Source organism: Streptomyces sp. NPDC003379 (assembly GCF_053589195.1).
In genome coordinates this window covers 1-57,671 of record NZ_JBSFRK010000047.1, presented here as the reverse complement: position 1 = coordinate 57,671, position 57,671 = coordinate 1, and the positions used below count along the sequence as shown (strand labels likewise).

At 69.4% G+C, this 57,671-nt stretch carries 49 protein-coding genes, 2 tRNA genes and 1 pseudogene (1 of these 52 running past the window's edge); 30 read left to right on the top strand and 22 right to left on the bottom strand.

All coding sequences use genetic code 11. The features are described from left to right. From ACWDVB_RS33065 to ACWDVB_RS33005, 13 genes are all read left to right on the top strand, one after another. A protein-coding gene (locus tag ACWDVB_RS33065) for an amino acid adenylation domain-containing protein (RefSeq protein WP_451518307.1) crosses the window boundary here: on the top strand, positions 1–4,073 show its 3' portion. The gene continues 3,454 nt to the left of window position 1, outside the view; the window shows 4,073 of its 7,527 coding nt (coding positions 3,455–7,527); its start codon lies beyond the left edge, outside the window; the stop codon is at positions 4,071–4,073. 41 nt (positions 4,074–4,114) lie between these two features. After that, positions 4,115–4,321 carry an MbtH family protein gene (locus tag ACWDVB_RS33060; protein ID WP_451518308.1) on the top strand — a complete coding sequence of 69 codons (207 nt, stop codon included), beginning with the start codon at positions 4,115–4,117 and terminating at the stop codon, positions 4,319–4,321. Position 4,322: 1 nt separating this feature from the next. Then, complete coding sequence (locus tag ACWDVB_RS33055) at positions 4,323–5,294, top strand: ATP-binding cassette domain-containing protein (RefSeq protein ID WP_451518309.1); 972 nt, start codon at positions 4,323–4,325, stop codon at positions 5,292–5,294. Then, on the top strand, positions 5,291–6,283 hold the full coding sequence (locus ACWDVB_RS33050) for an ABC transporter permease (protein WP_451518310.1): 993 nt from the start codon (positions 5,291–5,293) through the stop codon (positions 6,281–6,283). Before ACWDVB_RS33055 ends, ACWDVB_RS33050 begins: the two co-directional genes overlap by 4 nt. A gap of 101 nt (positions 6,284–6,384) precedes the next feature. Continuing rightward, the gene (locus ACWDVB_RS33045; protein WP_451518311.1) at positions 6,385–6,636 is read left to right on the top strand and encodes an acyl carrier protein; all 252 of its coding nucleotides are present in this window, start codon (positions 6,385–6,387) and stop codon (positions 6,634–6,636) included. Between the two features lie 56 nt (positions 6,637–6,692). Then, positions 6,693–7,967: a beta-ketoacyl-[acyl-carrier-protein] synthase family protein gene (locus tag ACWDVB_RS33040; protein ID WP_451518312.1), complete on the top strand. Its 1,275-nt coding sequence runs from the start codon at positions 6,693–6,695 to the stop codon at positions 7,965–7,967. After that, positions 7,964–9,088, top strand: coding sequence for a beta-ketoacyl synthase N-terminal-like domain-containing protein (locus ACWDVB_RS33035; protein ID WP_451518313.1), 1,125 nt, complete (start codon positions 7,964–7,966; stop codon positions 9,086–9,088). Before ACWDVB_RS33040 ends, ACWDVB_RS33035 begins: the two co-directional genes overlap by 4 nt. Continuing rightward, positions 9,085–9,813, top strand: a complete 729-nt coding sequence (gene fabG / locus ACWDVB_RS33030) for a 3-oxoacyl-[acyl-carrier-protein] reductase (RefSeq protein WP_451518314.1) — start codon at positions 9,085–9,087, stop codon at positions 9,811–9,813. The genes ACWDVB_RS33035 and fabG overlap by 4 nt, the downstream gene beginning before the upstream one ends. A gap of 11 nt (positions 9,814–9,824) precedes the next feature. Continuing rightward, positions 9,825–11,516 carry a phytoene desaturase family protein gene (locus ACWDVB_RS33025; protein ID WP_451518315.1) on the top strand — a complete coding sequence of 564 codons (1,692 nt, stop codon included), beginning with the start codon at positions 9,825–9,827 and terminating at the stop codon, positions 11,514–11,516. 106 nt (positions 11,517–11,622) lie between these two features. After that, positions 11,623–12,654: a 2,3-diaminopropionate biosynthesis protein SbnB gene (gene sbnB, locus ACWDVB_RS33020; protein WP_451518316.1), complete on the top strand. Its 1,032-nt coding sequence runs from the start codon at positions 11,623–11,625 to the stop codon at positions 12,652–12,654. Between the two features lie 87 nt (positions 12,655–12,741). Further along, entirely contained in the window at positions 12,742–13,212 is a 471-nt protein-coding gene (locus tag ACWDVB_RS33015) for a MaoC family dehydratase (protein ID WP_451518317.1), read from the top strand. Positions 13,213–13,315: 103 nt separating this feature from the next. Continuing rightward, positions 13,316–14,638 (top strand): sensor histidine kinase, encoded by a 1,323-nt coding sequence (locus tag ACWDVB_RS33010; RefSeq protein ID WP_451518318.1) that lies wholly within the window; start codon positions 13,316–13,318, stop codon positions 14,636–14,638. Continuing rightward, a complete protein-coding gene (locus tag ACWDVB_RS33005) occupies positions 14,602–15,246 on the top strand; it encodes a response regulator transcription factor (protein WP_451518319.1) in 645 nt (214 codons plus the stop codon). Before ACWDVB_RS33010 ends, ACWDVB_RS33005 begins: the two co-directional genes overlap by 37 nt. 13 nt (positions 15,247–15,259) lie before the next feature. Here the strand turns inward: ACWDVB_RS33005 and ACWDVB_RS33000 are convergent, their stop codons facing one another. Next, positions 15,260–15,664 (bottom strand): hypothetical protein, encoded by a 405-nt coding sequence (locus tag ACWDVB_RS33000; protein WP_451518320.1) that lies wholly within the window; start codon positions 15,662–15,664, stop codon positions 15,260–15,262. 211 nt (positions 15,665–15,875) lie between these two features. Continuing rightward, positions 15,876–16,874 (bottom strand): GlxA family transcriptional regulator, encoded by a 999-nt coding sequence (locus ACWDVB_RS32995; protein ID WP_451518321.1) that lies wholly within the window; start codon positions 16,872–16,874, stop codon positions 15,876–15,878. Positions 16,875–17,049: 175 nt separating this feature from the next. Here ACWDVB_RS32995 and ACWDVB_RS32990 point away from each other — a divergent pair, with 175 nt between their 5' ends. The 4 genes and pseudogenes from ACWDVB_RS32990 (at position 17,050) to ACWDVB_RS32975 (ending at position 20,250) form a co-directional block, all read left to right on the top strand. Continuing rightward, a complete protein-coding gene (locus tag ACWDVB_RS32990) occupies positions 17,050–17,634 on the top strand; it encodes an isochorismatase family protein (protein WP_451518322.1) in 585 nt (194 codons plus the stop codon). Continuing rightward, positions 17,634–18,365 (top strand): cysteine hydrolase family protein, encoded by a 732-nt coding sequence (locus ACWDVB_RS32985; RefSeq protein WP_451518323.1) that lies wholly within the window; start codon positions 17,634–17,636, stop codon positions 18,363–18,365. The genes ACWDVB_RS32990 and ACWDVB_RS32985 overlap by 1 nt, the downstream gene beginning before the upstream one ends. 207 nt (positions 18,366–18,572) lie before the next feature. Then, a complete protein-coding gene (locus ACWDVB_RS32980; RefSeq protein ID WP_451518324.1) occupies positions 18,573–19,703 on the top strand; it encodes a hypothetical protein in 1,131 nt (376 codons plus the stop codon). A 102-nt stretch (positions 19,704–19,805) separates the two neighbouring features. Beyond that, a pseudogene (locus tag ACWDVB_RS32975) lies at positions 19,806–20,250 on the top strand (hypothetical protein). A gap of 172 nt (positions 20,251–20,422) precedes the next feature. Here the strand turns inward: ACWDVB_RS32975 and ACWDVB_RS32970 are convergent. Then, a tRNA-Ala gene (locus ACWDVB_RS32970) sits at positions 20,423–20,495 on the bottom strand. Positions 20,496–20,677: 182 nt separating this feature from the next. Between ACWDVB_RS32970 and ACWDVB_RS32965 the strand changes: the two genes are divergently transcribed. Both ACWDVB_RS32965 and ACWDVB_RS32960 read left to right on the top strand, forming a co-directional pair. Then, entirely contained in the window at positions 20,678–21,226 is a 549-nt protein-coding gene (locus ACWDVB_RS32965) for a helix-turn-helix domain-containing protein (RefSeq protein ID WP_055563954.1), read from the top strand. A gap of 49 nt (positions 21,227–21,275) precedes the next feature. Beyond that, positions 21,276–23,090 (top strand): protein kinase domain-containing protein, encoded by a 1,815-nt coding sequence (locus ACWDVB_RS32960; protein ID WP_451518325.1) that lies wholly within the window; start codon positions 21,276–21,278, stop codon positions 23,088–23,090. 110 nt (positions 23,091–23,200) lie between these two features. On the opposite strand, the gene ACWDVB_RS32955 is transcribed toward ACWDVB_RS32960, so the two are convergent. Together ACWDVB_RS32955 and ACWDVB_RS32950 are read right to left on the bottom strand one after the other, a co-directional pair. Next, the gene (locus ACWDVB_RS32955; RefSeq protein ID WP_451518351.1) at positions 23,201–24,568 is read right to left on the bottom strand and encodes a hypothetical protein; all 1,368 of its coding nucleotides are present in this window, start codon (positions 24,566–24,568) and stop codon (positions 23,201–23,203) included. 332 nt (positions 24,569–24,900) lie between these two features. Next, positions 24,901–25,029, bottom strand: coding sequence for a DLW-39 family protein (locus ACWDVB_RS32950; protein ID WP_003999697.1), 129 nt, complete (start codon positions 25,027–25,029; stop codon positions 24,901–24,903). 314 nt (positions 25,030–25,343) lie between these two features. Here ACWDVB_RS32950 and ACWDVB_RS32945 point away from each other — a divergent pair, with 314 nt between their 5' ends. Then, complete coding sequence (locus tag ACWDVB_RS32945) at positions 25,344–25,676, top strand: DUF6344 domain-containing protein (RefSeq protein WP_451518326.1); 333 nt, start codon at positions 25,344–25,346, stop codon at positions 25,674–25,676. 82 nt (positions 25,677–25,758) lie between these two features. Here ACWDVB_RS32945 and ACWDVB_RS32940 read toward each other — a convergent pair whose 3' ends face one another. From ACWDVB_RS32940 to dnaA, 10 genes are all read right to left on the bottom strand, one after another. Continuing rightward, positions 25,759–25,965, bottom strand: a complete 207-nt coding sequence (locus ACWDVB_RS32940; protein ID WP_451612017.1) for a hypothetical protein — start codon at positions 25,963–25,965, stop codon at positions 25,759–25,761. A gap of 194 nt (positions 25,966–26,159) precedes the next feature. Beyond that, a tRNA-Ile gene (locus ACWDVB_RS32935) sits at positions 26,160–26,233 on the bottom strand. A gap of 179 nt (positions 26,234–26,412) precedes the next feature. Continuing rightward, positions 26,413–27,111: a DUF3566 domain-containing protein gene (locus tag ACWDVB_RS32930; protein ID WP_451518328.1), complete on the bottom strand. Its 699-nt coding sequence runs from the start codon at positions 27,109–27,111 to the stop codon at positions 26,413–26,415. Positions 27,112–27,129: 18 nt separating this feature from the next. Further along, a complete protein-coding gene (gyrA, locus tag ACWDVB_RS32925; protein ID WP_451518329.1) occupies positions 27,130–29,733 on the bottom strand; it encodes a DNA gyrase subunit A in 2,604 nt (867 codons plus the stop codon). A gap of 43 nt (positions 29,734–29,776) precedes the next feature. Continuing rightward, entirely contained in the window at positions 29,777–31,846 is a 2,070-nt protein-coding gene (gyrB, locus tag ACWDVB_RS32920; RefSeq protein WP_451518330.1) for a DNA topoisomerase (ATP-hydrolyzing) subunit B, read from the bottom strand. Positions 31,847–32,111: 265 nt separating this feature from the next. Continuing rightward, positions 32,112–32,669, bottom strand: coding sequence for a DUF721 domain-containing protein (locus ACWDVB_RS32915; protein WP_451518331.1), 558 nt, complete (start codon positions 32,667–32,669; stop codon positions 32,112–32,114). Continuing rightward, positions 32,666–33,787 (bottom strand): DNA replication/repair protein RecF, encoded by a 1,122-nt coding sequence (gene recF, locus ACWDVB_RS32910; RefSeq protein WP_451518332.1) that lies wholly within the window; start codon positions 33,785–33,787, stop codon positions 32,666–32,668. The genes ACWDVB_RS32915 and recF overlap by 4 nt, the downstream gene beginning before the upstream one ends. 52 nt (positions 33,788–33,839) lie before the next feature. Beyond that, the gene (gene gnd / locus ACWDVB_RS32905; RefSeq protein ID WP_451518333.1) at positions 33,840–34,715 is read right to left on the bottom strand and encodes a phosphogluconate dehydrogenase (NAD(+)-dependent, decarboxylating); all 876 of its coding nucleotides are present in this window, start codon (positions 34,713–34,715) and stop codon (positions 33,840–33,842) included. An 89-nt stretch (positions 34,716–34,804) separates the two neighbouring features. Next, positions 34,805–35,935, bottom strand: coding sequence for a DNA polymerase III subunit beta (gene dnaN / locus ACWDVB_RS32900; RefSeq protein ID WP_451518334.1), 1,131 nt, complete (start codon positions 35,933–35,935; stop codon positions 34,805–34,807). 866 nt (positions 35,936–36,801) lie between these two features. Beyond that, a complete protein-coding gene (dnaA, locus tag ACWDVB_RS32895; RefSeq protein WP_451518335.1) occupies positions 36,802–38,700 on the bottom strand; it encodes a chromosomal replication initiator protein DnaA in 1,899 nt (632 codons plus the stop codon). 366 nt (positions 38,701–39,066) lie between these two features. Between dnaA and rpmH the strand changes: the two genes are divergently transcribed. The 9 genes from rpmH to ACWDVB_RS32850 all read left to right on the top strand — a co-directional run bounded on the left by rpmH (position 39,067) and on the right by ACWDVB_RS32850 (position 46,017). Then, positions 39,067–39,204, top strand: coding sequence for a 50S ribosomal protein L34 (gene rpmH, locus ACWDVB_RS32890; RefSeq protein ID WP_006381191.1), 138 nt, complete (start codon positions 39,067–39,069; stop codon positions 39,202–39,204). Positions 39,205–39,225: 21 nt separating this feature from the next. Further along, a complete protein-coding gene (rnpA, locus tag ACWDVB_RS32885; RefSeq protein ID WP_451518336.1) occupies positions 39,226–39,597 on the top strand; it encodes a ribonuclease P protein component in 372 nt (123 codons plus the stop codon). Then, entirely contained in the window at positions 39,594–39,950 is a 357-nt protein-coding gene (yidD, locus tag ACWDVB_RS32880) for a membrane protein insertion efficiency factor YidD (RefSeq protein WP_451518337.1), read from the top strand. The genes rnpA and yidD overlap by 4 nt, the downstream gene beginning before the upstream one ends. A 3-nt stretch (positions 39,951–39,953) precedes the next feature. Beyond that, on the top strand, positions 39,954–41,255 hold the full coding sequence (gene yidC / locus ACWDVB_RS32875; RefSeq protein WP_451518338.1) for a membrane protein insertase YidC: 1,302 nt from the start codon (positions 39,954–39,956) through the stop codon (positions 41,253–41,255). A 14-nt stretch (positions 41,256–41,269) separates the two neighbouring features. Beyond that, positions 41,270–41,785: a Jag family protein gene (locus ACWDVB_RS32870; protein ID WP_451518339.1), complete on the top strand. Its 516-nt coding sequence runs from the start codon at positions 41,270–41,272 to the stop codon at positions 41,783–41,785. A 100-nt stretch (positions 41,786–41,885) separates the two neighbouring features. Further along, entirely contained in the window at positions 41,886–42,605 is a 720-nt protein-coding gene (gene rsmG / locus ACWDVB_RS32865) for a 16S rRNA (guanine(527)-N(7))-methyltransferase RsmG (RefSeq protein ID WP_451518340.1), read from the top strand. A 286-nt stretch (positions 42,606–42,891) separates the two neighbouring features. Continuing rightward, entirely contained in the window at positions 42,892–43,968 is a 1,077-nt protein-coding gene (locus ACWDVB_RS32860) for a ParA family protein (RefSeq protein ID WP_451518352.1), read from the top strand. Further along, positions 43,965–45,092 (top strand): ParB/RepB/Spo0J family partition protein, encoded by a 1,128-nt coding sequence (locus ACWDVB_RS32855; RefSeq protein WP_451518341.1) that lies wholly within the window; start codon positions 43,965–43,967, stop codon positions 45,090–45,092. Before ACWDVB_RS32860 ends, ACWDVB_RS32855 begins: the two co-directional genes overlap by 4 nt. A gap of 307 nt (positions 45,093–45,399) precedes the next feature. Next, on the top strand, positions 45,400–46,017 hold the full coding sequence (locus ACWDVB_RS32850; protein ID WP_451518342.1) for a GNAT family N-acetyltransferase: 618 nt from the start codon (positions 45,400–45,402) through the stop codon (positions 46,015–46,017). A gap of 113 nt (positions 46,018–46,130) precedes the next feature. On the opposite strand, the gene trxA is transcribed toward ACWDVB_RS32850, so the two are convergent. From trxA to ACWDVB_RS32815, 7 genes are all read right to left on the bottom strand, one after another. Then, positions 46,131–46,463, bottom strand: coding sequence for a thioredoxin (gene trxA / locus ACWDVB_RS32845; RefSeq protein WP_451518343.1), 333 nt, complete (start codon positions 46,461–46,463; stop codon positions 46,131–46,133). 38 nt (positions 46,464–46,501) lie between these two features. After that, positions 46,502–47,464 (bottom strand): thioredoxin-disulfide reductase, encoded by a 963-nt coding sequence (gene trxB, locus ACWDVB_RS32840; protein WP_451518344.1) that lies wholly within the window; start codon positions 47,462–47,464, stop codon positions 46,502–46,504. 186 nt (positions 47,465–47,650) lie between these two features. Next, entirely contained in the window at positions 47,651–48,607 is a 957-nt protein-coding gene (locus ACWDVB_RS32835; RefSeq protein ID WP_451518345.1) for a hypothetical protein, read from the bottom strand. Further along, entirely contained in the window at positions 48,604–49,314 is a 711-nt protein-coding gene (gene sigM, locus ACWDVB_RS32830; RefSeq protein WP_451518346.1) for an RNA polymerase sigma factor SigM, read from the bottom strand. The genes ACWDVB_RS32835 and sigM overlap by 4 nt, the downstream gene beginning before the upstream one ends. 65 nt (positions 49,315–49,379) lie before the next feature. Further along, positions 49,380–51,095 carry a serine/threonine protein kinase gene (locus ACWDVB_RS32825; RefSeq protein WP_451518347.1) on the bottom strand — a complete coding sequence of 572 codons (1,716 nt, stop codon included), beginning with the start codon at positions 51,093–51,095 and terminating at the stop codon, positions 49,380–49,382. 118 nt (positions 51,096–51,213) lie between these two features. Next, positions 51,214–53,565 carry a murein biosynthesis integral membrane protein MurJ gene (gene murJ, locus ACWDVB_RS32820; RefSeq protein WP_451518348.1) on the bottom strand — a complete coding sequence of 784 codons (2,352 nt, stop codon included), beginning with the start codon at positions 53,563–53,565 and terminating at the stop codon, positions 51,214–51,216. Between the two features lie 48 nt (positions 53,566–53,613). After that, positions 53,614–55,962, bottom strand: coding sequence for a DUF6049 family protein (locus tag ACWDVB_RS32815; protein WP_451518349.1), 2,349 nt, complete (start codon positions 55,960–55,962; stop codon positions 53,614–53,616). 193 nt (positions 55,963–56,155) lie between these two features. On the opposite strand from ACWDVB_RS32815, the gene ACWDVB_RS32810 reads away from it, so the two are divergent. Then, a complete protein-coding gene (locus tag ACWDVB_RS32810; RefSeq protein ID WP_451518350.1) occupies positions 56,156–57,598 on the top strand; it encodes a CCA tRNA nucleotidyltransferase in 1,443 nt (480 codons plus the stop codon). Positions 57,599–57,671: the final 73 nt, after the last annotated feature.

Sequence of the window (57,671 nt, the reverse complement as noted above, 5' to 3'; positions counted from 1 at the left end):
CACGCCACGAGGCGCTCCGCACGGTCTTCCCTCTGCGCCCTGAGGCGACGGACGCTACTGCCGCGACTGCGGCTGGCCCCACGGGCACCGCAGACCCCACATCACGTACCCCCAAGACCACCGGCGCCAGACGCTCCCCCGGCACTGGCGCCGGTACCGCGGGCGGCGTCGGCCCGGCCGAGCAGCTGGTGCTCCGGCCGGGCGACGCCCCCGTGCCCCTGCCGGTGACCGTCACGACCGAGGCGGAGCTGCCCGCCGCGCTCGCCGCCGAGGCCGCCCTCGGCTTCGACCTGGCGACGGAGATCCCGGTGCGGGCACGCCTCTTCGCGCTCGGCCCCGACGAGCACGTCCTGCTCCTGGTCCTGCACCACATCGCCGGCGACTGGTGGTCCCTCGCCCCGCTCACCCGCGATCTGACCGAGTCCTACGAAGCACGGCGCGCCGGTCGCGCGCCCGCCCTGCCGCCGCTCCCCGTGCAGTACGCCGACTACGCCCTGTGGCAACGGCAGCTGCTCGGTGACGAGAGCGACCCGGACAGCGAACTGTCCCGCCAACTCGCCTACTGGACGAAGACGCTGGACGGGCTGCCGGAAGAACTGCCGCTGCCCTTCGACTTCGCGCGCGCCACGCGGACCAGCCACCGCGGCGGCACCGTGCGGGCCGCTGTCCCCGACGCGCTCGGACGCGACCTGCGGACGCTGGCGGCGCAGTGGGGCGTAAGCGTGTTCATGGTGCTGCAGGCCTCACTCGCTGCGCTGCTCACCCGGCTCGGCGCAGGCACCGACATTCCGCTCGGCAGCCCCGTGGCGGGCCGCACGGACGAGCGCCTCGACGACGTCGTCGGCATGTTCGTGAACACGCTGGTCCTGCGCACCGACACCTCGGGCGACCCGGGCCTGCGCGAACTCGTCGAACGGGTCAAGGAGTACGACCTGGCCGCCTATCGGCACCAGGACGTGCCGTTCGAGAAGCTGGTGGAGGCGGTCAACCCCGAGCGGTCGATGTCCCGGCACCCCCTGTTCCAGGTCATGCTCGGCCACCAGGAGGCGGCGGACACCACGGCTGCGCGGACCCACGCGGACGCGGGCCCGGAGCTCTCGGTGCGGCAGGAGCAGATGCCGGGCGGCACAGCCAAGTGGGACCTGTTCCTCCAGTTCACCGAGGAACCGGAACCGCGCGACGCGCACCGCGGGGCACCCGCCTCCGGCGACGCGCATCCCCGGAGCCTCGCGCTGACCGTCGAGTACAGCGCCGACCTCTTCGAGGCCGCGACGGCCCGCCGGATCACCGACGCCTATCTGCGGCTGCTGGCCGCCGCGCTCGCCGAGCCCGAGCGGCCGCTGTCCCGCCTCGACATCCTCGACCCGCGGGAGCACACGGAGCTCCTGGCCCGCGGCACCCACCACGTCGGCACCCCCCGGACCACGGTCACGGACCTGGTGGCCCGCCGGGTCGCCGCCGCGCCGGACGCGGTCGCGCTGATCCACGCGGAGCCCGGCGCCCCCGACCGGCTCACGCGCACCACTTACGCCGAACTGGACGCCGCCGCCAACCGGTTGGCGCACCTCCTGACCGACCGGGGCACCCGCCACGGCGACCTCGTGGCGCTCTGCCTGGAGCGCGGCCCGGCCACGGTGACCGCGGTCCTGGCGATCGCCAAGACGGGCGCGGCCTATCTGCCCATCGACCCCTCCCACCCGAACGAGCGGGTGCGCGACATCCTGGCGGACAGCGGCGCCCGCCTCCTGCTGACCCAGGAGCCCCTGGCGGACCGCCTCGCGGGAGCCGTCGACACGTCCGACAGCGCCCCCGTGGAGACCCTGGTCCTGGACGCGCCCGGCACCCGGGACCTCCTCACCGGGCAGCCCCATACCGATGCGCCTGCCGTACGGATCGACCCCGACGACCTGCTCTACGTCATCTATACCTCCGGCTCCACCGGCAAGCCCAAGGGCGTCGCCGTCTCCCACCGGGCCGCCGCGCGTCTGGTGTGCGGGCTGCCCGAGCTGCGGATCACCCGGGACGACACCTTCCTGTACTTCGCACCGGTCGCCTTCGACGCGTCCACCTTCGAGATCTGGGGGCCGCTCACCCACGGCGCGCGCCTGGCGATCTGCCCGCCGGGGCCCGCGGACCCCGAAGCCCTTCAGGCGTTCCTCGGCCGGGCGGAGGTCACGGTCGCCTTCCTCACCACCCAGTTCGTCAACACCGTCGCCGACACGCGGCCCCGCGCCCTCGCCCCCCTGCGGGCGCTGCTCACCGGCGGCGAGGCGCACTCCAAGGACCACATCGAACGGCTGCGGGCCGCACTGCCGGACACGGACGTCTTCAACGTGTACGGGCCGACGGAGACCACCACCTTCGCCACCAGCCAGGACACGGCCCAGGCCGCCGACGGGGCCACCCTCCCGATCGGACTGCCCATCGGGGACACCTCCGCGTACGTCCTGGACGACGCGCTGCGCCCGGTCCCGCGCGGGGTGGTCGGCGAGCTGTACCTGGCGGGCGAAGGGCTCGCCCGCGGCTACCTCAACCGGCCGGGCCTGACCGCCGAACGGTTCGTGGCCTGCCCGTTCGGCGCGCCGGGCGCCCGCATGTACCGCACCGGCGACCTGGTCCGCTGGGACGGCCGCGGACGCATCGACTACGTCGCCCGCGCGGACCAGCAGGTGAAGATCCGGGGCTACCGCATCGAGCCCGGGGAGATCGAGCGCGTACTGGTCTCCCATCCCGCCGTGGCGCGCGCCGCCGTCCTGGCCCCCGCCGGACGCGACGGCCGGCGCCACCTCGTCGCCTATGTCGTGCCCGCGGCAGGCGACGACCACCCTGAACCGGCCGACCTGCGACGGCACTTGGCGCTCCGACTGCCCGGCTACATGGTTCCCGGCAGCTGGGTCCCCATGACCGAACTGCCGCTGACCAGCAACGGCAAGCTCGACGTCAAGTCCCTGCCGGCCGCGCCCGCCCGCCCCGCCACGGCGGACCTCGAACGCACCCCGCGTCCGCCCCGTACCGAGCGGGAACGGCTCCTGTGCCGGGCCGTCCAGGACGTCCTCGACGCCGGCCCCGTCGGCCCCGACGACGGCTTCTTCGCCCTCGGCGGGGACAGCCTGAAGGCGATCAGGCTGGTCAACAGCGCCGCCCGCGCCGGACTGCGGATCAGCCTCGCCGCGGTCTTCGAGCACCGCACCGTCGCGGAGCTGGCCGCGAGCGCGGACACCACGGGCGGCGAACTCGACCTGCTCGGACCCGTCCTGACGATCCGCCCCACCGGCAGCAGGCCCCCGCTGTTCTGCGTGCACGGCGGCCTCGGCTTCGGCATCCCGTTCACGGCGCTCGCCGAGCACCTGGACCCGGAGCAGCCCGTCCACGCGCTCCAGGCGCGCGGAATCGCCGAGGCGGGCCCGCTGCCCAAGGACCTCCGGGACGTCGCCGACGACTACCTGGACCGGGTCACGAGCATCCAGCCCACGGGCCCGTACCACCTGCTCGGCTGGTCCTACGGCGGCGTCGTCGCCCATGAGATGGCCGTCCGGCTCCGCGAGCGCGGCGAGGAAGTGGCGTACCTGGCGAACCTGGACGCCTTTCCGGACGACGCGCGCGGAGTCCGCCCGACCGACGAGGAGTTCCTCGCCGACTTCCTGGCGGAGGCCGGTGCCGACACGGCGGTACCCGGCCCGCTCACCCCGCAGAGCGTCGCCGCGCACCTCGCGCGCGGCGGCGGTCCGCTCGCCGAGCTGGGCCAGGACACCCTGGAGCGCCTGTTGAGGGTCATGCGCAACAACCTGGAGCTGTTCCAGGGGTTCACCCCAGGCCGGTTCGACGGCTGCGCCATGACGCTCTTCCTCGCGACCGGCGCCGACAGCGATGACCACGGCGGCCTCGCCCCCGAGGAGCGCACGCTCAAGGTCAAGAGCTGGGAACCGCACCTGGACCGCGGCATCGACGCGTACGACGTGGACTGCGGCCACCAGCAGATGCTGCGGCCCGCTCCGGCGGCGGCCATCGGACGCACCGTCGAGCGCCGCCTCGCCGCCCTGGCGGCAGCGCGGACCGCGGCCCCGCTCACCTGACGTATCAGCACTCAGCACCATCAGAGATCTGGAGAACAGTCATGGCCAACCCCTTTGACAGCGAAGACGGTACGTTCCTCGTCCTCGTCAACGACGAGGGTCAGTACTCACTGTGGCCTTCCTTCGCGGCGGTGCCCGACGGCTGGCGAGTGGAGCTCCAGGCGAGCGACCGCGCCACGGCCGTCGCCCACGTGGAGAGCAACTGGACGGACATGCGTCCGCTCAGCCTGCAGCGACAGGCGGGCTGAAGTGGCCGCGTCCGACATCGCGATCCTCGCCGAGGGGCTGCGCAAGGAGTACCGCACCCACACCGCGCTGCACGGCATCGACCTCTCGGTGCCGGCCGGCACCGTGCTCGGCGTACTCGGCCCCAACGGCGCGGGCAAGACGACCACGGTCCGGGTCCTGGCCACCCTGGTCACGCCGTCCGGCGGCCGGGCCACCGTTGCCGGACACGACGTGGTGACCCAGAGCAAGGAGGTCCGGCGGCGCATCGGCCTCGCCGGGCAGTACGCGGCCGTCGACGAACTCCTCACCGGCCGCGAGAACATGGTCCTGCTGGCCAAGCTGCTGCGGTTCGGGCGGCGCGGCGCGGCCCGCCGCGCCGTCGAACTGCTCGACCGGTTCGAGCTGACCGAGGCCGCCGACCGCCCCGTGAGCACCTACTCGGGCGGTATGCGCCGCCGCCTCGACCTGGCCACCTGCGTCATCGGCGAGCCGGAGGTCCTGTTCCTCGACGAGCCCACCACGGGCCTCGACCCCACCAGCAGGAACGTCCTGTGGGAAGTGGTGCGCGACCTGGTCGCCGGCGGGGTGACCATCCTGCTCACCACCCAGTACCTGGAGGAGGCGGACGAGCTGGCCGACCGGATCGCCGTGATCGACGCCGGACGGGTCATCGCCGAGGGCACCCCCGAGTCCCTCAAGCGCCAGGTCGGCAGCGACCGCCTGGAGGTGACCGTGGCCCGCCCGGAGAGCCTGGACGACGCGGTCGCCGCGCTCGCCGGTCTCGGCGGCGCCCAGCCTCCGGTCGTCGACGCGGCCACGTCGCGGGTGTCGGTGCAGCTCGGCGAGGGCGTCCTCGACGACGTGGCGCGTGCCGCCGCGGCCCTGCGCGACAAGGGCGTGCACACCATCGACTTCGAACTGCGCAGGCCCACGCTCGACGACGTGTTCTTCGACCTCACCGGCGCGGGACAGCGGAAGGAGGCCCGGCGATGACGCAGCCGACCAAGACCACCACAGCCAACACGACCACCAAGGTCACCAAGGTCACCACGGCCACCACGGCCACCACGGCCACCACGGCCACCACGGCACCGGATACCGGCCCCGAGCCCGCCGCCACGGCCCGGTCCGCCACCGCCCGTCGGCCCGGCAGCGCTCCCGTACGGCCCGCGGAGAACAGGGGCGCCCTGCTCGGCTACCTCGGTGACTCGCTCACCCTGGCCGGACGCCACCTGACGCATCTGCGCCGTTCCCCCGGCCGCCTCGTGCTCGTCACGATGAACCCGCTGGTGATGCTGATCGCCGTCGGCTACATCTTCCGCAACGCCATGGACGTCCCCGGCGGCATCGCGTACGAGGACTTCATCATGGCGGGCATCGCCATCCAGGTCGGCCTGACCAGCGTGGGCCCCACGGCCATCGGAGTCGCGCTCGACCTGCAGCACGGCCTGGTGGACCGGTTCCGCTCGCTGCCGATCGCGCCCAGCTCGGTCCTCATCGGCCGCACCCTCTCCGACCTGGTCGTCGGCGCGTTCAGCCTGACGGTGGTGTCGCTGGTCGGCCTGGGCGTCGGCTGGCGGCCGCACGAGGGCTTCCTGCGCACCGCCGCCGGATTCGGCGTACTGCTCGCCTTCATCTACACCATGCTGTGGGTCGGAATTCTGCTCGGCACCACACAGAAGAACGTCGAGGCCATCGACGGGACGGGCGCGCTCGTCCTGGTCGTCTTCAGCTTCCTTTCCAATGCGTACGTCGGTGTGAGCGGCCTGCCGGGATGGCTGCGCCCGGTCGCCGAATGGAACCCGGTCACCTCCGTCATCACCACCTGCCGAAGGCTGTGGGGCAATGACCCGGCGGGCGCCTCCGGTGGCGGATTCCCGGCCCACCACCCCGGCCTCGTCACCGCCATCACCCTGTCGGTTCTCCTGGTCATCGCGGTCACCGGCAGTGTGCGCGGCTTCCGCAAGGCCGTCGGCAACTGACCGGGAACCACCGTCATCGAACGGTCAGTTGGACGTCATCGGCGCTGACTAAATTCTCATTGCGAAGCAATTCAAAAACACTCTAAAACGGAGGAAAGAACGTGACGACGGTTGCGCCGGAGAGACTCTCACGGATCAGGGAAATCATCGCCGAGAACATCGAAGTGGATGTCGAAGGAATCTCGGACACGACCCTTTTCATCGATGAGCTCGGTGCCGACTCGCTGAAACTCATCGACGTTCTCAGCGCCCTGGAGATGGAGTACTCCATCGACATCGACATGAACGAGCTGCCCAAGATGGTGAACGTGGAGGCCACGTACCAGGTGACCGCCGAGGCCGCCGGCTGGTGAGCGGGACGGGGGTCCGGGTCCCCGTCCCTCAGGCATCCCACTGCTTAAGGAGTTCCATGTCCACCGCACAGTCACCGGCAGCGTCCCAGGCCCCCGCGCCGACGGACCGCCGAAGGGTCGTCCTCACCGGCATGGGGGCGATCTCCAGCATCGGCACGGGGGTCGGGGAGTACACGGAGGGTCTGCGGACCGGCCGCTCCGGCGCACGGCCGATCACCCGCTTCGACACCGAGGGGTTCGGCCAGAACGTCGCCTGCGAGGTCCCCGACTTCGAGCCGGAGCGCTGGATCCGCAACGTACCGCTCGACGACATGGGCCGCGCCGGGCAGTTCGCGGTCGCCGCCGCGCGGATGGCCGTGGACGACGCGGGGCTCACCGAGGCCGACCTGGGCGAGCGGCAGGCCGTCATCAGCGTCGGCACGACCGACGGCGAGTCGCACGACATCGCCGTACTCCTGGAGCAGGAGCTGGCCGCGGGCGACCCCGAGGCGATGGACCCGGTCCTGTCCCGCCGTATCAACGCGGGCCGCCTGACCACCGCGATCGCCCGCGAACTGCGGATGCCGAACGTGGAGCCCACGACCATCACCACGGCCTGCGCGGCGGGCAACTACTCCATCGGCTACGGCCTGGACTCCATCCGCTCCGGCGATGTCGACATCGCGCTGTGCGGCGGTGCCGACGCCGTGTGCCGCAAGGCGTTCGCCCTCTTCAAGAGGTTCGGCGCGCTCACCCCGGACGTGGTGCGGCCCTTCGACAAGGACCGGCAGGGCATCCTCACCGGTGAGGGCGCGGGCATCCTCGTACTGGAGAGCCTGGAGTCGGCGCTCGCGCGCGGCGCGCACATCTACGCCGAGGTCCTCGGCTACGGCCTCAGCTGCGACGCCAACCACCCCACCGCGCCGGACCGCGACGGCATCGCGCGCGGCATCCGCCTCGCCCTCGACGACGCCGGGGTCGAGCAGGAGGAGATCGACTTCATCTCCGCGCACGGCACCGGCACCAAGGCCAACGACCGCACGGAGTCGGCCGCCATCGTCGACGTGTACGGCGACAAGGCGCCGCGCACCGTCGCCGTGAAGTCGATGCTCGGCCACTCGATGGGGGCGGCCAGCGCGCTCGGCGCGATCGCCTGCGGGCTCGCCATCGAGCACGGGTTCATCCCGCCCACCATCAACCACCGGGAGACCGACCCGGAGTGCCCGCTCGACGTCGTGCCCAACCAGGCCGTCGACGCGGACGTACGGATCGTGCAGAACAACTCCAGCGCCTTCGCCGGCAACAACGCCATCCTGATTCTCGGCACGTACGGGGAGCGAGTCCGACCATGAGTACCGCAGCAGCCACCCCGGCGGCCCCGTTGCCGCCGCAGACGCTTGTCATCACCGGATGGTCGGCCGTGTCACCGCACGGCCTGGGCCGCGAGGAGTTCGCCGCGGGTGTGCGCGGCGGCGCGAAGACGGCCGTACGGGCGGACCCGGAGCTGGGCCCGCTGCCGTCGCCCGATGTGTGCACGGTGCCGGGCTTCGACATCCAGGGCCTGCTGGGCAAGAAGGGCACGGCCAAGATGGACCGGCTCACCGCCCTGACCCTGGTCGCCTCCGACGGTCTGCTCCTGGACGGCGAGGGCAACAAGGCGGTGCGGACCGACGACACCACCGGCGTCGTCCTCGGCATCACCATGGGCAGCCTGGAGAACGTCACGAACTTCCTGCGCCAGTCGTACACCCAGGCGCGCCCCTTCCACGTCGACGCGGGCCGCATCCCCTTCGGCAGCCTCAACCACGCCGCCGGGGCCACCGCGATCCGCCACGGCCTCAAGGGCCCCAACACCACGGTCGCGGGCGGCCGCGCCAGCGGGCTCCTCGCCCTCAACTACGCGCGCCGCCTGATGAGCCAGGGCCGCGCCACGAAGTACCTGGTGGGCTCCGCCGAGGAGTTCTCCGCCGCCCACGCCTGGTACGAGCACACCGCCGCGCCGGGCGAGCCCGCGCCGCTGCTCGGCGAGGGCTGCGGCCTCTTCCTCGTCGAGCACGCCGGGACCGCCGAACGCCCGGCGCTGGCCGCGGTGCTGAGCGTCGAGACCCGCGTCGACATCGACGACGACCCGTACGCGGCCGTCACCGCCTGCGCCCGCCGCGCCCTGGACCGCGCCGGAGTCGGCGCCGACGAGGTGTGGGCGGCCGTCCCCTGTGCGGCGCCCTCCGCCGCCGGACGGGCCGAGCACGAGGCGCTCACCGCGCTGCTGCCCGCCGCCGCGCTGTCCCGCGTGCCGTCGATGGAACTGCTCGGTGACACCAGCGCCGCGTCGGCGTCCTTCCAGATCGGCGCGGTGCTCGCCGTCGCCGAGACCGACCCGGACTCCCGGGGGCGGATCGCCCTGGTGTCGGCGGTCGACCAGGACGGCGCCGTGGCCTGTGCCGTGCTGCGACTGATGGGGGAGAACGCGTGATCGCGCTGGTCAGCGGCGGTTCCCGGGGCATCGGCAAGGCGATCGTGCTGCGCCTGGCCCAGGACGGGTACGACGTCGCCTTCTGCTACCGGTCCAACGAGGACGCCGCCGAACAACTCACCAAGGAGGCCGCCGAGTTCGGTACGCGCGTTGTGGGGACGCGCTGCGACGTGTCGGACGCCGCCGACGTACGCGACTGGTACACGCGGACCGAGCGCGAACTCGGCCGCGTCGACGCCGTCGTCACCTCGGCGGGCATCACCAGGGACCGGCCCGTGCTCCTGATGCCCGAGGACGACTGGAACCAGGTCCTGCGCACCAACCTGGACGGCGTCTACCACGTGTGCCGCGCCGCCGCCTTCTCGATGAGCAAGCGCAAGGCGGGCACCATCGTCAACCTGTCCTCCGTGTCCGGCATCTACGGCAACATGGGGCAGGCCAACTACGCCGCCTCCAAGGCCGGGATCATCGGCTTCACCAAGTCCCTCGCCAAGGAGTGCGGGCCGCGCGGCGTGCGCGCCAACGTGGTCGCGCCGGGCCTCATCGACACCGACATGGTCCGTGACATGACCGAGGCGGCGGTGGCCCGGCAGCTGAAGAACGTGGCGCTCGGCCGCTTCGGCCGCCCCGAAGAGGTGGCCGACCTGGTGTCCTTCCTGGTGTCCGACCGCGCCGCGTACATCACGGGGTCGGTCTTCGAGATCCACGGCGGCGGCACCTTCTGATGGGAGCGGGAATGCAGGGGGACCAGAGCCGGTACGACGCGATCGTCGTCGGCAGCGGCATCGGGGGCCTGGTCAGCGGCGGCTACCTCGCCGCCGACGGCCGCCGCGTCCTCGTCCTCGAACAGCACGATGTGGCGGGCGGCAACGCACACGTCTTCCGCAGGCGCCGCAAGTACGAGTTCGACGTCGGCACGCACTACCTCGGCGACTGCGGGCCCGACGGGCTCATCCCCGCCATCCTGTCCGGCCTCGGCGTCCGCGACCGCGTGCGCTTCAGGCCCATGGACAACGAGCACGGCTTCGACCGGATCATGACGCCGACGGCCACCGTGGACGTCCCCGCGGGCTGGGAGCCCTACCGCCGGCAGCTCAGGCGGGCCGTGCCCGAAGAGGCCGACCGTATCGACCGGTTCATCGACCTCGCCGTGGCCGTGGCCACCGCGAGCCGGGCCGGCATGCTCGGCGAGCCCATGGTGGAGCTGTTCCGCAAGTCCCCGCAGACGATGCGCTGGAGCCGCCGCACCCTGGGCCAGGCCCTGGACCACTGCGGCCTGTCCGCCAAGGGCCGCACTCTGGTCGCGGCGCAGGCGGGCAACTACGGCGCCATGCCGGACGGGATCGGCTTCGCCGAACACGTCAACATCATGGACCACTACCTGCGCGGCGCGTACTACCCCGAGGGCGGCGGCCAGGCCCTGGTGGCCGCGCTGGTCGAGGCCCTGGAAGCGTACGGCGGCGAACTGCGCACCCGGTGCGCGGTGCGCCGCATCCTCGTCGACGGCGGACGCGCCACGGGAGTGGAACTCGCCGACGGCCGACGCGTGTCGGCGCCCCTGGTCATCTCCAACGCCGACTACCGCCGCACCGTCCTCGACCTGTGCGGCGGTGAGGAGACCTTCCCCGCCGACCTGGTCACGCGGACCCGCGACGCGGTGATGCGCAGCGCCGTCGTCGCGGTGTACGTCGCACTCGACACCGAGCTGCCCGGCCTGCCCAACGCCAACATCTGGTGGCATGACAGCGACGACATGGAGGGCGCGCACGCGGCGGTGCGTGAGCGCTACGAGCGCGACGGCTCCATGGAGTCGGTGCCGCAGCTCGCGTTCTCCTTCGCCTCCGTCAAGGACGCGGGCTCCCACGCCGTCTGCCCGCCCGGCCACAGCAACTTCCAGCTCATGACGGGCTGCCCGCCCGGTTACGAGTTCTGGGGCGTCGAGGGCAGCCCGGTGGACGGCGAGCCGTACCGCCGCAACCCCGCCTACCTGGCGCGCAAGCGGCAGCTGACCGAGACCATCCTGGACACCGCCGAGAAGGTCCTCGGCCCCTTCCGGGACCGCATCACGCATGTGGAGACCGCCACCCCGCTCACCAACGAGCGCTACATCCGCGCCAGCGGCGGCACCCCGTACGGCATGGCCACCTGGGGCGGCGCAGGCCAGCGGCCCGACGTACGCACCGGAGTCGAAGGGCTGTACGTGGTCGGGCAGAACGTCCGCTACGGCAGCGGAGTCGGCGGAGTCGCGACGGGCGGAGTCGCCGCCGCGTCACAGATCCTCGGCCGCCCTCTGCTCGCCGAGGTGTACGCGGGCACGGTGCTCGGCGACGCGTCCCGACTGCCCGACCGGGCGCCGGACTGGGACCCGCTGGCCGTGTCGCGCGGACAGGCGCGGCAGCGCGCGAAGGGCCTGGCCCGCATCGGCTGACGGCAGCAGCCAGGACCGGCGCACGCACACCTGTGCACCCACACCTGTGCACCCACACCTGTGCGCCTTTTCTTCTCTTCCTTTCCCGACCAGGAGCAGTGTTCCCATGAATCAGGTACCTCCCTTCGCCGTGGTCTCCGGCGCCCAGGTGCACCAGGCCATCGGCGGACGTGAGAACGAGGTCGTCGCGGCGGTCGAGGCCGCCTACCGCCTGCACGGCGAGGGACAGACGGTCAACCCCGACTCGTACTTCCTGCGCTTCCCCGACCGGCCCTCGTCCCGGATCATCGCGCTGCCCGCGTCGGTCAAGGGCGACGTCGGGGTGCACGGCATCAAGTGGATCTCCAGCTTCCCCGAGAACGTGGCCGCCGGGGTCCCGCGCGCGTCCGCCGTCCTGATCCTCAACGACGCGGAGACCGGCTACCCGTTCGCCTGCCTGGAGAGCTCCATCATCAGCGCGGCGCGCACCGCGGCCTCCGCGGCCCTCGCTGCGGCCAGGCTCAGCGACGCGCGCGGCGGCCGTCCCACGCGGGTCGGCTTCTTCGGCGTCGGTCTGATCGCCCGCTACCTGCACATGTATCTCGCGGCCACCGGCTTCGACTTCGACTCGATCGGCGTGCACGACCTGTCGGCCGAGCACGCCGAGGGCTTCAAGGGCTATCTGCGGCGGGCCGAGGGCGAGGACTGCGAGATCACCGTCCACGACAAGGCCGAGGACCTGATCCGCTCCAGTGACCTGGTGGTCTTCGCCACCGTCGCGGGCGAGCCGCATGTGACGGACCCGCGGTGGTTCACGCACAACCCGCTGGTGCTGCACGTCTCCCTGCGCGATCTGTCCCCCGAGATCGTCCTGGAGTCGTGGAACGTCGTCGACGACATCGAGCACTGCATGAAGGCCAGCACCTCGCCGCACCTGGCCGAGCAGCGGGTCGGCCACCGCGACTTCGTCGCGGGCACGCTCCACGACGTCCTCACCGGGCGGATCGCACCGCCGTCCGACCGGCCGGTGATCTTCTCGCCGTTCGGCCTGGGCGTCCTCGACATGGCCGTGGCGAAGTACGTCTACGACCGCGTCCAGGAGGCGGGCCAATTGCACACCGTCCCCGACTTCTTCCACGAGCTGAAGCGGTACGGCTGACGACCAGCTGACGTCGCGCTGACCGAACGGCCCCGAAGGCCCGGGACACCTTGTCCCGGGCCTTCGGGGCCGCACACAATCAGCGCCATGAGATCTTTCGCCGGCCTGGCCGAATTCGTCGACGCCACGGGTGAGCACCTCGGATACAGCGAGTGGCTCGAAGTCACCCAGGAAAAGGTGGACCAGTTCGCCGGAGCCACCGGTGACCTCCAGTGGATTCACGTGGACCCGGAACGGGCGGCGACCGGCCCGTTCGGTGGGACCATCGTCCACGGCTATATGACGCTCGCGCTGCTGCCCGCGATGATGCGGGAGATCTTCGAGATCGAGAACGTCGACCTGGGCGTCAATTTCGGCCTGGGAAAGGTGCGCTTCCCCCGCCCCGTACCGGTGGGTTCCCGGGTCCGCGGCGGCGCCGAGCTGACCAGTGTGCGCGAGGGGCCCTCGGGCCATCTGACCGCCGTGCGGATGACGGTGGAGATCGAGGGCGAGAAGCGGGCGGCCTGTGTCGCGGACACCCTGTCGCTCTTCGTCGGCGCCCAACCGGCCGCGGAATAGGGGAGTTAGTACCACCGATTTCTGTGCCTTCCCGCCGCCACAATGAGGACGCGGCCACTTCGGCCGAGCGATGTGAATGGCACCAGAGAGAGGAACGAGTCCGATGGAGCACAGCACGATGCAGCCGGCGGAGATCCGCCCGCCGGAAGTGATCAAGGGATTCTCCCTCACGGCCGGGATAGTGGGCCTACGGCGTGCGATGACCCTGTGCTGGACCGCGTTCGCGGCCCTGGGCCGCTCCCTGGCCGTCTCGTCGGCGATCACCCTCGTGGGGCCGGGCCTCGGCATGGTGCCGCGCGCCATGGAAGGCGTACGCAATCTCGGCACCCGCCGACGCGAACTGGCCGCCCGCTGGTCCGGCGTGCACATTCCGGCCCCGCCGGGACCGCTGCCGCCCGTGCCCGCCGGAGCCTCCGGCGCCGTCGCCCGCTACCGCTGGATCATGAGCGACCCCCAGACCCGGCGCGAGTTCGTCTGGGTCCTCGCCGACCCTCTCGCCGGCGCCTTCCTCGCCTTCTTCCCGATCGCGCTGGTCCTCAGCGGCGTGTGGGGCATCGGCCTCGCGTTCTTCGGCGTCCCCCTCTCCGTGGAGTGGGACGGTCTCTGGTACCAGTTCATCCCGATCGAGGGCCCGGTCACCGCGGTACTCGCCGGCGTCCTCGGCGCGCTGCAACTGCCGCTGGCCCTGTGGGCGGCACCGCGAGCCGTCCGTAAGCACGCCCTCTACACCCGCTCGATGCTCGCCCCGAGCGAGAACGAACTGATGGCCAGCCGCATCGAGCACCTCGCCGCGACCCGCTCGAACGCGGTCGACACCCAGATGACCGAGATCCGCCGCATCGAACGCGACCTGCACGACGGCGCCCAGGCCCGCCTGGTGGCGATGGGCATGACCCTGGACGCCGCGGAACACCTCCTGGACGCCAACCCCGAGGCCGTACGCGCCCTGCTGATCGAGGCCCGCCAGTCCTCCTCCAAGGCACTGGAGGAACTGCGCAACCTGGTACGCGGCATCCACCCGCCGGTGCTCGCCGACCGCGGACTCGCCGACGCCGTACGCGCCCTGGCCATGGTCTGCCCGGTGACCACCGAGGTCACGGTCGATCTGCCGGGCCGACCCGAGATGCCGGTCGAGTCGGCCGCGTACTTCGCGGTCTCGGAGATCCTCACCAACGTCGCCAAGCACGCACACGCCGGCCGGGCCTGGATCGACATCCGTTACGATCACGGAATGCTGCGCCTCACCGTCACCGACGACGGACAGGGCGGTGCGGACGCCAGCCGTGGCACCGGTCTGCGCGGCATCGAGCGACGGCTCGCCACATTCGACGGTGTGCTGGCCGTGAACAGTCCGGTCAACGGCCCGACGATGGTGACGATGGAGCTGCCGTGCGTATTGTCCTCGCCGAAGACCACTTCCTTCTGAGAGACGGACTGGTCCGCCTCCTTGAGGCATACGGCCACGAGATCGTGGCCGCGGTGGACAACGGAACAGACCTCCTGAAGTCCCTCACCAAGGAGCGGCCCGACGTAGCCGTCGTGGACGTCCGGCTGCCGCCGAACTTCACCGACGAGGGTCTGCGAGCGGTCCTGGCCGCCCGGCGCGAGACGCCCGACCTGCCCGTCCTGCTCCTCTCCCAGTACGTCGAGCCGCTGTACGCGCGTGAGTTGCTGCGCGGCGGCGGCCGCGGGGTCGGATACATGCTCAAGGACCGGGTGACCAACGGAACCCAGTTCCTGGACGCCATCCGTCGCGTGGCCGAGGGCGGCACCGCGATGGACCCCGAGGTGATCACCCAGCTCCTGATGCGCAAGGAGCGCGACGAGAACGTGGCCAGCCTCTCCGGCCGCGAGCGCGAGGTCCTGGAGTGGCTGGCCCAAGGGCGGTCCAACGCGGGCATAGCGCAGGGCCTCTTCATCTCGGAGAAGGCCGTCGCCAAGCACATCAGCAGCATCTTCACCAAGCTGGGCCTGCTCCCGGCCGACGGCGACAACCGCCGCGTACTGGCTGTCCTTACCTACCTGGAGCAGTGACCACCCTCCGCCGTCAGTGGAGGCGGGTCCAGCCCTTGTCGCAGATGAGCTTCTTGCCGGGGCTGGTGCACGACGTCTCGTACACGTGGCCGTCGGTGGTGATGGCCTTGATCCAGACGTTCCGGCCCTGCTCGCTGAGGGTGATGTCGCAGGCCCGCGTCGGGTAGCCCTCGTTGTCGGACAGCTTCTGCCACACGACGTTCTTGGCCTTCTTGTCCCACGCGCCGGCGTAGGCGTGGCCATCGGAGATGGCGACGGTGTGCTCCTCGTTCTTGTTGGGGGCGTGCGAGTCGATGGCCTGGCAGTTCGACCCGCCGTGGCGGGGTTCGTCGGCGGCGTACGCCGGTGCGGCCAGGGCGGCCAGCACCAGGACGAACGGGGCCGCGATGCCTACAGCGCGCTGTGCGTTGACAGTCATGGTTCCTCTTTGCCGGTCAGGAGTACGTGCCCGGGCGAACGCACGGGCACCCGTGCTCCTTCATCGGCGACTGGCGCCGCCCCCTGGAGACGGCCAGTGCCATGATCACCCTTTCGCCGCGAGGTCGTGGCGGCTGGTGAGGGAGACCCTCTCGGCCCGGGTGAGGAAATCGCGGGCACCGACGGGATCGTCGGCCCGCCGGTCCTGCCCGTCAGGACACGTGAGGCATCCGGAACCTGCGCCGGTACTCCGTGGGGGTCGTGTTCAGACGGCGGCGGAAGGCCCGTACGAGGGTGTCGATCGTTCCGAAGCCGCAGAGGGATGCGATGCGGTCGAGCGTGGCGTCGGAGGACTCCAGCTCGTGGCGGGCCTTCTCGACGCGCACCGATTCGACGTACGCGTGCGGGGTCGTGCCCAGTTCGTTCTTGAACAGGCGGGTCAGATGTCGGTCACTGACATGGGCGTACGCGGCGAGGTCCTCGATGGTGAGCGGCTCGGAGATGTGCCGCAGGATGTGGTGGCGCAGCTCCTCGATGCGTCGGGTGGTGGAGACTTGCTCCAGCGGGACGCTGAACTGGCTCTGGCCGCTGGAGCGTTTGAGGTACATCACCAGTTGGCGTGCCACGCGTAGCGCGACGGCCTCGCCGAGGTCGTCGGCGATCAGGGCGAGGGAGAGGTCGAGACAGGCGCTGATCCCGGCGCCGGTCCACACATTGCCCTCGCGGATGAAGATGGGATCGGCGTCGACCTCCACCTCCGGATGGTCGGCGGCCAGTTGAGGTGCGGTCGACCAGTGCGTGGTGGCCCGCTTGCCGTCGAGCAGCCCGGCGGCGGCGAGCAGATGCGCCCCGACGCACACCGAGGTGATCCGGCGCGTCCGCGCCGCGAGCACCTTCACCCAGTCGACCAGTGCGGGGTCAACGAGGGGGTGGACGCGCCCGTCGTCGTCGATTTCCACGGCCCCCGGCACGATGAGGGTGTTGATGCTGCGCTCGGCAGCCTCATCGAAGGTGAGGTCGGGCAGGACACGGACACCGGCGCCGGTGGTGACCGGGTCCATGGTCTCTGCGGCGAGGACCACGTGATAGCCGGCCGCGTCCGCGGTTTCCCGGCGGGCCAACGCGAACACCTCCGGCGGCCCGGTGATGTCGAGCAGGTCCACACCCTCGAAGACCACGATCACGACGAGCCGTTTCGCGGTTTCCGTCACGCTTCCCCCTGGTGTTGCTGCCGCTGCGCCACCCGACCGTAGGTCGGTTTCTGCATGTTAGACGTCATTGCTGACACCGCTGCGGACTCATAGCGTTGTGGACACAGCCTCCCGGACCGACAAGGACCGACATCGGGCTGTGATCCCTCCTACGCGATGCAAAGGCGGTACACCCATGTCCAGGACCACGCTGCGCGAGCTGAACGGCTTCGTCCAGGCGCCCGCGAAGCTGGCCGAGTCGACGCTCATCCTGATCGACTTCCAGAACACCTACACCCAGGGCGTGATGGAGCTCGACGGCTGGGAGCAGTCCCTCGACGCCGCCGCGCAGCTGCTGGCCCGGGCCCGCGCTGCCGGCACGAAGATCGTGCACGTCATCAACGACGGCGGGGAGGGGACTCCGTACGACATCCGGGCGGAGATCGGCCAGATCCACCGGGAGGTCGCCCCTCTCGAGGGTGAGCCGGTCGTCGTCAAGCAGGTCCCGAACGCGTTCGTCGGCACGGACCTGGCGAGTCACATCAAGGAGGGCCAGGACGTCGTCATCGCGGGGTGGATGACCCACATGTGTGTCGCATTCACGGCGCAGGGCGCTTTCCTGAACGGCAACCGCCCCACGGTCGCCGCCGACGCCACCGCCACCCGCTCGCTGCCCGTCGCGGGCACCGACGTCCCCGCCGACCAGGTGCACCAGGGCGCTCTCGCGACCATCGCCGACCTGTACGGGGTCGTCACCGCCTCTCAGAAGGAGATCGTCTGATGATGAAGCCGCTGCGTTCGCTCGTCGCCCTGGGTGCCGCCGCCCTTCTCGCGGCCACCGTGACGGCGTGTGGCGGAGACACCGACGCCGCCGCCCGCACCGACCAGAACGACAAGAAGCCGTCACCGTCCTCCGAGCGGAACGTCGCGAAGGACACCACGACGCTGCGCCAGATCATGAAGCTCGACGAGACGCCGGCGAAGCTGTCCAACGCCACGCTGGTCCTCGTCGACTACCAGAACGTCTACACCGGCGGCCCGATGGAACTCGACGGCTGGCGTGAGTCGGTGGATAACACCAAGAAGCTGCTGGAACGGGCCCGCAAGGCTCACACACCGGTCATCCACATCGTCGAGAAGGGCTACGACCTCAAGTCGAAGGCCGGACAGATCATTCCGGAGCTCAAGCCGGCCAAGGGTGAAAGCGTTGTCGAAAAGGCCGTCCCCAACGGCTTCCACGACACGAACCTCAACGCGGAGCTCAAGAAGACCGGCCGCAAGAACGTCATCATCGCCGGATTCATGACCCACATGTGCACCCTGTTCACCACCGAGGGAGCCGTCTACAACGGTTACCACCCGACCGTGGTGGGCGACGCCTCCGCGACCCGGCCGCTGCCGGTCAAGGGCAACCCCAACGGTATCCCCGCCAAGCAGGTCCACGAGGCCGCGCTCGCCACGATCCAGGACCGCTTCGGCGTCGTGGTCCCCCAGCAGCGCGACATCAAGTAACGCTCCCCACGCCTGGCTTCGGGCGGGGGAAGGAACTCCGGTTCCTTCCCCCGCCGATGGGCGCGACAACCCGCGCCCCCCAAGCCCCACACCCCCCATCCCCCCATCCCCCCAACCCCCCAACCCGAAGGTCCCCCCCATGAATTCGATCCGCACATCGAAAAAGCGACAGAAACAGATCAGCGAAACCCCATGGAGAGAACGAAGATGGCTACCCGCAGAGGGTTCATAGGCGGCGCTACCGGTATCGGTACGGCGGCCCTGCTCGGTTACTCGGCATCCCCGAGCTACGCGGACACCGCGGCAGCGGACAGCGCAGCCGCAGAGGCAGTCAGCCAGCAGACGGCGCGGTCGTCGATGCTCGCCGTCAACGCCGGAATGCGCGCCAACTACGCTGTTCTGAAGACAGAATTGATCAAGCACCTCTCCCCGGTGGTCGTCGTACAGAACGACGCCAAGGGCGGCCGATTCACCCTTGTGACCAAGGACGGTCAGGAGTCCACCAACCCCGTATCGGAGACGTTCGAGCTGGCGAAGTCCATCGCTCACGTCCCGCTCGGCATCTTCTCCGTGATCGCCCCCTACCTGGCGAACAAGGTGCCGAACCTGCCCAACGCCAACCGCATCGACGCCCATGACCTCGTCATGGTGGCGTTCAGCAGCAACACATCCACCGCGTGGATCGAACCGCTGCAGGCGTACGCCGCCAAGCTCACCACGGCCCGTCGCCAGCTCCCCTCCGCCGGCCTGCCCGCGGCACTGACCACGTCATGCGGCAACATCCTCGACGGCGCCCAGAAGTTCATCAGCGCCTCGATCGCGGCCAAGAAGTTCGACATGGCGTCTTTCGAGACCTTCTCCGGCAGCGTCTACCCCGACATCCGCACCAACATGGAGCACGCGTCGCAGGCCCAGATCAAGGGCGTGCAGGACATCATGAAGACCTGGCGTACCAAGGTCGGTGAAGAAGCGTGGACCGACCTGTACTGCGTGGTCCTGTCGCAGTGGACGACGAGCGTCCTCAACCAGAACACCATCATCATCAAGGACTGCATGAACGCGGCCAAGGTCGCCACCCACCTGATCGACCTGCCCGGCCTGGAGCCGCCGACGGACCCGATCTTCACCGCGCTGGACAACCTCGCGCGGATCGTGCAGGACAACATCGCCGCTGAGATGGTCTTCCCCAAGGACACAAAGGTCGCCGACGCGCTGAAGGGCCAGCAGGACCTGCTGTCCGACGAGATCCTCATCCAGCTCGGCAGCAACACGACGACTCCGATGGCCGCGCCCAACTACAACTCGGTCGCCTCGGGGGTGTGCCCGGTCCCGCACTAGCGCGTGCGCCTTTGATGGTTCGGTCAGTCGCTCGGATGTACCCGTCTGCTCACTGATCACCGATGACCGATCACCGATCACCGATCACTGATCACTGATGTGATGGGGGAGCGGACCAAGCCGCTGATGTCGGCCGATCCGGCCCGGGGGCGGCGTTGGGCCGACCATCGCCGCCCTCTTGAGGCCATCGGCCGTCGACGGCACCCGGGAGACAACCCTCGCCGCCGTCCTGGCGGCGGCGGACGCCGCCCACGATGCCGACTGGGCGGTTGTCGGTGGACTCCACGATCGTCCGGGCCCACCGGCACGCTGCCGGAGCGCTCAAAAGAGGGCGACCCACCCCGGCGCACCCGCCGATCACGCGCTCGGACACTCCCGCGGCGTCCGCAACCACCTGCGGCACCGAGGCATGCGTGCGGCATCCCGCATACAAGTAGCGCAACACCGTCGAGCGGTGCATCAACCGCCTCAATCAGTGGCGCGGCCTGGCTGAACGAACTGACAAGCTCAAGATCGCCTGCCAGACACACTCCACCTCGCCGCCTGACGCCGAGCAGTAGCGCCACGAAGTGCGACGGATCATGCAAGACCTCGAAAGCACTGATCCCTGATGGTGACCGCGTCACGGAAAGCCGAGCCAGCACCCACGGTGCTGCCGTGATGAACACAGAGAGGTCCTCTGACCCACGTTTCCGCAGGTCAGAGGACCTCTGTCGAAGTGGAGCCTAGGGGAGTCGAACCCCTGACATCTGCCATGCAAAGACAGCGCTCTACCAACTGAGCTAAGGCCCCGAGAACGATGCGGCGGCCCGGAAGAATCACCTCCCGGCGTGCATCGCACACCAGAGTACCGGGTCTCCCCCCGGATCCCGCAAAAGGATTGGGGGTCCCGGTCGACGACCACGCTCCGTAAGATGCACGACGTGGTTCGCGGCAGCGAACCGCGGTCTTAGGGGAAGCGATGGGGAGACGCAATGGACGCCGCACAACAAGACACCACCGCGAGAGCACGAGAGCTCCAGCGGAATTGGTACGGGGAGCCGCTGGGGGCGCTCTTTCGTCGCCTCATCGATGATCTGGGTCTGAACCAGGCGCGCCTCGCCGGAGTCCTCGGTCTGTCCGCACCCATGCTGTCCCAGCTGATGAGCGGTCAGCGCGCCAAGATCGGCAACCCGGCGGTCGTCCAGCGCGTCCAGCTCCTCCAGGAACTGGCGGGCCAGGTCGCCGACGGCAGCGTGAGCGCCGCCGAGGCCACCGACCGCATGGACGAGATCAAGAAGTCCCAGGGCGGCTCCGTGCTGACCAACACCTCTCAGACCGCGACCAGTTCGGGCGCGCCCACCGTCAAGCGCGTGGTCCGCGAGATCCAGTCCCTGCTGCGCTCCGTCGCGGCGGCCGGCGACATCATCGATGCCGCGGACTCCCTCGCCCCCACCCATCCGGAGCTGGCAGAGTTCCTCCGGGTGTACGGCGCCGGGCGCACCGCGGACGCGGTCGCCCACTACGAGGCACACCAGAGCTGAGCCGTCGACCGGGCCGCCGTACGGCCGGGGAGGGGAGCGGGGCGCAACCATGGGTGAGGTCTTCGCCGGCCGGTACGAACTGGTCGACCCGATCGGACACGGGGGAGTCGGAGCGGTCTGGCGCGCCTGGGACCACCGGCGGCGCAGGTATGTGGCCGCCAAAGTCCTTCAGCAGAGCGACGCACACGCCCTGTTGAGGTTCGTACGGGAACAGGCCCTGCGTATCGACCACCCCCATGTACTCGCGCCCGCCAGCTGGGCCGCCGACGACGACAAAGTCCTGTTCACCATGGACCTCGTCACCGGCGGCTCGCTGGCGCATGTCATCGGGGACTACGGCCCGCTGCCGCCCCGCTTCGCCTGCACGCTCCTCGACCAGCTCCTCTCCGGTCTCGCGGCCGTCCACGCCGAGGGCGTCATCCACCGCGACATCAAACCGGCCAACATCCTGCTCGAAGCCACCGGCGCCGGACGCCCGCATCTGCGCCTGTCCGACTTCGGCATCTCGATGCGCAAGGGCGAGCCCCGGCTGACCGAGACCGACTATGTGGTGGGTACGCCCGGCTACTTCGCCCCCGAGCAGATGCTGGGCGCCGAGCCGGACTTCACCGGCGACCTCTTCGCCGTCGGTCTCGTCGCCCTGTATCTCCTGGAGGGCGCCAAGCCGGATGCCAAGGCGCTGATCGAACGCTTCGCCGAGCACGGCACTCCCTGCGCCCCGCGAGGCATGCCGGAGCCCCTCTGGCAGGTCATCGCCACCCTGCTCCAGCCCGACCCGCAGACGCGCTTCCGCACCGCCACCGGTGCGCGCAAGGCGCTGGCCTGCGTCGCCGAGATGCTGCCCGAGCCCGGCCCCGACGACGAACTCGTCGAAATCTTCGACCAACTCCCCCCACTCCCCGTCGGCTATGCCCCCACCGGCCCTCTCACCTCCACATCCCAACCGGACGCGGCGTCCGGGCATGTGCCCGTCTCTCCAGGGCCGAGCGTCCATGACCCCGGGCACGGCCCCCCGCCCCCAGCGGTGAACGGCCATGGCCCCGAGCAGGTGCCCCTGCCTCCAGGGGCGAGCGTCCATGACCCCGGGCACGGCCCCCTGTCCCCAGAGGCGAGCGTCCACGCCCCCGGGCACGTATCCCCGTCCCCAGGGGCGAGCGTCCACGCCCCCAGGGACGTATCCCCGTCCCCAAGCGCGAACGCCCATGACCCCAGGGACATACCCCCGCCCCCAAGCGCGAACGCCCATGACCCCAGGCACGGCCCCCCGTCCCCAGAGGCGAGCCACCATGACCCCAGGGACATACCCCCGCCCCCAAGCGCGAGCGCCTACGACCCCGGGCACGTAGCTCTGTCTCTTGGCCCGAGAGGTCACGCCCCCGAGGGCATACCCCCGGCTCCAGACCCGAGCGGCCGCAGCCCTGAGCCCCCGGCATCTGCCCCAACGCAGCCCCCAGCCCCCGCCTCCGGTCCGGAGACCGGCAGCTTCCTCCTGCCTCCGCCCATACAGCCACCCCATCCATCCACTCCTCCTACACCTCTGCCCCTGCCCCTGCCTCTGCCGCTGTCCGTGCGGGCACCCGCGCCCGAGCCCACGCATGTGTCCTCCCCCCACCAGGTCCCGGCCCCTAACCCCGCCCAGACCGTGACGTCCGCGGTGCACCGCGCCCACGCTCCTACTTATCGATACACCGCTCACGCCGCTCAGGTTCCATATCCGAACCCGGCAATCCCCGAGCCTCAGATCCCGGCCTTCCCAGGCCCGCAGAAGCGGCGGCCGGGTCCGCCCGCGAAGGTGGCGATACCGATGCTGCTCGTCGCGCTGGTCTGCCTCGCGGTCGGCGTCTGGGCGCTGACGCAGCTCTGACGGTCGAGGTAGCCGCCAGCCTCGGCCGCGCACCGGCGTCACGAGCCCGGCTCCGTCGAGGTAGCCGCCAGCCCCGGCCGCGCACCGGCGTCACGACCCCGGCTCCGTCCTCAACAACCCGGCGGCGGCCCGTACCGCGCAGACATGCGGGGATGAGCACGAGCAGAGCCATCTACCCCCGAAGCAGCCGCGGCCTCCACCGCAGCCGCCCGGCGCCGCGCAATCAGCGCCCACGCGCCGAGAACGCCCAGCAGCGCCACGCCCGTCCCGATCCCCCCGGCGGCAAGCGCCACCATCGCCGGGTCGTCACCCGGTCCCACACCGCTCCCGGCAGCCTTCTCCCCGCGCCTGGCGGCCTCCACGTCCCGCTCCGTGACGCCGAACTGATCAGCGGGAACGGGCGAGCCCGCGTACGCCGGCCCCGGCCGCGCCGCCCCGTCGACATCCACCCGCAGCGTCAGGTCCAGCGGAGCCGCGCCGAACCTCTCCGCGACCTCCGGGCTGAGATGGACCGACAGGTAGTACCAGCCGGCGAACCGCATCGCGGCCATCTCGTCCGCCGGGGCGAAGCGGTTCTCATACGCGACAGGCGGCAGCGGATCCAGTACCGCCGACTTCTGCTTGCCGTCATACGCCGTGTCCGCGTCGTCGACCTCCGAACGCACCGGGTTGGACAGCGTCATGACCAGCGCGGACGAGACATACCCGGCGCCGAGCGCCGTCCCGCGCCCCGTGCCGATGGACTCGTCGCCTCCATTCGAACTGCCGAGCTCCGTGGCGACGGAGAGCTGCTGCCCCCAGTCGACGGGCACACGGTAGAAGAGCGTCTGGCCGGGCTCGATGCTGTCTCCCCACACGCCCTTCCCCAGCGCACGCGCCCCGTGGAAGCCCGCGCCGCCCTCGCGTCGCTTCCGCTCACCGGTCGGCGGAACAGGTGTCGCGGAGTTCCAGGACTGCGGGGGCTCCGTCGCCCCGTCCGCCCGTACCGCGGGTTCCGACGCGACCCGAAGCTCCAGATCCCAGCTCGCCCGGGAGGACTCAGGTGCGCTGGTCCGCTCGACGAGCACGTAGTAAGTACCGGCTCCCTCGCAGCTCTTCTCATCGGGTCCGACCCTGCGCGCCGCCGTGGCCGTGATGGGACGCGGGCTCTCCGAAGCACCGAACCTCGCCTTCTGCGCCTCCAGAGGGCTGCAGTTGTTGCCGTCGGCATCCTGTACGGACACCTCGACACCGTCGGCGTAGGAGACCTTGCTGCCGAACTCCGGCACCGCGGTGACAGCGACGTACGCGCTCTCCTCCGCCTTGAGCTCCAGGCGGTAAAAACGCTGTCCCGCGCGCGGGAGGGAGCTTCTGTACGTCTTCCCGGGGCTGAGCCGGTGCCCCTCGACGTTGCTCGTCGTGCCGTCGATCGTCTCGGCGCCCTCGGCGAAGCCGTACGGAGCGGGCGTCCCCGTGGCCCCGGCCTGCGGCGGAAGCATCACCACCGCACACATAGTCGCGCACATCGCCGCGCCCCAGCCCCCGCCAAGCCGCCGCCGCCCCATCACGCGCCACCCCTCGTCGCGACCTCGGCCGTCCCGCCCGTACCGCCCGTCCCGACGGTCCTGCCCGCCCGACCCCCCGCGGACACCACCACGAACCCGCCACCGGCGCAACCGCGCCAACACCCCCAACATTCACTTCCGCGAACAGTTCATTCACATAAGCGAATCAAAGCCATCCCGAACCCGACCTCTCCGGTACCCCCGACCAGCACAAAGCCCCGGCCGCAAAAGCGACCGGGGCCTGTGAAGTGACTGGTGTCGATGACTCACGAACCCGTGGGCACGGAGTCAGTCGCCTCCGTCCACAGATCCTGCTCGGCGCGATCCGCCTGGATCTGGCGGTACACGAGGAGCCCGCCGATGGCGGCCAGTGCGACCAGGAGAAGCTTCTTCACCGCGCGACCTCGTCTTTCCTTGACGTAGGGGACTTCTGGCGCCCGACTATACACACCGATCGATATCGATCGGTGACCTGGATGCGCCCCCAACTGCCGCCCGTTCCGCAGCAGTCGAAATGGACCTCGACGCTCCGTATGCCGTCGCCCCACTGTGACTTTCGCCGCCCTTGCCCCTTTCTCGGTGCCCTTGGGTCCATCCGGGTGGTGTTCATCCGAACATCGGCGCCGCGCGGGCGTCGGTCCGCCACTCTCGACCCCACATACACATCATGAGGAAAGTACGCAAATCGCCCAACCCGAATTGAGGGGTCATGACTGGTAGCAAGGCCACGAAGCTGTGGGCCACGATCGTCACCGCCTTCCTCGCGCTCTTCGCCGCGCTGGGACTCACCACGACGGCCACCGCGGCCACGGCGGTACACGAGACCACGAACGCTCGCAACGCCACGGAGTGCGCGCCCGCGCCGACCATGGCCCTCTGGACAGCTGCGTACGAACGGTCCTTGCCCCCGACGATGAAGCAGCGCATCCGCGCCGAGGCCCACGGCTCATCTCCCAGCTGCCGGCACCTGCCCCCCATGGACACGGAAGCCGAGGCTGAGCCCACCACCACCGATCAGCCAGGGCCCGCCCCAGAGCCGTAATACGGTCCACGCCCGGCCCAGGCCCCAGAGACTTACGAAGTGCCCCCAGCCACACCGGCTGGGGGCACTTCGCATGCGACCCCTAGTACCAGCGGTACAGGAACCACTTGCACTCGCCGTCGTGGCCTATTCCGGAAGTGCACTTGTAGGTGCCACCGAGAGACCGGCCCTTGTTGTGGCACTCGTTCGCGGTCCAGTAGGCCTTGTAGAAGTGCCAGCTGGCCATAGTCGTCAGCACCGGCCGCTGGTTGTGCCATCCGCCCTGCGGCGCCGTGCTGGAAAACGTCACCATGGAAGAACGTAGAAGTGGATGGCGGCGGAGTCGTCCACCGCTGGTCGCCGAAACCCTCGCGGTACGGCTCGGCTCCTACGACTTTCGCCGTACACCACATGCGGTACCGCCCGTGCGAAGAAACGGACACACGCAGAAGGCCGGTAGATCCATGAGATCTACCGGCCTTCTGACCTGGCATTACGCCACTGTGGGGCTAACAGGATTTGAACCTGTGGCCTCATCCTTATCAGGGATGCGCTCTAACCAACTGAGCTATAGCCCCGCCGCGCTTCGGTGTGTGTCCCGCGCGCTGACCCCTGAAGATTAGCGCACCTGCGGGCCAGTCCCAAAATCGATACCCGCGCGGGGAGCGAACCAGGGCCGAAGCCTCGGAGAAGGCAGGGCAGGACCCCAGACAAGGCGCCGGGCGAGGCCCCAGACGGGGCCCCTCATGAGGCCCTGCTACTCGTCCTCCGCCAAGGTCAGCTCGACGCCGCCCACGAAGCCCGCGGAGAGGTTGTAGATGAACGCGCCGAGCGTCGCCAGTGCCGTGGCCAGGACGACGTCGATGACCGCGATGATCGCGGTGAAGGTCAGAACGCGCGGCAGCGACAGGAAGGACTGCAGGTCGAAGCCGTTGGACTCGTTAGAGCCCGTCGCCTCGGAGATCGTGCCGCCCACCGTCGAGAAGACGCCCATCGCGTCCATGACCATCCACAGGACGGCGGCCGCGACGATCGTGCAGATTCCGAGCGCGATGGAGAGCAGGAAGCTGACCTTCATCACCGACCACGGGTCGGCCCTGGCCACCCGCAGCCGCGCCTTGCGCGTGCGCGGCACCGTGCGCGTCCCCGTACGCGGCTTGCGCGCCGCGCCCGCCTTGGCGCTCTGCTGGTACGCCTGCGGCGGGTGATACGGCTGGGACGCCTTCTTCTGGGTCCCCTTCTTCTGGGGCTGCCGCTCGCTCGGCAGGGCTCCCTCTGCCTTGTCGGCGCTGCCGGGCAGCACCCCACCCGCCGTCTCGGCGCCTCGGGTGTCCGTCACAGTCCCCCCCTGGGATCCATGAGACTCGGAGTCGTGCGCATCAGTGGCGGAGCCACGGGCACTGTCCGCGCCGGTCTTGCCGGTCCGATTCGCCCCGGTGCCCGTGGCTCCACTCACGATGACTCACTCCTCGCGCTACTCGGCCGAGGAGTCCGTGCCCTCGTCCGTACCGACGGCCGGCTCGCCGCCGTCCGAGTCGTCGACGACGATGTCACCGTCGACTTCTTCGGCCTCGCGCCCGGCCTCGGCGTTACGAGCGATGCCGACGACGGCATCGCGCTTGCCCAGGTTGATCAGTTGGACGCCCATGGTGTCACGGCCCGTCTCCCTGATCTCGTTGACTCGCGTACGAATCACACCACCGCTCAGCGTGATGGCGAGGATCTCGTCGGTCTCCTCCACCACCAGAGCGCCCACGAGCTCGCCGCGGTCCTCCACGATCTTGGCGGCCTTGATACCGAGGCCACCACGACCCTGAACGCGGTATTCGTCGACGTTGGTCCGCTTCGCGTACCCACCGTCGGTGGCGGTGAACACGAACGTACCGGGCCGGACGACATTCATCGAGAGCAGCTCGTCGCCGTCGCGGAAACTCATGCCCTTCACACCCGACGTGGCGCGGCCCATCGGGCGCAGCGCGTCGTCCGTCGCCGTGAACCTGATCGACTGGGCCTTCTTGCTGATGAGCAGGAGGTCGTCGTCGGCCGACACGAGCTCGGCGCCGATCAGCTCGTCGTCCGAACCGTCCTCCGTCTCGCGGAGGTTGATGGCGATGACGCCGCCCGAACGGGGCGAGTCGTAGTCCTTGAGGGAGGTCTTCTTTACGAGGCCGCCCTTTGTGGCGAGGATCAGGTAGGGCGCCGCTTCGTAGTCGCGGATCGCGAGGATCTCGGCGATCTGCTCGTCCGGCTGGAAGGCGAGGAGGTTCGCCACGTGCTGGCCGCGGGCGTCGCGTCCGGCGTCGGGGAGTTCGTACGCCTTGGCGCGGTAGACGCGGCCCTTGTTGGTGAAGAACAGCAGCCAGTGGTGCGTCGTCGACACGAAGAAGTGGTCGACGATGTCGTCTTCCTTGAGCTTCGTGCCGCGCACGCCCTTCCCGCCACGCTTCTGCGAGCGGTAGTCGTCGGTCTTGGTGCGCTTGACGTAGCCGCCGCGGGAGATGGTGACGACGATGTCCTCTTCGGCGATCAGGTCCTCCATGGACATGTCGCCGTCGAAGGGCACGAGTGCGGAGCGGCGGTCCTCGCCGAACTTGTCGACGATCGCGGCCAGTTCCTGGCTGATGATCTGGCGCTGCCTCTCGGGCGAGGCCAGGATCGCGTTGTACTCGTTGATCTTCGCCTGGAGGTCGTCGTGCTCGGCGACGATCTTCTGGCGCTCCAGGGCGGCGAGGCGGCGCAGCTGCATCTCGAGGATGGCGTTGGCCTGGATCTCATCGATCGAGAGGAGGCCCATGAGGCCCTCGCGCGCGATGTCGACGGTCTGGCTGCCGCGGATGAGCGCGATGACCTCGTCGATGGCATCCAGGGCCTTGAGGAGGCCACGCAGGATGTGCGCCCGCTCCTCGGCCTTGCGCAGCCGGAACTTCGTACGCCGGACGATGACCTCGACCTGGTGGGTGACCCAGTGCCGGATGAAGGCGTCGAGCGAGAGAGTGCGCGGCACGCCGTCGACCAGGGCCAGCATGTTGGCGCTGAAGTTCGACTGGAGGTCGGTGTGCTTGTAGAGGTTGTTCAGTACGACCTTGGCGACCGCGTCCCGCTTCAGGACGATGACCAGGCGCTGGCCGGTGCGCGAGGACGTCTCGTCACGGACGTCGGCGATGCCGCCCACCTTGCCGTCCTTGACCAGGTCGGCGATCTTCTGCGCGAGGTTGTCCGGGTTGGTCTGGTAGGGGAGCTCGGTGACGACCAGGCACTGGCGGTTCTGGATCTCCTCGACCGCGACGACCGCGCGCATCGTGATGGAGCCGCGGCCCGTGCGGTAGGCCTCCTCGATGCCCTTCCGGCCCACTACTAGAGCGCCGGTCGGGAAGTCGGGTCCCTTGATGCGCTCGATAAGGGCGTCGAGCAGCTCCTCGTGCGAGGCCTCGGGGTGCTCCAGCGCCCACTGCGCGCCCGCCGCGACCTCGCGGAGGTTGTGCGGCGGGATGTTGGTGGCCATGCCGACCGCGATGCCCGCCGAGCCGTTGATCAGCAGGTTCGGGAAGCGCGCCGGCAGGACCGTCGGCTCCTGGTTGCGGCCGTCGTAGTTGTCCGTGAAGTCGACGGTGTCCTCGTCGATGTCACGGACCATCTCCATGGCCAGCGGCGCCATCTTGCACTCGGTGTACCGCATGGCGGCCGCCGGGTCGTTGCCCGGGGAGCCGAAGTTGCCGTTGGAGTCCACCAGCGGCATCCGCATCGACCACGGCTGGGCGAGGCGCACCAGGGCGTCGTAGATGGAGGAGTCGCCGTGCGGGTGGTACGTACCCATGACGTCGCCGACGACGCGGGCGCACTTGTAGAAGCCCTTCTCGGGGCGGTAGCCGCCGTCGTACATCGCGTACAGGACGCGGCGGTGTACGGGCTTCAGGCCGTCCCGTACGTCGGGCAGCGCGCGGGACACGATGACGGACATCGCGTAGTCGAGGTACGAGCGCTGCATCTCCGTCTCGAGCCCGACGGGCTCGACACGCATGCCCACGCCGGGAACGGCGGGTTCCTCTTCGGGCGTCACAGGGGTGTTCTCGTCGGCCATTGCTGGTCAAAGTCCTTTCGAGGTGCGGCTTGTACGGGCCGACTCAGATGTCGAGGAAACGGACGTCCTTGGCATTGCGCTGGATGAACGAGCGCCGTGCCTCTACGTCCTCTCCCATCAGCACCGAGAAGAGGTCGTCGGCCTGTGCCGCGTCGTCCAGGGTCACCTGGCCGAGCACGCGGTGCTCCTGGTCCATCGTCGTGATGCGCAGCTCCTCGGCGTTCATCTCACCGAGGCCCTTGAAGCGCTGGACCGAGTCGTCCCTGATGCGCTTGCCGGCCTGGCGGCCGAGCTCGATCAGGGCGTCGCGCTCGCGGTCCGAGTACGCGTACTGGAAGTCGTCCCGCGACCACTTGATCTTGTAGAGCGGCGGGCGTGACAGGTAGATGTGCCCCTGCTCGACCAGCGGCCGCATGAAGCGGAACAGGAACGTCAGGAGCAGCGTGTTGATGTGCTGTCCGTCGACGTCGGCGTCCGCCATCAGGATGATCTTGTGGTAGCGGAGCTTCTCGATGTCGAAGTCCTCGTGCACACCGGTGCCGAAGGCCGAGATCAGGGCCTGCACTTCCTGGTTGTGCAGGATCTTGTCGATGCGCGCCTTCTCGACGTTCAGGATCTTGCCTCGGATGGGCAGGATCGCCTGGTACATCGGGTCGCGGCCGGACTTCGCCGAACCACCGGCGGAGTCACCCTCGACGATGAAGATCTCGCACTTCGTCGGGTCGTTCGACTGGCAGTCGCTCAGCTTGCCCGGCAGCGACGCCGTCTCCAGGAGACCCTTGCGGCGGGTCAGGTCGCGCGCCTTGCGGGCGGCGACGCGGGCCGTGGCGGCCTGGATGCCCTTGCGGATGATGTCCGCGGCCTCGTTCGGGTTGCGGTCGAACCAGTCCGTGAGGTGCTCGTGGACAACCTTCTGTACGAAGGTCTTCGCCTCCGTGTTGCCCAGCTTGGTCTTCGTCTGGCCCTCGAACTGGGGCTCGCCCAGCTTCACCGAGATGATCGCGGTCAGACCCTCGCGGACGTCCTCACCCGTGAGGTTGTCATCCTTCTCGCGCAGCAGCTTCTTCTCGCGCGCGTAGCGGTTGACCAGGCCTGTCAGCGCGGACCTGAAGCCCTCTTCGTGCGTACCGCCCTCGTGCGTGTGGATCGTGTTCGCGAAGGAGTACACACCCTCGGTGTACTGCGAGTTCCACTGCATCGCGATCTCGACCGAGAGCATGCGCTCCTTGTCCTCGGCCTCGACGTCGATGACGGTCGGGTGGATGACCTCACCCTTGCGGGAGTTGAGGTACTTCACGAAGTCGACGATGCCGCCTTCGTAGTGGTACGTGACCGTGCGGGCCTCGGCGGCCTCGTCGTCGGTCGCCTCGGCCGAGTCCGCGCCCGCGGTGGCCTTCGCCGACTCGCGCTCATCAGTGAGTTTGATCGTCAAACCCTTGTTGAGGAACGCCATCTCCTGGAAACGCCGCGCCAGCGTCTCGAAGGAGTACTCGGTCGACTCGAAGACGTCCGGGTCGGCCCAGAAGGTGACCGTGGTGCCGGAATCCTCGACCTGCTCGTGCTTGGAGAGCGGGGCCGTCGGCACACCCAGCTTGTAGTCCTGGGTCCATCGGTAACCGTCGCGCCTGATATCGACCGCGAGCTTGGTCGAAAGGGCGTTGACGACGGAGACGCCGACGCCGTGCAGACCACCGGAGACGGCGTAGCCGCCGCCGCCGAACTTGCCGCCCGCGTGCAGCACGGTGAGGACGACCTCGACGGCGGGCTTCTTCTCCACGGGGTGCATGTCGACCGGAATGCCACGGCCGTTGTCGATCACGCGCACGCCGCCGTCCGCGAGGATCGTGACGTCGATCGTGTCCGCGTGGCCGGCGAGGGCCTCGTCCACGGAGTTGTCGACGACCTCCTGCACCAGGTGGTGCAGTCCTCGCTCACCGGTCGAACCGATGTACATGCCGGGTCGCTTGCGGACCGCGTCCAGACCCTCGAGGACGGTGATCGCGCTGGCGTCGTACGAGGGCGGTGCCTCGACGTTCTCGCCGGCGGCGGTGGACGGAATGTTCTCGTTGGGGTTGCCGGAATCGGCCACGAAGCGCCCTTTCTGGCACAGCACAAGCCTGGCTCCCGGCGGTGGCCGGAGCGGCTGCGTCGTTCAGCGATAGTCAGCGTTGCTCGGTGCGTCCCACAAGTGGGGCGGGATTAGCTTCCAGTCTACCGGTAGCGCTGACAGTGATGGGGGTTTGCCGGTACCTGAGTCCTCATGTGCCGCCCTGAACCGGACTCGGCCGACTCCCCATATGCGGAGCGGGGCCCTAGAGGGCTCACAGCGGCACTCAGCGCTTCGGGCCGTCAACCCCCAGCTACCGCCGCCGACGGTCTCAGCCGTAGGTGTCGCCGGGGCCCGTGCTTCCCGGGGCGCGCAAGGGGCCGAAGCGGCGTGGGGGGCCTCCGGGGCCAAGGACCTTGATGAGGCGCACGGTGCCGTGGCCCAGGTCCTCGTTGAGGCGTGCGACCAGCTGCGGGGCCATGAGGCGCAGCTGTGTGGCCCAGGCCGTGGAGTCGCACTGCACGGTCAGGACGCGCTCGTCCTCGTCGTACTTCTGCGGGACGCAGTGGTTGGCCAGGTCGTCGCCGACGATCTGCGGCCAGCGGCCCATCACCCCGCCGACGGCGGCCGGCGTCTCCCAGCCACGCTCGGTGATCAGCCGGTTGATGGCGGAGCCGAGCGGCAGCGGATCACGGCCGTCGGCCCGGGCGCCGGAGCGCAGCCCGCCGCGGCGGGCCTGCTTCTTCTGCTGGGCGGCATCCCCACGCGCGCGTGCCTGTTCCTTCGCCGCGCGCAGGGCGACCCGGGCGAGGTCGACACCGGAGGGTTCGGGGGTCTTCGCCGCCCCCGCGTCCTTGGGGTCGCCCTTGGCCGGCTCCTCGGTGCTCATACGCGGTCCACCGCGCCGTCCGCCACCGCGTACCGCGTGCCGGTCAGCACGCCCGGGACGTCGTCGTCGACCGCGGCCGTGACCAGTACCTGCTCACCCGGGGCCACCAGCTCCGCGAGCCGCTCCCTGCGGCGCGTGTCCAGCTCCGCGAAGACGTCGTCGAGGACGAGCACCGGTTCGTTGCCCTCGGCCCGGAGCAGGTCGTACGAGGCCAGCCGCAGCGCCAAGGCGTACGACCAGGACTCGCCATGGCTCGCGTACCCCTTCGCGGGGAGCTCGCCCAGCTTGAGCAGCAGGTCGTCGCGGTGCGGGCCGACCAGGGTGACGCCCCGCTCGATCTCCTGCTTGCGGGCCTCTTCGAGGGCGGCGGTCAGCTGCTCGTACAGCGCCTCGCGCGTGTGGCCGTCACCGGGCGCGGACGGCTTGTACTCCAGGGAGAGCGGGCCGCCGCCGGGCGCCAGCTGTTCGTACGCCTTGTCGGCCAGCGGCTGCAGCGCCGAGATCAGGTCGAGCCGCTGCGCCAGCAGCTCGGCGCCCACGCGCGCGAGGTGCTGGTCCCAGACGTCCAGCGTGGAGAGGTCCATGGAGCGCCCGCCGTGGCGCCGCGCGAGGGCGGCCGACTTCAGGAGGGTGTTGCGCTGCTTGAGGACCCGGTCGTAGTCGGACCGGACGCCCGCCATGCGCGGGGAGCGCGCGGTGATCAGCTCGTCGAGGAAGCGCCGCCGCTCACCGGGGTCGCCCTTGATCAGCGCGAGGTCCTCGGGCGCGAACAGCACAGTACGGACGATCCCCAGCACGTCCCGCGGTCTGACCTGCGAGGACCGGTTGACGCGGGCGCGATTCGCCTTGCCGGGATTGAGTTCGAGCTCGATCAGCTGCTGCCGCTCGCCCTGACGGACCGCGGCCCTGATGACGGCCCGCTCCGCGCCCATGCGCACCAGGGGGGTGTCCGAGGAGACCCGGTGGCTGCCGAGCGTGGCGAGGTAGCCGACGGCCTCGACGAGGTTGGTCTTGCCCTGGCCGTTGGGGCCCACGAACGCGGTGACGCCCGGGTCGAGAGGGACCTCGACCTGGGCGTAGGACCGGAAGTCGGCCAGCGACAGATGCGTGACGTGCATGATGTGCGCCGACCTCCCCCGGCAAACCCGTGCTCAACGCACAGGCTGTGGATTACTTCTTCTCGACCGCGTGGCCGCCGAACTGGTTGCGCAGCGCGGCGATCATCTTCATCTGCGGCGAGTCGTCCTGCCGCGAGGCGAAGCGCGCGAAGAGCGACGCGGTGATCGCAGGCAGCGGTACGGCGTTGTCGATGGCCGCCTCGACGGTCCAGCGGCCCTCTCCGGAGTCGGCGGCGAAGCCGCGCAGCTTCTCCAGGTGCTCGTCGTCGTCCAGGGCGTTGACCGCGAGGTCGAGCAGCCAGGAACGGATGACCGTGCCCTCCTGCCAGGAGCGGAAGACCTCACGGACGTCCGTGACCGAGTCGACCTTCTCCAGGAGCTCCCAGCCCTCGGCGTAGGCCTGCATCATCGCGTACTCGATGCCGTTGTGGACCATCTTCGCGAAGTGGCCCGCGCCGACCTTGCCCGCGTGCACCGAACCGAAGTCGCCCTCGGGCTTCAACGCGTCGAAGACGGGCTGCACCTTGGCGACGTTCTCCTTGTCGCCGCCGTACATCAGCGCGTAGCCGTTCTTCAGGCCCCACACGCCGCCGGAGACACCGCAGTCGACGAAGCCGATGCCCTTGGCCCTCAGCTCCTCCGCGTGCTTCTCGTCGTCCGTCCAGCGGGAGTTCCCGCCGTCGACGACGACGTCGCCGGGCTGGAGGAGCTCGGACAGCTCGTCGACCGTGGACTGGGTCGCGGCCCCGGCCGGGACCATCACCCACACGACGCGCGGGCCCTTGAGCTTGCCCACAAGCTCTTCCAGGCTGTGGACATCCGCGAGGTCCGGATTGCGGTCGTATCCGATGACGGTGTGACCTGCGCGGCGGATGCGCTCGCGCATGTTGCCGCCCATCTTGCCGAGGCCGACGAGACCGAGCTCCATCAGAGGTTCCTTCACTAGCGACGTGGCGTTACGGCACTTTCGTACCTGCGTCCGAGCCTACGCCCGGACGCACGCGCACACCTGTGGGCTCAGCCGCTCAGACGTACCGGCATGATCAGGTACTTGTAGGCGTCGTCCGCCTCGGCGTCCATGGCCGGCCTGCCGCTCAGCAGCGCGGGCTTCGTCGAGGTTGTGAAGGACAGCTGGGCGACCGGGGAGTCGATCGCGCTCAGGCCGTCGAGCAGGAACGTCGGGTTGAAGGCGATGGAGATGTCGTCGCCGTCGAGCTGGGCGTCGACCCTTTCCACAGCCTGTGCGTCGTCGCTGGAGCCCGCCTCCAGGATGAGCACGCCCTGCTCGAAGCTGAGCCGCACCGGGGTGTTCCGCTCGGCCACCAGGGCGACGCGCTTGACGGCCTCCACGAAGGGGGCGGTCTCGATCACGGCCACCGAGTTGAACTCGGTCGGGAACAGCGTGCGGTACTTCGGCAGGTCGCCCTCGAGGAGACGCGTGGTCGTACGCCGCCCGGCGCCCTCGAAACCGATCAGGCCCTCGCCCGCACCGGATCCGGAGAGCGCCAGGGTGACCGTGTCGCCGCTCGTGAGCGCCTTGGCGGTGTCCAGGAGCGTCTTGGCGGGAACGAGCGCCACAGCGGACGCCTCGGGGTTCTCCGGCTTCCACAGGAACTCGCGGACCGCGAAGCGGTAGCGGTCGGTGGAGGCCAGGGTGACCGTGTCGCCCTCGATCTCGATGCGTACGCCGGTCAGCACGGGCAGGGTGTCGTCGCGGCCCGCGGCAATAGCCACCTGGGAGGCGGCGGAGGCGAAGACCTCACCGGGGACGGTGCCCGTGGCGGTCGGCATCTGCGGCAGCGCGGGGTACTCCTCCACAGGAAGCGTGTGGAGTGTGAAGCGCGAGGAGCCGCAGACCACCGTCGCCCGTACACCGTCTGTGGAGATCTCCACCGGGCGGTTGGGGAGCGCGCGGCAGATGTCCGCCAGCAGCCGGCCCGAGACGAGGACCGTGCCTTCCTCGTCGATCTCCGCGTCCACCGAGACACGTGCCGAGACCTCGTAGTCGAAGCTCGACAGGCTCAGTGCGCCTTCCTCGGCCTTCAGCAGCAGGCCTGCGAGGACGGGCGCAGGCGGCCGGGCCGGGAGGCTGCGCGCCGCCCAGGCCACCGCCTCCGCGAGTACGTCGCGTTCAACCCGGATCTTCACCTAAGCCGCCCTCCTGCTGTTGCTGGCTGCTCTCGCCCGCTGGACCTGTGGCCCTCGTCGTCTGACTCGGTGTCTCTCAGCCATGCCGTGGGAAGGACACCGGGGTCCAGTCTGACGCACGGCACTGACAGTCGGTGCCCGTCGGGGTCAAGTCGTGGCGAGCGGCGTCGGAGCCCCGGAGCGAGAGTTGTGCACAGGCCCCACTTCGAAACCATTTCCCCGGACTCTCTAGTTGGGAGTAGTAGTAGGGGCTGTGGAAACCGTGGATAACCGCGTATGCGCTGGTCAGCACCGGTTTTTTATCCACTGAGCCTGTGGGCGACGCCCGTGGAAAACCAGGTGTTTCTGTGGACGGGCGAAAGTTCTGCACACCCGATGCACAGGCAGGGGCCACTTCTCCCCAGCGCTGTCCCCAGCTTTACCCAGCTTCCCCACAGGCCAACCAGGCACCTTGGTGTGACGCCTTTCACTCGACCCGGTGAGAGGGCGCGTCACGTTGCCGAACAGTGGACAGCCGTGTGGAGAAGCCGGGAAAAGCTGGGGACAACCGAGCTGAACCTGTGGGTCGCCGGTGGACAACGTCATGCACACCCTGTGGACGGAATTTTCATCCACAGCCTGTGGACAGTCTTCGTCCACGAATCCACAACCAGTTGACCTGGCCTGATGATCCCTCAGCAGCGTCCCCTGTGGACAGCGTCTGGACAACTTTCCAGTCCCCAGGGTGTGGAAGCGAGAAAGTCCGCATATCTGTGGAGAACCCCCGTCTGAGCAGGGGAAATCGAACAGTCACGCGCGCGTGGGCGACGGGAAAGGGCGCCCCGGAGTCGTCCCGGGGCGCCCTCAGCGACGTGTCGCGGCGGCTGTCAGCCGTTCTTGATGCGGTTGGTGAGCTCGGTGACCTGGTTGTAGATGGACCGCCGCTCGGCCATCAGAGCGCGGATCTTGCGGTCCGCGTGCATGACGGTCGTATGGTCGCGGCCGCCGAACTGCGCCCCGATCTTCGGCAGGGAGAGGTCGGTCAGCTCACGGCACAGGTACATGGCGATCTGGCGGGCCGTCACCAGGACGCGGCTGCGCGAGGAACCGCACAGGTCGTCCACCGTCAGCCCGAAGTAGTCGGCGGTCGCCGCCATGATGGCCGTCGCCGTGATCTCCGGAGCCGCGTCCTCGCCGCCCGGGATCAGGTCCTTGAGGACGATCTCGGTGAGCCCCAGGTCCACAGGCTGCCGATTCAGCGACGCGAACGCCGTGACCCGGATCAGCGCGCCCTCCAGCTCACGGATGTTCCGCGAGATCCGCGACGCGATGAACTCGAGCACCTCCGGAGGGGCGTTGAGCTGCTCCTGCACCGCCTTCTTACGAAGGATCGCGATACGCGTCTCCAACTCGGGCGGCTGGACGTCGGTGATCAGCCCCCACTCGAAGCGGTTGCGCAGCCTGTCCTCCAGGGTGACCAGCTGCTTGGGCGGCCGGTCGCTGGAGAGCACGATCTGCTTGTTCGCGTTGTGGAGCGTATTGAAGGTGTGGAAGAACTCCTCCTGCGTCGACTCCTTGTCCGCGAGGAACTGGATGTCGTCGACCAGCAGGATGTCCATCTCGCGGTAGCGCTTGCGGAAGCTGTCGCCCTTGCCGTCGCGGATGGAGTTGATGAACTCGTTGGTGAACTCCTCGGAGCTCACGTAACGCACGCGCGTGCCGGGGTACAGGCTGCGGGCGTAGTGCCCGATCGCGTGCAGCAGATGCGTTTTGCCCAGCCCCGACTCCCCGTAGATGAAGAGGGGGTTGTACGCCTTCGCGGGCGCCTCGGCGACGGCGACCGCGGCCGCGTGCGCGAAGCGGTTGGACGCGCCGATGACGAAGGTGTCGAAGAGGTACTTGGGGTTGAGCCGCGCGGTCGGCTCGCCGGGGCCCGTCGCGGGCGCCGGCTGCGCGGCCAGCGGGCCGGGGGCGCCGCTCGACGAGGTGGGGCCGACCGGGCCGCCCCGGTGCACGCCGTGGCCGCCGTGCCCGACATTGCCGCGGTGGTCGCGATGATCACGGGGATCACGGGGATCACGATGGTCGCGGTGGTCCCCGGACGGCTCGGGCATGTCGTGGCGCTCGCGCCGGTCCTGCGGATCGGAACGCTGCTGCTCGTACGGCGAGCGCTCCTGCGGCGGCTGCGAGCGGTAGTCGTGCTGCGGCTGCTGGACCGGGTTCGCGTACGGATCGCGGTCGGGGAAGCCGAGCCGCTGCTGCTGCCAGCCGTAGTCGTCCTGCGGCTGCTGCTGCGGCCAGGCGCCGGGGCCCGGACGCTGGTAGTCCGGATAGGCGGGGCGCGCGGTCGGCATCTGGTCGGACCGCGAGCCGGACTGGTGCTCGTCCGAGGGGCGTCGCCCGTAACCCTCGTACGACTCACGCCCCTGACCGGAGCCGGAGGGCAGCTCGTGCTCTTCGTAGCGCTGCTGGTGCTGGATCGGCGGCGCCGGCGGGCCCGCGGGCTCACCGACGGAGTCGTCGACCGTGATGGCGATGCGGATCGGGCGCCCGCACTCGCGGCTCAGGGTCTCGCTGACCACGGGCGCGAGACGCCCTTCGAGTACGCCCTTGGCGAATTCGTTCGGTACGGCGAGCAGTGCCGTGTCGGCGACGAGAGCCAGGGGCTGGCAGCTCCTGAGCCACCGCTCGTCCTTCGCCTCGACGCCCTGCCCCCGCCCTTCACCCAGCAGATGTTCCAGAACTCGTGGCCACACTGCGGCAAGATCGGCAGGTACGTCAGCCACAGGGCACGCTCTCTCACGGGGTCCCACGAAGGTGTGGTTCTTGGGACGGAAATCGGGATGGGCAGGGGGAAGGGAACGAATCGGAGTTCAGCCAAGGTAGTCAGGGCGACGGCTGCGGTTCAAGTTGTTGTCCACAGGCTGTGCACAGTGTCTCCCTCCAGTGGCCGGTTTGACCGGATGGCGTAGCCCCGCGTACCGTGACCAGGTCGAGTTGTCGATGGCTGCTGCCGCCTGCCTCCGATGGGCAAAGATCACGATCTGTGATTGTGAAGCGGTGCACTCGGTGCGTATTCGCGAGCTTCTCGTGGGCGCACGGTGACAGCCAGGCGATGTCCCGCCACCCACAATCATTTCTGGAGCCCCCGAGTGAGCAAGCGCACCTTCCAGCCGAACAACCGTCGTCGCGCCAAGACCCACGGCTTCCGCCTGCGGATGCGTACCCGTGCCGGCCGCGCGATTCTCGCGAACCGTCGTGGCAAGGGTCGCGCCAGCCTGTCCGCCTGATCTAAGTCAGGTCATGACGTCGTGCTGCCTACCGAGCATCGGCTGAGGCGGCGCGAAGACTTCGCGACCGCGGTACGCCGAGGACGCCGGGCCGGACGCCCGCTCCTCGTCGTCCATCTACGTAGCGGCGCAACGGACCCGCACGTGCCTGGGGAGACCCTTCCCCCGACACGTGCGGGTTTCGTCGTCAGCAAGGCCGTGGGCGGCGCGGTCGTACGCAACAGCGTGAAGCGCCGGCTTCGCCATCTCATGCGCGACCGGCTGGGCTCCGTGCCCCCCGGTAGCCTGGTAGTCGTACGAGCGCTGCCCGGAGCGGGCGACGCCGACCATGCACAGCTGGCCCGAGACCTGGATGCCGCCTTGCAGCGGTTGCTGGGAGGGGGCGCGCGATGAAGTACCCACTGTTGGCCTTGATCAAGCTGTACCAGTGGACGATCAGTCCACTTCTCGGCCCGGTGTGCAAGTACTACCCGTCGTGTTCCCGCTACGGCTACCTGGCCATCGACCGGCACGGTGCGATCAAGGGAACGGCGCTCACCGCCTGGCGCGTTCTGCGGTGCAATCCGTGGTCGCTGGGCGGTGTCGACCATGTCCCGCCGCGCAAGCGCCCGCGGTGGCACGAGATGCTGCGCGCCGCCTGGCGCGAACGCAAGGGCGGGCCCTCCGCCGCAGGCGTGCCGACCGGGGTTCTCCCCCCGGCCACGGCCGCCGAGACCGAGACCCCGTCCCATGCTCAAGGAGCTTGATTAGTGGACACGATTGCCAGTCTCTTCAGCTTTATCACGACACCAGTCTCGTGGGTCATCGTCCAGTTCCACTCGGTGTACGGGAAGATCTTCGGTCCCGACACGGGCTGGGCCTGGGGCCTGTCCATCGTGTCCCTGGTGATCCTGATCCGTATCTGCCTGATCCCGCTCTTCGTGAAGCAGATCAAGGCCACTCGGGCCATGCAGACCCTGCAGCCCGAGATGAAGAAGATCCAGGAGCGCTACAAGAGCGACAAGCAGCGCCAGTCCGAAGAGATGATGAAGCTGTACAAGGAGTCGGGTACCAACCCGCTCTCCTCGTGCCTTCCCATCCTGGCGCAGTCGCCGTTCTTCTTTGCCCTGTACCACGTGCTGAACGGCATTGCGACGGGCAAGGAGATCGGCGTCATCGACGGCCCGCTCCTGGAGAGTGCGCGTAAGGCGCACATCTTCGGTGCGCCGCTGGCGGCGAAGTTCACGGATGGCGCCGACAAGGTCGCCTCGCTCGGTGCCTCTCTCACGGACGTCCGTGTCATCACGGCGGTCATGATCGTCCTGATGTCGGCCTCGCAGTTCTTCACGCAGCGCCAGCTGATGACGAAGAACGTGGACACGACGGTCAAGACGCCGTTCATGCAGCAGCAGAAGATGCTGATGTACGTCTTCCCGATCATGTTCGCCGTGTTCGGCATCAACTTCCCCGTCGGTGTCCTCGTCTACTGGCTGACCACCAACGTGTGGACCATGGGTCAGCAGATGTTCGTGATCCGCAGGAACCCGACGCCGGGCTCCAAGGCGCAGGAGGCCTTCCTGGAGCGTCTGCAGAAGCAGGTCACGCACCACAAGAAGGTGCGGGGGCGTGGCAACACGAACGTCATCAAGGCGATCGTCGCCAAGGGCCGTGACCGCAACGACTTCGAGCGCAAGTTCATCAACAGCCTGACCAAGGCGGGCCTCGCGGCCCAGGCCGACGGCACCGTGGTGGAGAGCGAGTCCACCGTCGCCACAGTCACCGAGGACGGAGCCACGGTCGCGGGGGCCCCGAAGCGCCAGCAGCCCAAGCGTCAGAGCAAGGCCAAGCGCCAGACCGCCATCACGCAGGGCACCGCCAAGGCGGAGGCCGAAGAGGGGCCCAAGACGTCGCTGGAGAAGGTTCAGGACGAGCCTGAGGACGCCGCCCCGGCCAAGCCGACGGGCAGCAACACGACGGGCAACAAGCCCGGCTCCGGTACGCGCAGCAAAGCCAAGTCGGGACAGCAGCGCAAGGGCCAGCAGCGGCCCAAGCACCCGTCCTCCAAGAAGTAGAAGGAGTCCATCCAGTGACGGAAGGCACCACCACCTCCGCCGCAGCCGAGGCCGGCGACACTCTCACCCGCCTCGAGCAGGAGGGCGAGATCGCGGCGGACTACCTCGAGGGTCTGCTGGACATCGCCGACCTCGACGGCGACATCGACATGGACGTCGAGGCCGACCGGGCCGCTGTCTCCATCGTCAGCGACACCGCAAGCCGTGACCTGCAGAAGCTGGTCGGCCGTGACGGCGAGGTCCTGGAGGCCCTCCAGGAGCTCACGCGTCTCGCCGTGCACCGCGAGACCGGTGACCGCAGCCGCCTGATGCTGGACATCGCGGGCTACCGTGCCCAGAAGCGCGAGGAGCTCTCGGAGCTCGGCGCCAAGGCCGCGGCCGACGTCAAGAGCTCCGGCGAGCCGGCCAAGCTCAAGCCGATGACGCCGTTCGAGCGCAAGGTCGTGCATGATGCGGTCAAGGCCGCCGGTCTGCGCAGCGAGTCCGAGGGCGAGGAGCCGCAGCGCTTCGTCGTCGTACTCCCCGCCTGAGCGGCACCGCGTACATCCGGCCCCGTCTGTTCACAGGCGGGGCCGGACTTTGTCAGCCCGATAGTCAGCCACCCCAGTGCGGTACGGAAGGACGGTCCCCGTGACGGAGGCAGCGGAGCTTCCCCCGGCGCCTGAAGAGGCCCGGACGGTATTCGGCGATCGCTACGCGGACGCGGTCCGGTACGCGGAGCTGCTCGCCGATGCGGGAGTGCAGCGAGGCCTGATCGGACCCCGGGAAGTGCCCCGGCTCTGGGAGCGGCATCTGCTGAATTGCGCGGTGCTGTCCGAGGTCGTGCCCGAGGGCGTCACGGTGTGCGACGTCGGTTCTGGCGCCGGACTCCCCGGCATCCCGCTGGCCCTCGTCCGCCCGGACCTCAAGATCACGCTCCTTGAGCCACTGCTGCGGCGCACGAACTTCCTCACCGAGGTCGTCGAGCTGCTCGGCCTCGACCATGTGACGGTTGTACGGGGCCGCGCCGAGGAAGTTCTCGGCAAGCTGCCTCCCGTCCATGTGGTGACCGCGCGAGCCGTCGCCCCGCTGGACCGCCTGGCGGCCTGGGGCGTTCCCCTGCTGCGTCCGTACGGCGAGATGCTGCTCCTCAAGGGCGACACCGCCGAGGAAGAGGTCAAGGCCGCGGGGTCCGCCCTGAGCAAGCTCGGTGCGGTGGGCACCTCCGTCCTGCATGTCGGTGAGGGTGTGGTGGATCCGCTGTCCACGGTCGTACGGGTCGAGGTGGGGGAGAGCCCGGGCGGTGTGCGCTTCGCGGCGAAACGGGCCAAGGCCGCTCGCACCGGCCGCGCGCGGCGCCGCCGCGGCTGACTCGGTCACGATTGCCGCTGTGGCGGCTGATTGACGGCGAGCTGTACTCCACAAAAGCTGCCAAACGTACGCATACCGGGGTGTCGCACCAGCGGCACCCCGGCTGCCGTGCATCGTGTTTCACGTGAAACGTCGCTCACTGCTGCATGGCATCATCAGTCGCGGCCGCGCCGCGGAACCTCGCGACCGTCGACCACTTGGTTCCCTCGATAAGGGGACGGAGTTGTCCACAGAGGTGGATTCGTCCACAGAAGACCGGGCCTCGCTGGTTCACGACCCCGAAAGCATGGGAGGCTCTGTTCATTGCGAGCCTGATGTCGAGGAGAGTGAATCCTTGCGGTCCGACGCCAACATCGCGGGACCGATGACCGATCCGGTCCCCGGTCCCCGTACCGAGTCGGTGGGGGAGGATGTTTCACGTGAAACACCGACCCCGATGGACGACACCCCCATCGGTCGTGCTGCCCAACTGGCGGTCGACGCGCTCGGCCGCGCGGGCGAAGGCCTGCCACGGCCCGAGCGGACCCGCATCATGGTGGTCGCCAACCAGAAGGGCGGGGTGGGCAAGACGACGACGACCGTCAATCTCGCCGCCTCGCTCGCTCTGCACGGCGCACGCGTCTTGGTGATCGACCTCGATCCGCAGGGCAACGCCTCCACCGCTCTCGGTATCGACCATCACGCCGAAGTGCCGTCCATCTATGACGTTCTGGTCGAGAGCAAGCCGCTCTCCGATGTCGTCCAGCCGGTGCTGGATGTCGAGGGTCTCTTCTGCGCCCCCGCCACGATCGATCTCGCCGGTGCGGAGATCGAGCTGGTGTCGCTGGTGGCACGGGAGAGCCGGCTGCAACGGGCGATCCAGGCGTACGAGCAGCCGCTGGACTACATCCTGATCGACTGCCCGCCGTCGCTCGGCCTGCTGACGGTCAACGCCTTGGTGGCCGGTGCGGAGGTGCTGATCCCCATCCAGTGCGAGTACTACGCACTGGAAGGCCTCGGCCAGCTCCTGCGCAATGTCGACCTCGTGCGGGGTCACCTCAACCCGAACCTGCATGTCTCGACGATCCTGCTCACCATGTACGACGGCAGGACCCGGCTCGCCTCCCAGGTGGCGGACGAGGTGCGCAGCCACTTCGGCAGCGAGGTCCTGCGGACCAGCATCCCGAGATCGGTCCGCATCTCGGAGGCGCCGAGCTACGGCCAGACGGTGCTCACCTACGATCCCGGATCGAGCGGCGCCCTCTCCTACTTCGAAGCGGCACGCGAGATCGCGCTGCGCGGAGTCGGAGTGAGCTACGACGTCCAGCACGCCCACACGGGCGCTCAGAACGACCAGCACAGCATGACGGAGGGGATGCAGTGAGCGAGCGACGGAGAGGACTGGGGCGGGGCCTCGGCGCCTTGATCCCTGCAGCTCCTAATGAGAGGCAGATCCCGCAGAGCGCGGTGGGTGCCTCGGCCTCCCCTACGGCTGTGCCTGTGCTCACCGCTGAGCGTGGGGTCGCTGCCGCGAAGGTGACGGCACTCCCGCAGAACTCCGTTTCACGTGAAACGGCGGAACCGCCTCAGCAGACCGCGCAGGCACCGGAGAACGCGCCGGTGGCCGGTGCGCACTTCGCCGAGCTGCCGCTCGACTTCATCTCGCCCAACCCTCGGCAGCCGCGTGAGGTGTTCGACGAGGACGCCCTCGCGGAGCTGGTGACCTCCATCAAGGAGGTCGGCCTCCTCCAGCCGGTCGTCGTACGGCAGTTGGGCCCCGCGCGCTACGAGCTCATCATGGGCGAGCGGCGCTGGCGCGCCTGCCGTGAGGCGGGCCTGGAGCGCATCCCGGCGATCGTGCGGGCCACGGAAGACGACAAGCTCCTCCTGGACGCGCTGCTGGAGAACCTGCACCGTGCTCAGCTGAACCCGCTGGAAGAGGCCGCCGCCTACGACCAGCTGCTCAAGGACTTCAACTGCACCCACGACCAGTTGGCGGACCGTATCGGCCGGTCCCGTCCGCAGGTCTCCAACACGCTGCGCCTGCTGAAGCTCTCGCCGACCGTGCAGCGCAGGGTGGCCGCCGGGGTTCTCTCCGCAGGGCATGCCCGTGCGCTGCTCTCCGTCGAGGACTCGGAGGAACAGGACCGGCTCGCGCACCGGATCGTGGCCGAAGGCCTCTCGGTGCGTGCCGTCGAGGAGATCGTGACCCTCATGGGGTCGCGGCCCCAGAGCGCTCCGAAGGCCAAGGGGCCGCGTGCCGGTGCCCGGCTTTCGCCGGCTCTCACCAGCCTTGCCACCCGGCTCTCCGATCGGTTCGAAACCCGGGTGCGGGTGGATCTGGGCCAGAAGAAGGGCAAGATCGTCGTCGACTTCGCCTCTCTGGAGGACCTGGAGCGCATCCTCAGCACGCTGGCTCCGGGCGAAGGGCCTGTCCTTCAGAACGGACAAGACGAGGACGGCTCGGAGAACGCCTCGGAAGGCACTTCCGAGGACGGCAAGGCATAGCCGCAAGGGCCTGGGCTTCGTGAGGGCGGGCCGTGTCCGGTATCGACCGGACACGGCCCGCTCTTTGCTTTTTTACGGTATCGATGGAATCACTTCGTGGATACGATGCGTTCGGGTATGGCGCATCCACCTGACGGCACCTCATTGGGGAGGCGGGGGCCATGCGAACGATGAGCCGCACCGGACTGATGACCGCGGGCCTGGGGCTGGGAGCGGTCGGCGGATTCGTCGGCAGCCTGCTCCGGGAACGCAGCGCTCTGACAGCCGCCCGCAGCGCGGCGGGCGAGGAAAGTGAGGAACCGCCTTCATGGGGCGTCGGCTCGTACCGCTCACGCTGGACAACCTCCCGGACCTTCCCCAGCGCTGCCGGTCGTGTGTCTTCTGGGAGCTGGACCCGGTCAGCGGCGAGGCCGCGGTAAAGGCCGGGACACCGGAGCTGGAGAAGGAGGCGTGGATCTCCGCGGCCCTGTTGGAGTGGGGGTCCTGCGGCCGGGTCGTGTACGTCGACGACGTACCGGTGGGCTTTGTGCTCTACGCACCTCCCGCGTACGTTCCTCGGTCCACCGCGTTTCCCACGAGCCCGGTGTCCCCGGACGCCGTACAGCTGATGACGGCATGGATCATGCCCGGCTATCAGGGTCAGGGACTCGGCCGGGTGATCGTCCAGACGGTCGCCAAGGATCTGCTGCGCCGAGGGTTCAAGGCGATCGAGGCCTTCGGTGACGCGCGGTGGGAGAAGCCCGCGTGCGTGCTGCCGGCGGAGCACCTCCTGGCGGTGGGGTTCAAGACAGTCCGCCCGCACCCCGCTTATCCACGGCTGAGGCTGGAGCTGCGGACGACGCTCTCCTGGAAGGAAGACGTCGAGTTGGCGCTGGACCGACTGCTGGGAGCAGTGCAGAAGGAACCCGCGCTCCGACCGCTCTGACAGTTGCTCTTCGCTGAGGGGCCCGCACAAAAGGAATGGACCAGCCCCCGGAGGGACTGGTCCATTCGTGTTTCACGTGAAACATCGTGCCTCACGAGAAACGTCGTCGCCGACTACTCGGCGATGAAGTCCGCGAGGTCGCGTTCGAGCGCGGCCTTCGGCTTGGCGCCGACGATGGTCTTGGCCACCTCGCCACCCTGGTACACGTTCAGGGTCGGGATGGACATGACGCCGTACCTGGCGGCAATGCCGGGGTTCTCGTCGATGTTGAGCTTGACGATCTCGATCTTGTCGCCGTGCTCGGCCGCGATCGCCTCGAGGGACGGGGCGATCTGGCGGCACGGGCCGCACCAGGCAGCCCAGAAGTCCACCAGTACGGGCTTGTCGCTCTTGAGGACGTCCTCCTCGAAGGAGGCGTCGGTCACGTTCTTGAGGGTGCCGGCCACGGCAGTCTCCTTAACTTGGTGCGGTGGGGAAGAGGGGGTCAGACGGTGACAGCCGTCGCGGTCTCGCTGTCGGCGAGGGCGGCGAGGAAACGCTCGGCGTCGAGGGCGGCGGAGCAGCCGGTGCCGGCTGCCGTGATCGCCTGGCGGTACGTGTGGTCGACGACGTCGCCCGCGCCGAAGACACCGGTCAGGTTCGTCCGCGTCGAGGGCGCCTCGACCTTCAGGTAGCCCTCGTCGTCCAGCTCCAGCTGTCCCTTGAAGAGCTCCGTGCGCGGGTCGTGGCCGATCGCGATGAACAGGCCGGTCACCGGCAGCTCGGACGTCTCGCCCGTCTTGAGGTTGCGCAGCGTCAGACCGGAGAGCTTCTGCTCGCCCTTGATCTCGGCGATCTCGCTGTCCCAGATGAACTTGATCTTCGGGTCGGCGAAGGCGCGCTCCTGCATCGCCTTGGAGGCGCGCAGGCTGTCGCGGCGGTGCACGATGGTCACGGACTTGGCGAAGCGCGAGAGGAAGGTGGCCTCCTCCATCGCGGTGTCGCCTCCGCCGATCACGGCGATGTCCTGGTCCTTGAAGAAGAAGCCGTCGCAGGTGGCGCACCAGGAGACGCCGCGTCCGGAGAGAGCGTCCTCGTTCGGCAGGCCGAGCTTGCGGTGCTGGGAGCCGGTCGTGATGATGACGGCCTTCGCGCGGTGCACAGTGCCCGCGGTGTCCGTCACGGTCTTGATCTCGCCGCTGAGGTCGACGGCGACAACATCGTCGGGTACGAGCTCGGCACCGAAGCGCTCGGCCTGGGCACGCATGTTGTCCATGAGCTCAGGGCCCATGACGCCGTCCTGGAAGCCAGGGAAGTTCTCCACCTCGGTGGTGTTCATCAGCGCACCGCCCGCGGTGACGGCGCCCTCGAACACCAGCGGCTTCAGCGACGCGCGCGCGGTGTAGAGCGCCGCCGTGTAGCCGGCGGGCCCGGAGCCGATGATGATCACGTTACGGACGTCGGTCACGGCTTGATTCCTCGTCTCTGGGGACTGCTGCGTACTGCTGGTGGGTGCCTGTCTCAGGACTACTCACCCCACCCAACGGATCCTACGGGGCATGCATTCCCCGACGTGTCCACACGTACGGAGCAGCGGTGACGAAGGGGCCCCGAAGTCAGCCCAGGAATCAGCCTTGAGGCGGTCCTGGGAAGGTCAGCCCTGAGGGTAGGAGTGCGTCAGAAGGACCTTGCCCGCGCGGGGTGAGGTCTTGCCCACGCAGGTGGCGTCGACGACGTACGCGGAGACCTGGGCGGCGTCGGAGTCATGGGGCACCACGACGAGGTAGGCACGCTTGCCCTCGTACGAACCCTCCTCGGCGGCGAGCGGTGTCCTGGCACCGATGCCGCGCTGGATGCACTCCGGCACCTGGACCGTCGCCCCGCGCAGCCGGGAGTTGGCTGTCGGGGATTCCGAGCTGGAGCGGGTGTCGAAGGTCGGCTTGGACCCGTCCGACTTCTCGCCGGGTGTCTCCTTGGCGGGGCTTTCGGCGAGGAGGTCGGCCACCCGTCCCTTGAGCTTTCCCTCGGAGAAGGAGTCCGCGGTGTCCTGTCGACCGGCGGACGCGCCCGGCGAATCGCTGCCCACGGTCTGCATGAGCAGTGAGCCGAGACCGATGGCGGCCGCGGTGAAGACGGCGCCGAGCACGGCGGTACGGCGGCGAGTGCGGCGCGGGTGTCCACCGCGCCCCGGACCGGTGGCCGCGCGAGGACGCCCGGCGGGGCGGTCGGTGGATGTGCGAGAGGCGGAGACAGGCGATGTTTCACGTGAAACATGTGCCGGGGCGGGCGGCGGAGTGACGGGCGTGGGCTCGGACTCGGCCACCACGTCCGTTGTGGCAAGGCCATCGGGGGCGGTGGCGTCCAGTAGCGCTTCGGCCGCCAGAGCCGCGTCGATGCGTCCCGCGACGTCGTGGGGCATACGGGGCGGGCCGGGCAGGGTGCCGAGCAGGCCGCGGATCTCCTCCAGGGAGGCGTAGACGTCGGCGCAGAGCTCACAGCCGTCGAGATGCCGTCGAACGTCGCTCGTGCGCGAGGGGGAGAGCAGACCTTCGGTCAGGTCGGAGAGCTCGGCGACCTCCGGGTGCCCGGCCGCATCGGTCGTGGCTGTCACGCTCGCCCACCTCCGCCCTTCACAGCAGCTGAATCGCTTGGTCCTGTATCCCGTGGCCCTGCTGCCGGTGGGACGGATGTCCCCTGCGTCCGGTTCCTTCCTGAGCCGGGCCTCTCACCTCCGCCGTCCTCGCCGCTGTCCCCGTCCCGCGTGCGTGGCCCCGTACGCAGATGGGTGAGCAGCGGCAGCAGTCTGGCTCTTCCACGGGCGCAGCGGCTCTTGACCGTGCCGGTGGGCACGTCCAGGACGCGGGCGGCCTCAGCGACCGGATAACCCTGCATGTCGACCAGGACGAGAGCGGCGCGCTGGTCGTGAGGGAGTGTGCTGAGCGCTTCCTGGAGCTCTCGGTGCAGATCGCCCCGCTCGACCGGGGCGGCAGCCGATTCCTCCGGTTCCAGGAGCTGTTCGAGGCGCTCGGTGTCGTCGATCGGGGACGTCTTGCGGGACGCCGCCTTGCGGGCCCGGTCGAGGCAGGCGTTGACGGTGATCCGGTGCAGCCAGGTCGTCACGGCCGACTGCCCGCGGAAGGTGTGCGCCGCGCGGTAGGCGGAGACAAGAGCGTCCTGCACCGCGTCGGCCGCCTCCTCGCGGTCCCCCAGGGTGCGCAGCGCCACGGCCCACAACCGGTCCCGGTGGCGGCGGACGAGTTCACCGAAGGCATCCTTGTCGCCCGCGACGTGGGCGGCGAGGAGGTCCTGGTCGCTCATGTCACCATGCGCGGTGCCGTCCACCGTCGAACCCCTCCCCCAGTGAGCTTCGCCGAGCCGATCCCTCAGCCCTTGAGTCGAACGTCTGTGATGGCCTGCTTGAACCCTGCCCCGTAGTACCCGTCGCGGTCGGACCTCGGAACCGCTGTCATCCACAGGAGCACATACCGCGACTTCACGGGCTTCTTGGCCTTGATCTTCGCGGTCCTCCCCGACGTGGTGACACCGCCGATCTTCTTCATGGAGCCGATCTGCGCCGAAGGCGTCAGCGAATCCGTGGCGTACAGCGAGACCGTGGTGTGGGGCCCGCCGTACTGAAGGGCTATCGACGCCGCCGAGACGTTCTGCTCGGAGCCGAGGTCGTAGACGATACCGACACCGGGTTTGAACGGGGCGAGCTTCGGACCGTCGTTGAACGTCTTGGTGCGCCAGAGTGAGGCACGGTCCTCGTCGTACGTGTTCCCGATGCTCTCGGGATCCTGGGGGTCGCCCTTCACGACGTACTCCTGACCGCCCTTGATGCTGATCGGCTTCAGGGGCTTGGGGCGGCCCTTGTCGCCGCCGCCTTCGGTCGTCTGCGTCGTATTGGAGTCGTTGGACTTCTCGCTGTGCATGAGAGCGTCCGCGAGCTGCCAGCTGCCCAGGCCGAGCGCGGCGATGAGCAGCGCGGACACGGCCCACTTGAGGGCCTTGCCGGTGCGGCTCTGCAGCGGGGGCGGCGGAGTGGCCATGGGCTGGGTGGCGCCCGGGTGGGCCGCGGGGCGGCCGTAGGTGCCCTGCTGGTACGTGGTGCGCTGGTACTCGGGCGGGGCGGTGAAGGCGGGCTCCGGCGGGCGGATGCGGGGCATCTCGCCGATGGCCTTGACCAACTCCTCCGGCGTCGCGCACGGCGGGTCCTGGCGGGACGCGGTCGCGCCGTCGTTGACGAGCGCCCGCATGGCGAGCTCGGAGAGGCCGCGATGGACGCCCGCGCGCACCTGGTCGGGGGCGATGAGGCCGACGTCCTTGGGCAGCCCGGAGAGGCCGTAGGCGTCGTCCTCGTACGGCCAGCGCTGGGTCAGCGAGGCATACAGGAGAGCGCCGATCGCCTCCGTGTCCGTGCGCTGCGGTGTCTCGGAGCTGATGCCGCGCAGCGCGGCGTTCACGGCGAGGCCGCGGATGCGGTACTGCCCCGAGGAGGTGCGCAGCACGGCGCTCGGGGTCAGCCGCAGATGGGCGAGCCCTTCGCGGTGCGCGGCAGCCATGGCCTGGGCGACCTGACTGACGAGCTGGTACGCGTCGTGCGCCTCCAGCGGGCCCGCCGCGAGGACCGCGGTGAGTTCCGTGGCATCCGGAAGCCACTCGTGGACGACGTAGACGAGGTCGTTCTCCTCGACCGCGTCCAGGACCTGCACGAAACGCGGGTCGCCGAGGAGGGCCGAGGAGCGGGCCGCCGCGAGCACCGAGCGGGCCCGCGGGTGGTCCGCGGGCAGCAAGTGCACGCCGACGGCACGGCGGAGCTTCTCGTCCACCGCGCGCCAACTGCTGAAACCGTCCAGACGGGTGACGCACTCTTCGAGTCGGTAGCGTCTGGCGAGCTTGTGGCCGCTGTGCAGTTCTGGGGGTGAGGAGGCCCCACGGCTCATGGGCTTCTCGTTCTTCGCCGCGTCTTCGTCTGCTGCCGTGTCCCGCTCCCGGGTCTGGGCCACCCCGTCGGCCGTGGGCTGCTCCGCCTTGGCGGTCAGCGGCTCGTCACCGCTGTTGTCTGCCACGTCGACGGCAGCCGTGCTCCGTTCCGCCACCGTCGGTCCTGCCTCCCCATCCGTTGCGTTTCGTCAGACGCCGAAGCCAATTGTGCCCACAGTCCGGTGCTATGCACGACACGCGGTGGCCGGCGATGGTTGTGCGGTACTCCTCATCTCAGCGACCGAGACGGCCGCGGACCATGCCGACCATGGAATTGAGCTCCTCGATGCGCATGCGCTTGGCGGCGATGAAGAAGACACCGAGCAGTACGGCACCGCCCGCGACCAGCGCCGCCAGCGACCCGAGGATCTCCTGCCCGAGCGTCCTGGTGATGGCGTACGCGGCGCCACCGCCGAGAATCGCCGCGGGCAGTGCGGCGATGCCGAGCCTGGCATACGTACGCAGTACGCGGGAGCCGTCCAGGTCGCCGCCGAGCCGCTTCCGTAGCCGCTGCCAGGCGACGCCCACGCCGATGGCGTACGAGAGGCCGTAGACGGCGGCCATGCCGGTGACGGCCCAGCGGGTGGGCAGGATGAAGTAGCAGGCCGCGGACGCGGCGGCGTTCATGGCGGCCACGATGACCGTGTTGTAGAAGGGCGTACGCGTGTCCTCGTAGGCGTAGAAGGCACGCAGCACGACGTACTGCACGGAGTAGGGGATCAGGCCGAGGCCGAAGGCCATCAGCATGTAGCCCATGTTCGTGGCCGCGGCGCTGCCGGAGGAGCCGAAGATCAGGGTGCACATCGGGATGCCGAGCGCGACGAACCCGAAGGCGATGGGAACGATCGCGACCGCCGTCGTGCGCAGGCCCTGGGAGATGTCGTCACGGACCGAGCCGGTGTCCCCGTCCTGGGCCGAGCGGGACAGCCGGGGCAGCAGAGCCGCCATCAGGGACACCGTGATGATCGCCTGTGGGAGCCCCCAGATGAGCTGGGCGTTGGCGTAGGCGGAGAAGCCGATGCCGCTCGTCTGGCGCAGGTCGACGGTGGCGGAGGTGGCCAGCTGGGTGACGACGAGGGCGCCCGCCTGGTTGGCGAGCACGAACAGGATCGTCCACTTGGCGAGCTTGGCGGCCTTGCCCAGGCCGTGTCCCTTCCAGTCGAAGCGCGGACGCACTTTGAACCCGGTCTCGCGCAGATACGGGATCATCGCCAGGGACTGCACGACGAGACCGAGCAGGACACCGGCACCGAGGAGGCGCTCGGCCTCCGGCGGGATGCTCTCGACGGACATGTCGGACGTCGCCGCGGTCCCGTAGACCCAGATGAACATGCCCAACGTGGCGATGATGACGATGTTGTTGAGGACCGGGGTCCACATCATCGCGCCGAACTTGCCGCGCGCGTTGAGGATCTGGCCCATCACCACATGGATGCCCATGAAGAAGATCGAAGGCAGGAAGTAGCGCAGCAGCGTGGTGCCGACCTCGGTCGCCGCCGGGTCGTTGGCGACCGGGACGGACATCACTCGCACCAGATGGGGGGCCAGGACGATGCCCAGGGCGGTGAGCAGGCCGAGCGCCACCATGACGAGGGTCAGCAGGCGGTTGGCGTACGCCTCGCCGCCGTCCTCGTCCTCCTTCATGGACCGCACCAGCTGCGGCACGAACACGGAGTTGAGGCCGCCACCGACGGTGAGGATGTAGATCATCGTCGGGATCTGGTAGACGACCTGGAAGGTGTCGCCGAGCAGGCTGACGCCGAGCGCCGAGACGATCAGTGCGGAGCGGACGAAGCCGGTGAGGCGTGAGACGAGTGTGCCCGCCGCCATGACGGCGCTGGACTTCAGCAGGCTCGACGCACGGCCGCCCGACTTGGGAGCGGGTGCCGGCGCGGGTGCCGGGGGTGGCGCCGGAGCGGGGACGACCGGCTGGTCGGCGGGCGGGTAGCCACCGGTGACGGGCTGCTGGTAGCCGCCCTGGGGGTAGCCGCTCTCCTGCGGGTATCCGTTGCCTTGCGGATATCCGCCGCCTTGCGGGTAACCGTTGTCCTGCGGGTAGCCGTTGTCCTGGGGGTGGCCGCCCTGCTGGTAACCGACCTGGTGGCCGCGGTAGCCGCCGGGCTGCTGGTCGCGGTAGAGGTGCGCGAAGGCGTCCGGCTCGTGGCGCTCCTCACCGGCCTGGGTGACCAGATCGTCGACGCCCACGAACTGCGTCGTACGGGCATCGTCGCCGTACGGGAGGTGCCGGGTGGGGCCCTCCGGCTCGGGGGGCGGGGTCTGCGCCCACACGTGGGGGTCCGGGGCGTGCTCAGGGGTGGGCGGCTGGGCGTAGAGCGGCTGCTGATAGGCGCCGGGCGGCGGTGGGGGGTGTGCCGCACGGTCGTAGAGCGCTTCGGTCACCGGGTCCTGGGCGGAGAGGTCCTGCCCCCGGTAGGGATCCTGGTCGTAGGCGTCCTGGAGGTACATGTCCGACGCGGGCTGCGGCGGAACCTGCTGCCCGTGGTCGGCAGAGTCCTGAGGCGGGTCCCCGGGCGAGGCAGAGCCGCCCGAGCCCTGGCCACGGTCACCGTCGTACGGCGCGTTCATGGTTCTACCCCACCTCATCGTCCCCGGGCCCACCGGCCACGACATCGCTCAACGGTCCACTCTCTCACCCGTGTCCGATGGGTCCGTGCTTTCCGGAGCGGTGTCCGCTGACGGGTCACTCGGCTGCTCGGGGCCGTTCTCGCCGGACGCGGTGCCGGATTCGCCGTCGGGCCCCTCGTCCGGGCCCTCCTGGGCGGCCTGCTTCCGCGCCGCGCGCTTGCGCTGGGTGTACATGCGGAATCCGGCGAGGACGAGCAGCAGGAGGCCGCCGGCGATGACGAGCATCACGGTGGGGGTGACTTCGGTGACGTTGACCTCGAAGTCCACGGCGTCTCCGTAGGGCTCCCCGTCCTCCGTGTAGAGCTGGGCGTAGACCGGGACCGGGCCGTTGGCGTTGGCCGTGGTGGTGAACTTCACCGATTGTGAGTGACCGCCCGCGATCTTGACCGGGTGCTCCTCGAACTGCCCGTCGCCGATCTTCAGACGCGTGGGATTCCGCGAGTACAGGCGCAGGGTCAGGTGCTCGACGCCCTGCACCAGGTTGTTCTGCACGGACACCGGGATGGTCGCGCTGCGCCCGGAGAGCTTCGCGTCGGACCTGTCGATGAGAGACACCTGACCGGCGAGCTCGCGAAGGTAGCTCTTGACGCTGTTCTGGTAGGTGGTCGCCTCTGCCGGGCGGCCGCGCCAGGACGTGGACATCTCACGGTCTATGGCCCTCCCGAACGGGGTGACCACGCGGTCTTCCTCGCTGAGGATCACCTGGAAGCGCTCGAGCATGCTCTGCGTTCCCCTGATCGACTCGAAGGCCGACTGGGGCAGCTCCTGCTTGCGCAGCGATGCCGGGTACGACCCGGTCGACGGCACCCGGGTCGTGGCCCGCGGGTCCGGCTTCTCCTTCGCCGCGGCGGTGAGGTCCTCGGACTGTGTCCACTGCCCGCCCTGGAGGGTGCTCAGCGCCTTCTCCATGGCCTGGGCCTGGCTGGCCGTGGGCATGCGCTGCGGGGCGACCACGATGCTGCGCTGCTTGCCGGGGTCCTGCAGATTGATCATCAGGCTCTGGGCGACGAACTCCTGGACGGCGAGCGTGGAGTTCTCGGCTTCCGTCATGTCGCCCTGGAAGGCGGTGGAGAGGCGTGCGTCGGCCACCACGGCGGTCGTTCCGCCCCCGATGGGCCGGGCCGCGGTCGGCGAGTACGCCAGGCCGCCGGTCTCGCGCAGGCTGTCGCTGCGGGCGATCACGGTGTGCGCGCCCGCGGAGGTGGAGACGTCGACGACGGACGGGTCGATCGCACCCTCGGCCGGCCACGCGAAGTCCGTGCTCGGCTTGACGTGCAGGATCGTCACCACCGCCTTGGCCCCGGCGTCGGTGGCCTCCTTCAGGTGGCTGAGGGAACCGCTGACGGACCTGCCTCTGTGCGCGAGGGAGGCGAGGTCGGGGTCGGCGAAGGGCAGCGCGACGACCTTCTTGCCCTTGACGGCGGCTTCCAGGTCGTTCAGCCACTCCTTGGCCACCGCCTGGTGCTTGCCCGCCCTGCTGGTCTTCCCGTCGGGATTCTGGATCCGGTATCCCTCGGTCATCGCCTCGACGGAGGCGAGCAGGTCCGGATCGATGACCCAGGTGACGTCGAGGTCGCTGCCGAGAGCCAGGAGCTGCTGCAACCGTCCCCCCGGCGCGAGCTCGTCGGCCAGATCGTCGTTCTTGAAGACGGGCGTCTGCTGTTCGTCGGACTCCGTCTTCGCCGTGAGGTGGGTGTCGGAGATGAGCGGCCACAGATACGTCGTCTTCGTCTTCGTGTCAGCGGCCCCCGGCTGCCACGGCAGGAAGGTGCGCTCGATGCCGAGCACCTGCGGGTAGGGCTGCGCGGCGCTCTGGCCGGTGAGGGCGACGCCGAGCTGATAGACGCCGTCGGCACCGAGGTCCAGGGCCTTGACGGGCACGGAGATGCTGAAGTCCTGCCGGACGCCGGGGACGAGCTTGGCGAACTTGTCGACGTACTTGCCGCCGACCTCCGTGCCGTCGGCCCCCGGCTGGTAGCCCGTGCGCTTCGCGGCGCTGTCGATCCCGCTCCGGCCGCTGACGGTCGGCCCCACCCGCAGTCCGACCTGGGCGCCGGTCACCGTCTGCTTGCCGTTGTTCGTGACGGTGCCCGAGACGGTGAGCGTGTCGTCCTCACCGGGGGCGGTGGGGGTGAGCTCGTCCAGGGAGACATCGACGGTCCTGGAGCCGATGGCGTCGGCCGTCGCGCCCGGCATGGTGGCGTGCGCGACGGGGCCTGCGGGGGCCTGCAGGAGACCGGCCAGCAAAGGGGTACCCACCAGCAGTGCTGCGGTGCGCCGCAGCCACCGGCGGGCAGGTGAGGGGCTTGTCCCCGGGAAGTCTGCCGCCTCGGCCACGCGTTCGCCCGTCCCTCGTCGTCAGTGGTCGTCGGTTGTGCGTCCACGCATGGTAACGATGCGCGCTGTGGCGAAGTGCCGCGGACTGCTCCACGTGATCGGAAGACCCGGCCGGAGCGGCGGCGCGGGCCTTGGGCGGGCCGGTCGAAATCGGGTCCGCTTGGGGCGCCCGGGGCACGTACCCTTTTCTGTTGTGCCGAACGCCAACGAAGAAAATCCCAGCGCGCTGAGCCAGGTGCAGCGCCGCGCGGTCACCGAACTGCTGCGTGTGTCCCCTGTCGCGGACGATCTTGCCCGCCGTTTCCAGGAGGCCGGGTTCTCTCTCGCCCTGGTCGGTGGCTCGGTCAGGGACGCCCTCCTGGGCCGGCTCGGCAACGACCTGGACTTCACGACCGACGCCCGCCCCGAGGACGTACTGAAGATCGTCCGGCCGTGGGCCGACGCGGTGTGGGAGGTCGGGATCGCCTTCGGGACGGTCGGCTGCCAGAAAGAGGGCTACCAGATCGAGGTCACGACGTACCGGTCGGAGGCGTACGACAGGACCTCGCGCAAGCCCGAGGTGTCCTACGGCGACTCCATCGAGGAAGACCTCGTCCGCCGTGACTTCACCGTGAACGCGATGGCCGTGGCGCTCCCCCAGAAGGAGTTCGTCGACCCGCACGGCGGGCTCGAGGACCTGTCCGAGCGCGTCCTGCGCACTCCCGGAACGCCCGAGGAGTCCTTCTCGGACGACCCGCTGCGGATGATGCGGGCCGCGCGGTTCGCCGCGCAGCTGGACTTCGAGGTGGCGCCCGAGGTCGTCGCCGCGATGAAGGCGATGGCCGAGCGCATCGACATCGTCTCCGCGGAGCGCGTCCGGGACGAGCTGAACAAGCTCATCGTCTCCGCGTACCCGCGCAAAGGCCTCGCCCTCCTCGTCGACACGGGGCTCGCCGCGCGGGTTCTGCCGGAGCTCCCGGCGCTCCGTCTGGAGCGGGACGAGCACCACCGGCACAAGGACGTCTACGACCACTCGCTGATCGTTCTCGAACAGGCGATGGCGCTGGAGACGGACGGCCCCGACCTGACGCTGCGGCTCGCGGCGCTGCTGCACGACATCGGCAAGCCGAGGACGCGGCGCTTCGAGAGCGACGGCCGGGTCTCCTTCCACCACCACGAGGTGGTCGGTGCCAAGATGGTCAAGAAGCGCATGATGGCGCTCAAGTACTCCAACGAGCTGGTGAAGGACGTCTCGCGCCTCGTCGAGCTCCACCTGCGCTTCCACGGCTACGGCACGGGCGAGTGGACGGACTCGGCCGTACGCCGCTACGTACGCGACGCGGGACCGCTCCTGGAGCGCCTGCACAAGCTGACCCGCTCGGACTGCACGACGCGCAACAAGCGCAAGGCGAACGCCCTGTCGCGCGCGTACGACGGCCTGGAGGAGCGCATCTCCCGCCTCCAGGAACAGGAGGAGCTGGACTCGATCCGCCCCGACCTGGACGGCAACGACATCATGCAGGTCCTGGACGTCGGCCCCGGGCCGGCCATCGGCAAGGCGTACAAGTTCCTGCTGGAACTGCGGCTGGAGAACGGGCCGATGGAGCGGGACGCGGCGGTGGCGGCGCTCAAGGAGTGGTGGGCCTCGCAGGGCTGACATTCACGTAGAGGGGGGGGGGGGTTTGTGTGTTAAAAGGGGCCCCGGCGGCCCCCCCCCGACCCCGCCCGGT

What these genes read in the sequence shown, in the direction of transcription:
- ACWDVB_RS33060 (WP_451518308.1), top strand. Translation starts at nt 4,115, where the DNA reads ATGGCCAACCCCTTTGACAGCGAAGACGGTACGTTCCTCGTCCTCGTC.
- ACWDVB_RS33050 (WP_451518310.1), top strand. Translation starts at nt 5,291, where the DNA reads ATGACGCAGCCGACCAAGACCACCACAGCCAACACGACCACCAAGGTC.
- ACWDVB_RS33040 (WP_451518312.1), top strand. Translation starts at nt 6,693, where the DNA reads ATGTCCACCGCACAGTCACCGGCAGCGTCCCAGGCCCCCGCGCCGACG.
- ACWDVB_RS33035 (WP_451518313.1), top strand. Translation starts at nt 7,964, where the DNA reads ATGAGTACCGCAGCAGCCACCCCGGCGGCCCCGTTGCCGCCGCAGACG.
- ACWDVB_RS33025 (WP_451518315.1), top strand. Translation starts at nt 9,825, where the DNA reads ATGCAGGGGGACCAGAGCCGGTACGACGCGATCGTCGTCGGCAGCGGC.
- sbnB (WP_451518316.1), top strand. Translation starts at nt 11,623, where the DNA reads ATGAATCAGGTACCTCCCTTCGCCGTGGTCTCCGGCGCCCAGGTGCAC.
- ACWDVB_RS33015 (WP_451518317.1), top strand. Translation starts at nt 12,742, where the DNA reads ATGAGATCTTTCGCCGGCCTGGCCGAATTCGTCGACGCCACGGGTGAG.
- ACWDVB_RS33010 (WP_451518318.1), top strand. Translation starts at nt 13,316, where the DNA reads ATGGAGCACAGCACGATGCAGCCGGCGGAGATCCGCCCGCCGGAAGTG.
- ACWDVB_RS33000 (WP_451518320.1), bottom strand. Translation starts at nt 15,664, where the DNA reads ATGACTGTCAACGCACAGCGCGCTGTAGGCATCGCGGCCCCGTTCGTC.
- ACWDVB_RS32990 (WP_451518322.1), top strand. Translation starts at nt 17,050, where the DNA reads ATGTCCAGGACCACGCTGCGCGAGCTGAACGGCTTCGTCCAGGCGCCC.
- ACWDVB_RS32985 (WP_451518323.1), top strand. Translation starts at nt 17,634, where the DNA reads ATGATGAAGCCGCTGCGTTCGCTCGTCGCCCTGGGTGCCGCCGCCCTT.
- ACWDVB_RS32980 (WP_451518324.1), top strand. Translation starts at nt 18,573, where the DNA reads ATGGCTACCCGCAGAGGGTTCATAGGCGGCGCTACCGGTATCGGTACG.
- ACWDVB_RS32965 (WP_055563954.1), top strand. Translation starts at nt 20,678, where the DNA reads ATGGACGCCGCACAACAAGACACCACCGCGAGAGCACGAGAGCTCCAG.
- ACWDVB_RS32960 (WP_451518325.1), top strand. Translation starts at nt 21,276, where the DNA reads ATGGGTGAGGTCTTCGCCGGCCGGTACGAACTGGTCGACCCGATCGGA.
- ACWDVB_RS32955 (WP_451518351.1), bottom strand. Translation starts at nt 24,568, where the DNA reads ATGCTTCCGCCGCAGGCCGGGGCCACGGGGACGCCCGCTCCGTACGGC.
- ACWDVB_RS32945 (WP_451518326.1), top strand. Translation starts at nt 25,344, where the DNA reads ATGACTGGTAGCAAGGCCACGAAGCTGTGGGCCACGATCGTCACCGCC.
- gyrA (WP_451518329.1), bottom strand. Translation starts at nt 29,733, where the DNA reads ATGGCCGACGAGAACACCCCTGTGACGCCCGAAGAGGAACCCGCCGTT.
- ACWDVB_RS32915 (WP_451518331.1), bottom strand. Translation starts at nt 32,669, where the DNA reads ATGAGCACCGAGGAGCCGGCCAAGGGCGACCCCAAGGACGCGGGGGCG.
- recF (WP_451518332.1), bottom strand. Translation starts at nt 33,787, where the DNA reads ATGCACGTCACGCATCTGTCGCTGGCCGACTTCCGGTCCTACGCCCAG.
- gnd (WP_451518333.1), bottom strand. Translation starts at nt 34,715, where the DNA reads ATGGAGCTCGGTCTCGTCGGCCTCGGCAAGATGGGCGGCAACATGCGC.
- yidD (WP_451518337.1), top strand. Translation starts at nt 39,594, where the DNA reads ATGAAGTACCCACTGTTGGCCTTGATCAAGCTGTACCAGTGGACGATC.
- ACWDVB_RS32860 (WP_451518352.1), top strand. Translation starts at nt 42,892, where the DNA reads ATGGGAGGCTCTGTTCATTGCGAGCCTGATGTCGAGGAGAGTGAATCC.
- ACWDVB_RS32850 (WP_451518342.1), top strand. Translation starts at nt 45,400, where the DNA reads ATGGGGCGTCGGCTCGTACCGCTCACGCTGGACAACCTCCCGGACCTT.
- sigM (WP_451518346.1), bottom strand. Translation starts at nt 49,314, where the DNA reads ATGAGCGACCAGGACCTCCTCGCCGCCCACGTCGCGGGCGACAAGGAT.
- murJ (WP_451518348.1), bottom strand. Translation starts at nt 53,565, where the DNA reads ATGAACGCGCCGTACGACGGTGACCGTGGCCAGGGCTCGGGCGGCTCT.